A 42,860-nucleotide genomic window follows, 5' to 3' on the forward strand; every position below is an offset into this window, starting at 1 on the left:
TGTAAACTAATTGCGCGCTCTGTAGAGCGCGCATAATTTATTATATGTATCTACTTTTTAATTACCCTCAAGCATTCTAGCTTTTCCTTCATAGCGAATTGCTAATCGCTTTGCGCCATTTAAGGTCATTTCAGTTTTTAAGCTTGGCCATAATTGAATAGTTACATCGAAATGTTCTGTATCACTTTTGGCATCAAAGGTCACTGTATAACTACCATTCTTATTTTCCTGCACCTTGTAGTTCTTAATCTCACTATCGAGAGCTATACCTGTTTTCATAGCATTATATGCTGAAGGAATCTGTACTTCACCGTAATAGGGTAATTGAGATGTAATGTACCCCTCTTCTAGTCGTAACTCATTAGGGTTACTAAGAAGGTTTATACGATTTATATTGTTATTATTTGGTGCTATAAGTCCAGAGTTCTGTATCGCCGTGAGGCTACTCGTCACTAATGGCATAGCCCATTCGGACTCAATAACAAATGACTTGCTTTCAATTAACTCATTCAAAGCTTGTAACTGCTCTGGAGTTGCTTTGGTTTTGGATGCACTACACGAGTAAAACAAAATAGTTATTACAAGGAATGCTATTAATCTTGCTTTCATAACTAACATATTTCTTAAAAGATAAGGCTTTAATACGTTATATAATAGTGTTTTAACATAAATATATCACTAGGCTATACTGCCGATAAAACTTTACTCAAAACGTATAACTTTTAGTTCAATAAATTACTTAGACGACTGCACTTGAGTTGAAACCTTTTCTAAATAGTCTTCTCGTTGCATCTTTTTTAAGATATAAGTGTGAAGGGTTTCCATGGTTTCTAAATGCTGCTCGTAGGACTCATCAGATAGAAATGTACTTACTCTAGAATTCATTTTGTTGAAGAGGCTTTCCATTTCTACCAAAATTTCTTCATAAGTATAATCTTTATCCAAATCGTCTAATCGTTTCATTCGCGATGTATACATAAGAAGCGTTGAGCTATACTGAGTTGATTCTTCTTCGGAAAGATTCATTTTTTCTACTTCCTGAAAGAACCATATTTGGATATCCCATTGCTCTTCCATGGTCAAGATTTCAACTTTATTCTTTTGTATTTCAAGTTGTTTTTGTGTGAAGTCTTGTGAATTAACGTTCATCATTGTTAATCCACAAACAATTACTAATAGTGATTTTAAAGTTTTCATGATTTCTCTGTTTTTAAATTATACACCAAAAGTACTTTAGGTATACAATGAAAAACGAACCAACTTAGGCGAAGTGACCAAAACTAAATGTGAAGTAACTAATACTTAATGTGAACTTTTAAGAGTTTATCCAATTCTTTATTTCTGTGGCTTTAGCTTTACTCACTACTATTCTATCTTCAAATGGAGGATTAACATTAATGACTAGTTTGCCATTAAAGTAGAATTTTACGTTTGCTATGGCATTCTTATTAATAATGAACTGCCTATTGAAGCGATGAAACTTAGCAGGATCTAATTCGCTTTCAATATCTTCTAACTTTTTATCAATTATATATGTTTTATTAGTGTTTGTAACGCCTTTCACGATGCTAGTATCAATATAGAAATAGGCGAAGTCGTCTGACTTCACTGGAAGCAGCTCATCTCTATGATGCACTAAATAAGTGCTTTTGTACGTCTTCTTATTGGCATTAAGCAGTTCTATGAGACTATCTATTTCTACATTGCCTTTGGCTTTTGTAGGCGTCATATTTTTGAACTTATCTATAGCATTACCCAGCTCTTCTTCTTCAATGGGTTTTAATATGTAATCGACACTGTTCACTTTGAATGCCTTTATAGCATATTGATCGTAAGCTGTAGTAAATATGATAGGTGCATCTATACGGACTTTATCAAAGATTTCGAACGAAATGCCATCCGCCAAATGAATGTCCATAAAAACCAGTTCGGCTTCAATAGGTTTAGAAAAGTATTCTATTGATGCTCTAACAGAATCTAGAACCGTTAATACTTCAATATTAGAATCTATACTGTCTAATAAGTATTTTAAATTCTCACTTGCGGTTATTTCATCTTCTACTATGACTACTTTCATAACTAATTCAAAGGTAATTTAACTATAAACAATTCATCATTATTGCTTATACTAATATTCATTTTTTTAAGCATTTTGAAACGCTTATTTAAATTTACTAGCCCATTTCCCGTGCTGTCTACAAAGGTTTTTCTGGGTTTTATTTTGTTTTTGACTACAATACCGTCTTCATCTGAATACACGCTTACTGATAACGGATTGGATTCAGAAATTTCATTGTGTTTTACTGCATTTTCGACCAATAATTGTAGCGACATTGCAGGAATCTCTTCTTGCATCCATTTGTCGTCAATTGAGATGTCTATACTGAATCGTTCTCTGTATCGGGTTTCAATGAGATAAATATAGCTTTCTAGAAACTTCAGCTCTTCTTTCAAACTTACGAGATCATTAGTCCCACTTTGTAGAATGTAACGATACATGAACGATAGCTTATTAACAAAGGTTGTAGCTTGTTTGTTATCTCTGATAAGAGCATTAAGGGAGTTAAGGGAGTTAAATAAGAAGTGGGGATTCACCTGGTTTTTTAAGGCTTCTAGTTCATTTTTAAGACTCTCTTGTTTAAGCGTTTCTTTTTCAACAACATCTTGTTGGTGAATTATTTGATAGTTGAGAATTCTGGATATAAAAATTAGAATTATGAGCACTACTATATAAACAAAGTATGCTATATTGAGTTCTTGTCTTGTAAGCGAGTTTCCAATGATAGCTTCATATACGACAGGAAACATGGTCACTGCGATAAAAAGTAAAACCGCATTTACTACAACACTTATAACTGTTCTTTCTAGCTTAGAAAAGCGAGCGTATCTCTTCTTGCTATTAAGATTAAACAACAATACAAACCACGCAAAAACGCCTAGAAAAACAAACCTAAATACTACATCTGGTATATTGGCACTGTTTATAGAACTTCCTAAAGAATCTACTACATTCAAGAGGGCTAAAACCCTAGGCAGATTAATTAAAAAAGACACTAACAGGGCTATACCTAATATTAGTGACTGATTTGTTTTCTTTGTCGCCAAATTGAAAAAGGTTGGTTTGCTTTTATTTATAATAGTGATATACAAAATAATCAATTTATTTTAGAGTAAAGTTGTTTATGATTACTTAAGAGAAAAAACTGCCAGGAACATTTACGCTCCCGACAGTTTTCAATCAACCAATCAAAAAACGAATTATTTAACTAACTCTTTTACCAATTTTTTTGAGAAATCTTTTGAAGTAGTTCCAACAGACTCTGGATTATCAATTACAGATGTAATTACCGATGTTAATTGTTCTTCCTCTGGCAAGGTTAAATCATAGGTTACTGTTTCTAGAATATATTTCTTACCAGTAGATGTTACTGTACTCACAGGATCTGAATTGACATATATAGAATTATAATACCCTACAAATCCTCTCCTATAGCCTCTTCTATATACAACTGGGTATGTATAGACGTTGTAATCTGTAGTCTGAGTAACTGTTCTCTCAAAGCTTTGAACATCTTTTACTGAGGTCATCACAACGATCTCAATGTCTTGTTCTTTTAGTTCTTTCTTCAAGCTTTTTAGTTCTTTGTCGCTTAACTCCTTCTTCTCGTTGATGAGCGGAAATAGTTTATGGCTCTCTATAGAAGTAATGTTATTCTTTTCGAGATTGTGAACTATGTCCGATTCGAATTGCTTTCTAACAACGTCATCTTGTGTTCTGCTTACAACCATAACTACTTTATCTTTTATGTCTATGGTTTCTGTGTCTTTCCAAGAGTCTGTAACCTTTACTGACGAACAGCTAAAAACAAATGTTACTAAACTCAATGTTCCTAAAATTTTACTTATACTTTTCATGATTTCAATATTTAATTATTAGTTAAATTCCTTATACAAATGTACCCTCATGAGCATCTCTAAACCATTGAAAAACAAGTGAAACAACCAAAACTAAATGTGAAGTGTCTTTCTGGGTAAGTGAAGTGATTTGGCTAAAAAAAACAGGACACTAAAGGGTATAAAAAAACCTCTTACTTATAATGTAAGAGGCTTTTATGAATGGAGAATATATTAAAATCGTCTACGCTTCTTTACGTCTTTTTCATTACGCTCGTTTCTATCATCTCTTCGCTCTCTACGATCTTCTTTACGCTCCCTATTATCTTCTGCCAATTCTCGCTTTGTAGCTTCTATATCTTGCTTCATTGTGTTTACAAAATCTAAAACTAGTTTTTTCTTTGCGATGGCTTCGTCTTCATTATCAAAAGCAAAATTGTATACTTTCAAAGTTTTTAAGATTTCTCCTTGGCGTTCAGCTCTGGCAATTTGTTGTTCAAAATCTCTTACGTCATCTCTACGGTCTCTTTTATCGTCTCGTTTGTTTGCTCTATCTCTTGCCATGTCTCGCTTGTCATCATTTCTGTCAAAACGGCCATTCTTGGAATCGTCTCTGTTGCGTCTTATCTCTCTACGATCTGAGCGTACTTCAGCAGAACTTTGTGCGATTTCCTTTCTGGCTTTTTTAGCTTTAACCCCACTCTGCTCTACTTCTCGAACCATATCCGACACGATATCGGCCTTAAGCGCATTGAGCTTGTTTGCATCTTTAGAATCGTAAGCTTTATTAAACAATACCAATTTAGCTTTAAAAGCTTCGAGTTCTTTTACATCTCGCTCTAGCATTTTCTTTCCTTCTACAATTTGCTTGGTATTTTGAATAGCCTCTTTAGTGTTTTGAGCATTTACCGTAAGACTAAAACTAAATACAATCAATAATAATTTAAGTGAATGTTTCATTGTGATTATAGATTTTTTCTAAGTTAATAAATTAAGACTAGTTATACACGACTTCATAGGTTATATCTCCCTCATTATCAATTCTTTTCTTGTATAACACATCGTTATACTCATAATACGTTTTACCATCTACACTTACTTCTTCAGAATCTTCATGGATTTCAGTCACAACAGTTCCAACTGGAGGTTGAGTGACTTCATACTTTCCTTCTTCTTCTACATTAGTTTCTGTAGATTCTACATAATAGATACCTGAATGGTAAAAGTATACTGTAGGTCCGACTACTATTCGTACATGACCAACTGGCAGCACAGAGATTCTGAATCCTCTAGGAGGTAACACTACTATGTATTCATCTCCATAAGAGGTATAATAGATTCCTGAATAATAAAAATATGGCATCCCTCTGTACACAATTCTCACATGATTTACCGGTAAGGTTCTAATGACTCTACGATGTCTTGGGTATCTATAATGAGGGCTTCTTCTTATAGGTTGAGTTCTGTAACGATCATTGTGTCTATGATGATTTGTTTTTACTCTATCATTAGACACTGTTCGCTCTGTTTTAACAATTCTATTAGAGTTGTTAGTTCTCCTTTGACCTTGAACATTATAGGATAATAAAAAGGTCATTATTAGAAGTCCGGTTCCGATAATTTGCTTTGTAGTTCTCATAATTTCTGTATTTAATTGTGTTCGTTTTCAATTTCTATACAAATGTATGAGCACCTTTAGCCTCAAATTTTGGGCATTAAGGTGAAGCGTCTAAAAACAGACTTGAAGTAACTTTTTCGAAATGTGAAATGATTGGAAACCTAAAATACTATTACAATTATTCTAGCAATTCTTCATTAAAGGTATAATCCTTATAACTTACTTTAAACAACGCACTGTACAATGATGGTATGAATAGTAATGTAATTATGGTACCGAATAATAATCCTACCATAATTCCTATAGCCATACCTTCCCACATTTCGCCTCCAGAAAGGTATAGTGGAATTAATCCTAGTACCGTTGTAAACGTTGCTAAAAGAATTGGTCGGAATCTTTGTAAACATGCAGCGATGACTGCATCTTGTTCATTTCTGCCAAGATCACGCTGTTCAATTTCCATCCTATCTATAAGGACTATGGCGTTATTAATCACAATCCCTGCTAAGGATATTAATCCTAAAAATGGCATAAATCCAAATGCTTCATTAAAGACTAATAGACCTACTACAACACCTATAATACCTAGGGGAATTGTCAGTACAACCATACTCATTTTTCTGAAGGAATTGAACTGAATAATTAATAACAATACAATTACGAAAGCGGAAATAGGTAAGTAACCAATAACTGAGCCCATACTTTCAGCAGATTGCTTTGCATCACCTCCAAATTCGTAATCATAGCCTTGTGGCCAGTTTTGCTTTTGTTCATCTAACCACGGCGTAATCTCATTGGTTATGGCTGATGCATTTCCATCTGCTCTTAGTTCACTGGTAACGTTGATAGTCCTGCGAAGATCAAAGCGTTTGATCTTTGCATACTGCCATTGCGGAACAATTCGTGCTACTTGCAATAAAGGAATACTTTTTCCTGTATTCTGTGAATACACATTCAATGTTTCTAATGAAGCTAATGACTGCTGCTGGTTGCTATCGCCACGCATAAGAATAGGAATAGATTTATCATCTTCTCTATATTCTCCTGTTTGAAATCCATCCAAAACTGTTTGAAGCGATGTTGCAATATCCTGACTAGTAACACCAGCGGTTTGCGCTCTATTTTGATCAATCTCAATGAGTAGTTTTTTACTTTTTGGTCCCCAATCGTCTTTAACGTTTTTTGTTCCCGTGATTGAAGATAACCTAAGCTTCACCACTTCAGATATCCTTGAAAGCTCATCTGGATTACTTCCAGAGATTTTGATTTCAATTGGTGTACCGCCTCCTCCTGAAGCTAGAGACCCTACTTTAATATCTGCATTAGGAAAATTGTTGTAGGTATAGTTGTCAATTTTTGCTATCAGTCTATTATTTTCAATAAAAGACGATGTGTTTACAAGAATATGCGCATAGTTAGAATTTGCTTCATCAGGATTATAGCCAAGATCATACGACTCTGGTCCTTGACCAACGTATGATGACCAATCCGAAACTCCTGCTGTTCTGGTGCTATTCACCTGGAGTGAATCTGCCATATATTGCTCAACCTGCTTTACAACTTCTTCAGTTCTTTCGATTTTATTTCCTTCTGGTAGGTTGATATCTATGGTGATCATATTTCGATCACTATCAGGGAAAAAGACAAAAGGTATTTTGGTAAACCCATATAATGAGATGAAGAACATTAGAAAAATTCCGATGATGACTTTCCACTTATTAGATAAAGCCATCAAGATTAAGTTCTTGTAATAACCCTTTAGCTTATTAATTATTCTATCTATAAAACTCTCCTTAGCTTCTTCCTTCGGAACTGCTTTCAAAAACAAATAACAAAACATAGTCACCACAGTAAGTGCAATAATCCAGGACGACAATAATGCTATGGTAATAACCACAAATATTGGTCCTACAATATCACCCATAGTTGTGGGTGATAAATAAAAGGCCAAAAATGCTGCAGATGTTGTTAATGTTGAAATCAATAAAGGCATCCATAATTCTGAAAAGGCTTCAATAGCTGCTTGTTTTTTGTCAATGCCTTGATCCATTTTCACCATAATGGTTTCAGCCACTACTATGGCATTATCGACTAACATTCCGAGAGCCATAATTAAAGCCGCTAGTGTAACCTGATTGAGTCCCATGTCGATAAGTCCCATAATCATTAAAGTCATAATGGTCACTATAGGAATAAGACTAGCAATCACTAATCCTGTTCTTACGCCCAAAAAGACTAACATTACCAATAAAACGATACCTACTGCCTGAAGTAAGTTGACAATAAAGTCACTCACTTTCAAATCGATATAAGTATCCATCGATGATACTCTAGTTAATTCTAAACCAACTGGTAGACGCTCTCTCCATTGTTCTACCAATCTGTCTATATCTTCACCTAGTACAATGACATTAGAATTTTCCTTCAGGTTTACATGAATAGAGATCGCATCCTTGCCGTTGACACGAACTTTTTGAGTTGGTGGATCTATATAACCTTTCTCAACTCTGGTAATATCTCCAAGCTTAATCAACTGACTGGTGCTGCTTGAACCTACCGAAATCAGCATGTTTTTGATATCTTCAACTGAATTAAAATTTCCTGTTGGTTCAAGGATAATACGTTCATCACCAATATTGACTTGACCTCCAGAATTCAGAATGTTTGTTGAAGAAATAGCTTGTTGAAGTTTAGAGGCTGATAAACCATATTCCTTTAATCTCGAGTTATCAAACTCGATAAAGACACGTTCCTCTTGGACTCCGCCTAGTTCAACTTTGGCGGCATCTGGTAACTTTATGAAATCATCTTTAATGTCATCTGCGTAGGTTTTCATCTCGGCATAGGAATATCCATCGGATGTTAAACCAACGGCAATTCCATACACATCGCCTACACCATCGTCATTCAAAGAGGGAGTAACGCCTTGTGGTAATCCCTCAATGGTATTGAGCTTTCTTCGCAAACGATCCCAAACAGATTGCATTTTTTCAGGAGCTATCTCATCTTTGAGTGTTACATTAACAACCGATAAGCCAGATCTAGATGTACTATTCAGTTCCTTGAGTTCTGGAAGTTCTTGAGCTACCTTTTCAATTTTATCAGTGACCAATTGTTCTACACGCTCAGGTCCCGCTCCAGGAAATTGAGAAACCACACTAGCTACACGTACAGTATAAGGAGGCATACTATCTCTAGATAATCCTGTATACATTACCAATCCCATAAGAATGATGGTAATGAGCACCATAAAGGTGATACGATTTTTATCAATGGAAAACTTTGCTAAATTCATTTGGTTGGTTGTTAGATTTATTAAAGTTTCACCTCTTGGCCATCTAATAATGTTTGTAATCCGGCTGTTGCAATCTTTTGTCCTGCTGACAATCCAGACGTGATTTCAAAACCATCTGAAGTTAAATCACCTACTGTCACTTGTTGCTTTTTAACTTTCGCTGACTCATCAGCTACTTCAATTAAAAACACAAAATTGCCATTACTATCTTCTCCTACGGCATGTGTTGGTACTACCAGTGCTTTTTTGGTACTCACCTCCTGCTCTCCAAAATCAAAAGAGACATTGGCTGCCATACCACTTTTTACAGCATCTGTAGGATTGTTTACAGTAATTCTAACAGGATAGGTCGCGGTATTTGCGTCTACTGCTGGAGCGACTTCAGAAACTTTACCCTTGAAAGATGCATTAGAAATTGATGTGAAATCCACTGTCACATCCATACCTACTTTAACACCATTGATTGCACTTTCTGGAATACCTAATACAATCTCCATATCTGTACCTGCATTGAGCGTTGCGATGTTTTGTCCAGGGCTAACATTTTCATCTATTTCTGAAAAAATAGCAGCAATAACACCATCTTCAGGAGCATATAAATAGCCAAATCTTACTTGTTCTTGTTGAATGGCGACACTTCGCTTTGAAGATTCAAAACTTTCTTTTGCAGTATTGAAAGCATTTTTAGCTGATTCGAAATCACTAAGAGATGTGCTTCCTTTTTCAAACAGCGATCGCACTCTATCTAAGCTTAGCTTTGCAGTATTCATCTGTGATTCTGCACTATTCATTGAGGACACAGCTGTTTGATAATTGAGACGTGCCTGAACATTATCCAATTTAGATAGTAATTCACCCTTTGTAACGCGTTGTCCCAGTTTCATATCAAAAACAGTAATAATTCCACTGCTTCTAAAACTTAGGTTAATTACTTTCTCGGTCTGAGCTGTACCACTAAATGTTCTAATCTTTTCGGCACCGACAAAGCCTACTTCATGATACTTTACTGGACGGATAACTTTCTTAGTCTCCTCCTTTTTTTCTGAGCATGACGCTAAGAGTAAACTTATTAGTACTACACTGATGGTTTTGAATATGTGTTTCATTGTATTAATGTATAATAACCTAATTTCTGTTGTTCATAAATTCTAAAAAGCGTTGTCTAAACTCAGTATTATCCGCTTCTGAATTCAAAAGGAAATAATAACCTAAGTAACGTTCTAACTGTAATGCATTGATTAAGTAATTGTATGTAGCGTTAATGCTTGCCAATTGTGCATTGAGATAATTATTTTGTGCATCTATTAACTGAATTACAGTAACTGCACCGGAACTATAAGATGTTTGCGTAAGGTCTAAAGCTTCCTCTGCCGAAGACTCCGAAACTCGAGATAGTTCTATATTAGAAATCTGATTGATTAAATTCAATACGCCACTCCTAATGTTAGCATCAATAGCAAGCTCCGAGTTTTCTTTATTGATTTCTAATTGATCTTTCTGTATTAAAGCGATTTGCTTATTGATGTTATTGGTATTCTGATTAAAAATCGGAATGGATAAACTAGCCGCAACATTGTAATTATCATTTGGATATCCTGGAAATGGCAGTGCACTTCCTTTACCACTGCGACTAAAATTACGATTGTACTGTCCTTGTAAAGCTATGGTCGGGATAAAACGACCTGTCCCATATAACTTAATTTGCCTATCTGTAGCATTAAGGTTATAGCCTAATGCTTTCAGTTCTGGAGCATTCTGCTTAGCTTCTTCAACTAAGAAAGCAATAAACGGTTCTCTTAACTTAGGATCATCTAGTAAGGTCGTTAATTCATCATAATTGTACTGTTCAAAAACACCTTTACCAAGCTCGGTATCCTCAATATCTATTTCAGTATCTAAAGGATTATTCAATAATTGGTTTAAGGATAGAAAGCTTTGCTCCAAATTGTTTACGGCTTCTATCATAGCCTGTGTATTCTGAGCCAATTCACTTTGAAAACGCAACATGTCGGACTTGCCAGATTCTCCTGCTTCATAATTTTGCTCAGCAATCTGTAAATTCTTCTTAGTTAGATTTAAGTTTCTCAACTGAATCTGCAAATTTGCTTTCAAGATTAAAGCAGTAAAATAGGCATTAGAAGCACTAAAAATTGCATCGAGTTGTGACGCATTAAAGGTTTCTTCTTGTGCTTTAAGTAATTCCTTCTGAATTGTAATATTGGCATTTGCTGCTTCAGAAAAAACAGTTTGTTGTAATGTAATACTTCCATCTGTTGAGAACTCAGGATTTTGCCCTTGACTAAACTCTGCTATATCAGGATCTATATAAGTCCCAGTGGCATTAGCATTAACACTTGGGTAATAGTTACTCTTTGCAGACTTTACATCCTGTTCACTGAGATCAACACTTCTTCTATCTGACTGTAGTGATAAGTTTTCATTAACGACTTCATCAATAATTTCTAAAAGGTTATAAGTTTTCTTAGCGATGGCATTCTCAATATCACCAACAAAATCAGTATCATTAATAAGACTGTACTTAATAGTAACATTGACCTGTTCGGCCACATTAAAGTTAATCGTGAGTCTCTGATTATAATCTATAAATACAGGCATTTCAGAAAGTGGCTTTCCGTTGATATAACCTTCTACAGACAATGCTATACGACGAATAAATTGCTCAAAATTTTCGTCAGAATGTTGTGTCGCCATAATTCCATTTTTTACTTGTGCCACACTAAGGCTGGTAAATGATGGTAATTTCTTTTCTATAAAGGTTGAAGCCAGAGAACGTATCTCATCATCCGATAAAAAGAATCCTCCAGCCATATAAACCGCATCTATACCTTCTAGGTTAGATGTAATATCTTGTAATGTGTCAAAAGGAATAATTTTATAGTTAGCGTTCAAGATTTCAAACTCATCGTCAAATACTTGCTGTAATGGTAGAAAATCAACTAAAGGCTTTTCAATAACAATTCCTACTGTATCAAACTCGGTTAATTCTTTAAACTTCTGAAAGTCTTCCAAAAAAGATTCAGACTCAATCAAAAAGGTGAAATTATCTATTCCTGAAACTTCTTTGGAAAGATCTAACACATTAAAATCTTTGTTTACAGCACCAAATAGAATTGTTGGTTTTACATGACTAGATTGACTACTAACAACCTTACTATTAACAACGCCAAATGCTAGGATTATATCTGTCTCATTACTAAGTAATGTCTCATAGTTTTGTTTGGCACGTTCGAGATTAAAGTTATTCGTAAGAATACTATTTCTAGGAAAGTTAATATCAGCATCCTCTCCAACGACCGCCTTTATCTGGGTCATCAACTGATCCAATAAAGGTTCTAGCTTTTCAGTTCTATTATCTAACAGTATACCTATGTCGTATTGTTTACGTTGCGAATACATAGAGATTACACTGAGAAATAGTATAATGGTTAGTAGTTTTCTCATTTTAAAAAAATATATGCCTTGAATAGTAGACTCCTTGAATATCATAAAAGTAAGTATTATTTATGGTTTATTCTTCTTGTTTATAAACTATGATTTCATTATATATGTAAGTTTTTCTTCTGAATTTAAGCATTTTACAACACCTAATATCCTGATTTTGTTTCATGTAATTTCTTTGTTAACAACTCTAACAATACATTAACAGAAAGCAACGTTATTTTATATAAATTCGTCAATCAAAAAATTTGACCTGAAGCTCTTTTATGATTTAGGCATCAGGTATAGCTATAAATATGAAATCATTCATCAGTTTATTAAGTTTAATAATCTGCTTCGGTCTTAGTGCACAAGAATTACCCTCAGATGATGCATTAAAGATTAAGCTGACGTCGTCTTACAAAAAAGGCGCTTTAGAGGAAGAAGTTTTGCTTCCTGTAGTTAAAGAAGATTCTTTACAAATACCAGATATTACTTCAGAATATTGGGATAACACAGTATATAACCCATACAAGAAAGTTGCAGTATCATTTCCATTACCCATTAAGTTTGAGGACTCAACCTACGCTTCACCAGTTAGCCGAAATAAAGTTGTGACATCTCGCTATGGATGGCGTTGGGGTCGTGCACACAAAGGCATAGATATAGATCTTATTACAGGAGATAGTGTCTTCGCTATGTTTGATGGTGTGGTACGCTTTGCTAGATATAACAGTGGTCATGGTCGCACGGTTATTGTGAGACATTATAATGGTTTAGAGACTGTGTATGCACACCTTTCAAGATATGGTGTTAAGGAAAATGACTCTATTAAAAAGGGACAATATTTAGGTAAAGGTGGTGCTTCAGGAAATGCAAGAGGCAGCCATCTACATTTAGTTGTTAACTACAAAGGTGTTGCAATCAATCCTGAATATTTATTTTCTTTTGATAGTTTGAATACTGTGCGCTCTAAAGAACTTTGGGTGACACGCAAATGGACCAGAGCACATTACCACAACTCTAAACGTCAGAGTAAAATAAAGCTACTCCTTTCTGAAGAAGAAGCATTAGCCAGTTTGAAAAAGCAGAAAAAGATTTATGTGGTAAAGCGTGGCGATACGCTTTCGAGAATTTCTAAACGAAATAATGTATCTATCTCCAGCATTTGTAAAACCAATTATATCAAAAGGAATTCTATTCTAAAGGTTGGTCAGAAGCTAGTTCTAGAATTGTAATTTAGTTTTTGTCCTCCAACAAAGGCACAAACCTAAAATCTCCAAACTCTTGCTTCTCGAAACGCTTTTCAGCTTTTCTTGTAAATAATGTCATTACCTGTACATTATCTCCAACAGGAATCACTAATCGACCTCCTACTTTTAATTGTTCCAAAAGCGGCTTAGGAACAAAAGGAGCACCAGCAGTAACGATAATGCCATCGAATGGAGCATCTTCAGGCAAGCCTTTATAGCCATCACCAAAAATGAGACGCTTAGCTCTGTAGCCTAGCTTTGGAAGAAACTTAGATGTCTTCTTAAACAATTCTTGCTGGCGTTCTATGCTATAGACTTTAGCACCCAACTCTAGCAAAACTGCAGTTTGATAACCACTCCCTGTACCAATTTCTAAAATTTTATCTCCTGGTTTCACTTGTAGTAGTTCACTCTGAAATGCAACAGTAAAAGGTTGTGAAATTGTTTGGTCGGCAGCAATAGGAAATGCTTTATCCTGATACGCATGATCCAAAAAACCAGAATCCATAAATAAATGTCTAGGGATTTTTGAAATGGCATTCAATACTCTTTCGTCTTTTATCCCCTTAGCAATTATAGTTTCGACTAATTTTGAGCGTAAGCCTTTATGTTTAAATGAATCTTCCAATGCTGAATTTTTGAGCTTAAAAATACTACAAAGAACACGAATGCAAAAGGAAATTTATTTCTATTAATTCTGTGTCAAAAATCCTATTTTTGTTGAAAACAAAAATCTATGCTCAGAGCAGGAGTTCTTGGTGCTGGTCACCTTGGAAAAATTCATCTTAGACTTCTTAATCAATCCGAGAAATACCATTTAGTTGGTTTCTATGATGCCGATGAAGAAAACGCCAAACGCGTTTCTGATGAATTTGGATATACCTATTTCAGTAACATCGAAGATTTGATAGACGCAGTCGATATGGTCGACATAGTTACTCCAACATTATCACACTACGATTGCGCCAAACAAGCCATAGCTAAAGGCAAGCATATCTTTATAGAAAAGCCAATAACCAATACTGTTGAAGAAGCAGAGCATATTAGAATATTATTGGCTGAGCACAACCTTAGAGGTCAGGTTGGTCATGTAGAGCGTTTCAATCCAGCCTTTACAGCAGTAAAGGATAAGATTGAAAACCCAATGTTTATTGAAACGCACAGATTGGCAGAATTCAATCCACGTGGTACAGATGTTCCCGTAGTTTTAGATTTAATGATACACGATATCGATATTATTCTTAGTGTAGTCAATTCAAAAGTAAAACAAGTTTCTGCAAGTGGCGTTTCTGTAATCAGTGATACTCCAGATATTGCAAACGCACGTATAGAGTTTGAAAACGGTTGTGTTGCTAATCTTACAGCAAGCCGTATCTCATTAAAAAATATGCGCAAAACACGTTTCTTTCAAAAAGATGCTTACATCTCTGTAGATTTCCTAGAAAAGAAATGTGAAGTCGTAAAAATGAAAGACGCTCCAGAGCAACCAGGAGACTTTGATATGATCCTTCAAAATGCAGAAGGTGTAAAAAAGCAAATCTATTTTGATAATCCTGAAATTTCAAACAACAACGCCATACTAGACGAACTAGAAACTTTCGCTCACGCTATAGAAACCAATACGAAGCCAATAGTTACATTACATGATGGTACTGAAGCTCTGCGTGTAGCCTCTATGATTATAGAACAATTCTAGTTTCCATAAGTATGGGAAATACTTAATAAAATTAATAACCAACATCCTTATAAAAGGAGAAAACTTAAATGTATACTAAATGAAAAATGTCGCAGTAATTGGAGCAGGAACCATGGGAAATGGTATAGCGCATACGTTTGCTCAATCTGGCTTTAAAGTTCAACTTATCGATATCAGTGAAGCTGCCTTAAAACGAGGTATGGACACCATCGCAAAGAATTTGGACAGAATGGTTGCCAAAGAGAAAATCACTGAAGAAGATAAAGCAGAAACTTTGGGTAACATCAGAACATTTACAGATGTTAATGCTGGAGTTGAATACGCTAGCTTGGTGGTAGAAGCAGCTACTGAGAATGTAGACTTAAAGCTTAAGATCTTTAGACAACTAGATGAAGCCTGTCCAGATGATACGATCTTAGCGACTAATACCTCTTCAATTTCTATTACACAAATAGCATCAGTGACTTCGCGACCAGATATGGTTATTGGTATGCACTTTATGAATCCTGTGCCTATCATGAAATTGGTTGAAATCATTCGTGGTTACAATACTAGTGATGAAGTAACTGACATTATCATGGAAATGTCGAGAACGCTGGGTAAAGTTCCTGTAGAAGTAAATGATTACCCTGGTTTTGTTGCCAATCGCATCTTAATGCCAATGATCAATGAGTCTATCGAAACCTTATACAATGGTGTCGCTGGAGTACATGAGATTGACACTGTGATGAAACTTGGAATGGCACACCCAATGGGACCATTACAATTAGCAGACTTTATTGGTTTAGATGTTTGCCTTTCTATTTTAGAGGTTATGTATGAGGGGTTTAAAAACCCAAAATATGCACCTTGTCCGCTCTTAGTAAATATGGTTAGAGCTGGTAAACTAGGTGTAAAATCTGGAGAAGGATTCTACGATTATTCTGAAAGTAGAAAAGCAGAAAATGTAGCAAAGCAGTTTGCATAATATTTATTAGTATATGGTTTAGATTGAAGTCTGTAATCAAAATAATATTAGTATTATCCATTTTCTTTGGATATATGTCTTGCTCAAATAAAGACAAGCAAAGTCTTAAACAAATAGATTATTCTGAGATTATTGAAGATTATCTAGAATCAAAAGTAATTAAACCAACCATTGTTTTTGGTACAAGAATCGATCATACTTACAGGTATGAATTTCAACTTTTAGAGCACAAGCTTAGTTGGAAACCATTAAAAAAGGGAATAGAAATTACAATTGATGGATATAAAATCTCAACCTCAGATAAAGTAACTTTAAATCCTGTTTGGGGTTCTGGTCGAGATAGTGTCAAATTTTCAAACACATTAAGTGAAGTTCATATTTTTGAAGAGGACTCATTGATAGGGTTTATTACTACTAATGCACCTTGTAGCGGATTAGGTTGTGGTGTTAATTATCAAATTATTTACGATTTAAAAACAAAAAAAGAAAGCTACTTTGGAAAATTCAGAACTGGCTTTGAGTTCAATCTTTACCATTTCAACACCGATAATAGACCAGACTATCTAAGTACAACTTTTAGAGGTAGGAACGAACAAAGTATCGATACCACAAAGTATGTAATGTATAGTCAAACTGATAAAGGCTACTTTGAGCAATTCAAATCTAATGAGCAAGATAAATTTTGGTTTACGCATATTTATTCAGAATTTCATCAAGATTTAAATAATGAAAAATTTAAGGAAAGTTGGATTGAACGAATATGCGACTAATTAGAAGAGAATACTAAAACATGGCTAAAATAATTCCATTTAGAGCGGTAAGACCTACACGTAGTAAAGTAGGATTAGTGGCGACACGTTCGTATGAAAGTTATTCGCAATATGAACGCGATTCCCGCATGTCTTACAATCCGTATTCCTTTTTGCATATCATCAATCCTGGTTTTAAGTATGACAAGCAAATCACAGGAAAGGAGCGCTATACTTTGGTTCGTAACCGTTATCTGGAATTTAAGGAAGATGAAATTTTTGTTCAGGATGAAAAACCATCATTCTATGTTTATAAAATTGAAGACCGAAAAGGACAGGTTTTCAATGGTATTATAGCTGCTAGTAGTGCTAAGGATTATGAAAACAACATCATCCGAAAGCACGAAGACACACTAGAACATAAAGAGGAACTCTTTAAAACCTACCTCAAAACTGTAGGGTTTAATGCTGAACCTGTACTCCTCACCTATCCCGATAATCCTGTTATCGCAGACATCATCAAAGAAGCTCAAAAGGAATTTGCAATCTTTGAGTTTACAATGACCTATCGAGACACACATTATTTGTGGAAGATAGATGACGAGGAACACATTGCTACGATTCAAAAAGAATTCGAAAAAATAAATACAATCTATATAGCCGATGGCCATCATCGCTCTGCATCATCTTATCTGTTGAGTAAAGATGAAAATGCTTCGGAACATGACAGCTATAACTATTTTATGTCTTACTTAATTCCTGAGTCAGATCTTCGTATTCATGAATTTAATAGGTTGATTAAAGACTTGAATGGATTAAGTAAAGAAGCTTTTTTGATAAAACTAGATAGCTTATTCAGAATAGAAAACAGAGGTACTACTCCTTACAAGCCTTCAAAACCGCATCACTTTAGCATGTATTTAGATGGTGAATTCTATTCACTATACCTAAGAAAAACAATCTATAAGTTTGAAAATGTATTAGAAGAGTTAGATGCTCAATTACTATACAAAACTATCCTGCAACCAATTCTGGGTATTGAAGATTTGCGCAACGATAAGCGTATTGCTTATATGGATAACTCTAATGAAATGTATACGATAAAAACTGCGGTAGATTCTGGTGAGTATGAAGTTGGATTCGGTATGGTTCCTGCTACCATAGAGCAACTAAAGGCTATTGCAGATAATGATCTTAAAATGCCACCTAAGAGTACTTATATTGAACCAAAGTTAAGGAGTGGTTTAACGATTTATGAGTTTTAATAAATATGAGTTAAAGGACTTGTCATTCCGAACGACAGTGAGGAATCTCAACGATTAAAAAGTATGAGCATAAAGCATAATTTACAAAATATAAAATCTACATTACCAGAAGATGTTACGCTTGTAGCAGTTTCTAAGACCAAACCTGTGTCGGATATTATGGAAGCTTACGATGCAGGCCATCGTGTGTTTGGTGAAAATAAGATTCAGGAAATGGTTGAAAAACATGAGCAAATGCCTGATGATATTCAATGGCACATGATTGGTCATGTACAACGCAATAAGGTGAAGTATATGGCATCTTTTGTAAGCATGATTCATGGTATTGATAGTCTAAGACTACTAGAAGAAGTCAACAAGCAAGCTATGAAACACGACAGAATCATTGACTGTTTGCTTCAAATAAAAATTGCTTCAGAAGATTCTAAATTCGGGATGACTTTCAATGATGCTAAAGCATTATTAACATCTGAAGCCCTTTCAGAATTAAAAAACATTAAAGTAGTTGGCGTCATGGGAATGGCAACATTTACAAATGACCAAGACCAACTTAATGATGAATTCTCATACCTAAAAAAGTGCTATGATGAATTACAATCTTCACACTCAAACTTCAAGATCATATCCATGGGTATGAGCGGTGATTACCAATTGGCTATTGATTGTGGTAGTACCATGGTACGCGTTGGTAGCAGCATTTTTGGAGCACGGAATTACAATTAAAAAGTCGGTATTTCACTTTTAAAACACCGACTTCTCAACTAAACTAACTTAATTGCAGCTATTGTCCCAGGCAATATTTTCCCAACCTGAAGGATTATAGCCTCTGTAACAGACTTGTGATCCTACATAACCAAGGGTTTGAGAAACTAATGGTTCCCAAAAACCTCCAATGAGATCAAAGTATTCAATCTCTACCTCTACATCCCATGAGCCTGCAGGAGCTGTAAAGAAATCTTGGTCTTCATCTGTAACAGTTACCCAACTTTCAATAATGTTTTCAATATTACCCTCGACATTTCTCTGCTTATAGGACAATCGCACACGCATATTCCTAATTTCAAAATCATTGACGACTTTGATTGCAGAATGCGTAAAATCCATTCTTCCACACTCTACTGTAGTATAATCTGTAGAATATCCCATTTTAGCCAATGTGTTATCCTTTAGATATCGAATGGTATATGCAATTGGTACGCCAGGGTTATCTCTGCTATACAGGGCATTTTCGCCAGTAATGATGTCATTAAGCACTCCAGGACTTATATCTTCATCATCATTGTATACTAAATCCACTGAACTCACAGCTACTTCGGCATTTCCACCCAGTGTCAATATTTTGATAGACGAGGTTTTCAAGACATCACTCATTTCGCTGTCGATTGTTGCATTGACGTCGACTCCAGCAGCGTATTCTAACACAGCATCAAACTCTACATTAGTTTCATCATATGTAGTCTCCAAGCGTAGCATTATGATACGACCATAAGATACAGTGCTAACATAAGCAGGTGGCCTATTAGAGTCTACAATACTTTGTACTTGTTCTAGGGTAACATCATTTCTGAAGACCGCTGATGCATCTAAAGGTGTATCCATAATAACATCATAAAACACTTGTTTGAATACCATAGTGGCTACTTTGTTTTCTGAACTGCTATCAAATTGTAATTGAGATGCTACAGAGTTGTCCGCCCATGCAATATTCAGTCCAACATCCATACTCAATTGGGTAGAAGAATACAGTTCGGCTGCATCGTATGTTGAATTTCCTTCATTCACATAACCATCACCATCAGGATACTGTGTGTTATTGGTGTTCCACCACTCTAAAGCGTTATCTAATTGTGCGTTAACATCTGCATTAGATGAAGGATTTTCAACAACTAGTGTTCCTTGTTCTCCAATTCCTGGGAGATCTAATCGCATAGTCGCTGGCGCTCTATTAGCTGGCAGAGGTGTTGGTGTCCCAAACAACATGAGTCCATCACCAATAACTAAAGCTCCTGGGTACACAGCATCTAGATTTGGTCTTAATATGGCTATACTTTCGAAATTTGAAAACAAGTCATAGTCAATGGTTGTACAAGTTTCTATTTGTCCTTGACTTGGCGGATTTATATCTATATCTGGTATTCCTGGGATTCTTACACTTGGCTCAAAGCCAGTGTCTTGAACATTTAATAAATCTTGCGGATTGTAATCCAAGCTATTGATATATTCAACAATGCTTTGCGCATCAGGGTTTATTGAAGGTACGTCGTCTGTGCTCTCTTCGCTACAGCTAATTACAGCTATACTAAGAACTAGAGCAATGTATTTATATTTTAAAGTTTTCATAATATTAGTATTAATTGGTTAATCCCATTGTTTTAGTGTTGTGCTTAATCCTTGCTGCAAGAATACATTTCCAAGTGTTGTGTTATCTAGATTATCCACATCACCATTTCGCCACTTATACCTGCTAGATGCGTTGTCCTTTACACCTACGCTTCCAGAAGCGTACATGCCGATAAAGCCTTCGGAACTTGTAGGTGCAGAAACACCTTTTAAAACAAAATGATTGAATTCATCATTATGCTCTGGTAGCATTCCACCAAGGTATTGATAGAGCCCACCTGAATCGCCTTCAGATATTTTTACGCGGCTACTCACTACATTATTAATCCAAGAATAGTATTTAAAGGCAAAGACATAGCTTCCAGTGGGAATTGCAAAGCCATTATCGTTGGCTATCGTTCTATTGCCTGTATAATTATCTACTGAAGCTCCAGAGAAGATTTGGTTATCACTAGCACCGCTCTTGGTGGTATCTGCTAAGTAATTTGCTAAGTCATTGTATTCGCTTTCAGAAATCATGACCCATTCGCCATTGGAAGCATTTTCATAAGCTGTACGTGAGCTTCCGCTCAGAAACGCCCAAATATCATCAACATCGTTAATGCTTACAGTGACATTAATTGTTTCTGTTTCCGCACCATTAGAGGCCACAACTGTAGCTTCTAAAACCTCATTGGTTTCAAAGTCGAAGGCCAACCAATCACCCACAGCTAGTTGATTCTGCGTAATAATAATTGCCTGACTAGAGGTTTGACTCTGAATAGTAAATGATACAGTACCTTCTAAGGATGTAGTGATTTGTGATAGAAAAGTCCCACTACTCGGATACTCATCAACGGAAATATTGATATCGTTAGATTCAGTTCTTGGATTTTCATCTTCAGAACTGCATGCCATACAAAACAGGATACAAAATCCTAGTATTAGATGTGTTGCTTTCATAATTAAATATTTTGTGGTTTTTGAGTTTTTGTAGCGACTTACAACTAGAAAGTCTGCAGCCTAACCAGCGTAAGACACCACAAAATGTTTTATCGCCATTTGCGATGAACCAAAACTATATTCAGAAAGTGCTAAAATCTAATTTTGAGCATGGACAAAGTATGGACAGGACAGGACATGGACAAGTTAAATTTCAATTATAAATATTATTCAAGTAATTAATTTACAATGCTTTATAATTACTTGTATTAAGTATCAATTCATATTAATTATTTTCGTTTTTATATATCTCTCTATAAAGGCATGCGGATTCGGTTGCTTAATTTTATAACTTAGTGTGAATCAAAATCAACTCACATGACACGCTTTTTTTGCATACTATTTTGTGTTTTTTCAGTTATGTTGAATGCGCAAGAATCGAAAAAAATAGAAACCCTAAAAGATGAATTATCAAAAGCCAGTAATGATGTTTCTCGACTAAGTATTTTAGAAGACTTATGGAAGTTAACGGCTTATGATAATGCTGAGGATGCTATTAAGTATGCTGAAGATGCTGTCGAAATAGCCAGCAAAGCCAAACTCAAGAAAAAATTGGCTAGAGCTTATGAACGTCTTGGTATTGCGCACGCCAATATTTCCCAATATCAAAAGTCTAATGATGCGTATCTAAAGGCCATATTTCTTCACGATTCGCTTGGAAACAGAAGAAATGTAAGCAGTATTTACATGAATCAAGCTATAAACTTTAAGGATAATTCGCAGTATGATAGCGCTCTTGCCTATATGGATAAATCCGAACCTTTTATTGATCTGTACTGCTGTGTGGATGATTCTATCCTCTTGATAAATCTCAATAGCATCAAGGCACAAATCTATACTGAAAAAGGTAATTATTTGAAGTCACTAGACTTTGCCATTACTGCTGCAGACTTTGCTTTAGCGATAAAAGACAGTATTCAATATGCAGATAATCTAGCACTGATTGGTGACAACAATGAAGCTCTTGGTAATGATGAGGCTGCTATTAACTACTTTAGAGAAAGTATAAACATCTACAGAATTGCTGAAGACACCTATTACGAGTGTCAAACTTCTAAAAAAATTGGAGAACTCTTTGCAACTAAAAACCCAATAGCTAAAGATAGTGCTGAATACTATTTGAATAGATCTATACAGCTCGCAAGAGAAATAAGGGTGCCTTTTTTAGAAATGCAGTCGCTAAATGTGTATGCCAATTATTTGGTCGCTATAAATGATGATTCTAAAGCCAGGCAGATATTAAATGAAAGTATGGTTATTACTGAACGATTAAAGGATAGTTTCAGTTTATCTAGTATTCAACTAGCATTAGGAAAGCTTAACTATAAAGCGAAAAACTATGATTTGGCGCTTCAACAAAGTAAAGAGGCACTCAAGCTAAAAGAAAATATCGGTTTGCTTTCTGGTACTGTTGAGTCAAACAAACTCCTATCCAATATTTATAAAGCCAAAGGAAACTATAGTGAGGCTTTACGCTATCACGAGGCTTATAAAGTGAGTTCTGATAGTTTATACAATGTTGAAAAAGCTGCAAAATTTGATGCACTACAGACTGAGTTTGACACTGCAAAAAAGGAAGGGGAAATTGCCCTTCAAAATGAAGAGATAAAAACTTTGAATGCTCAAGCAGAGAACGATAGGCTCACCAAAACACTATATGGTATTGGAATGGCTTCGTTTATAGCCATAGCTGCCCTACTCTATTTTGGGTTCAAACAGCGTATCAAAAAGAATCGGATCGCTCGCGAAAAACAAGAGGCCATCTATAAACAAGAAATTGAGTTCAAGAAGAAAGAACTTGCGAGCCAAACCCTGCATCTAGTTCAAAAGAAGTCATTTTTACAGGAATTGAAAGATAACTTGGAACGCCTAAAGAATTCACCAGATCAATTCAAAATTGAATTTAAAAGGCTTATAATGCTACTAAAGAAGGAAAACGCAGAAGACAAAGACTGGGAAGTGTTTAAATCTTATTTCGCAGAAGTACATAACGACTTTGACGAAAAGCTCAAAGGCTTTTCAGAAGACCTCACTGAGAAAGAAATGCGCTTAGCTACGTTTTTGCGCATGAACCTTACCACGAAAGAGATTGCTGCTGTACTCAATGTGCTTCCGGATAGTGTTTTAAAGTCAAAATATCGATTAAAAAAGAAGCTCGGGTTAGATAAGGATAAAGACCTCACTGCATATTTGACGACACTCTAATATGTCGTAACTTTGCAATGTGAGTATTGAACTTCCCAAAGACAAGCAACTTATACTATTTGATGGCGTTTGCAATCTATGCAATAGTTCGGTGGTTTATGTGATAAAGCATGACAAGAATGATGTGTTTAGGTTTGCGCCTTTGCAATCCGAAATTGGTAAAGCGATTATCGAAAAGTACAATATAGACACTTCTAAAACAGATTCAATTTTACTCTACTCTGAAGCATTTGGATTAAAAATCAAATCTTCGGCTGCTATAGCAATTGCTTCAAAATTAGGTTTTCCAAGACATCTATTGAGTGTATTTCTTATCGTTCCACCAGTCATAAGAAACTGGTTTTACGATTTTATTGCCAAGAATAGGTACAAATGGTATGGCAAGCAAGACGCCTGTATGATACCGACTCCAGAACTAAAGTCAAAATTCTTATCATAAAAAAAACTCCAGACTAGCATCTGGAGTTTCATTCAAAATTTAACAACTAACTTAAAAACTAATTTAACCTAAACAAAATCAGTCTATTTCTCGATTTTATAGAGGGAAATAATCTGATTAATAGCACATTATTTTGTTATCATAAAGGTATGTAACACTTCTTTTCAAGAGCTAATTTCTCGGTATAATGCTTCAAAAAATTGTTAAATACATTAGAATTGCAAAAATCTTCTACAAGATGCATGCTTTACACTTCACTAATCAAACGAGCTATTTCACTCATTAAAAAAACACGTTCCCTAAGTGGTAATTTTTCTTCGATAAACTACATAGTAACTTTAGAATATAGATTGATTAATTGTTTGGTTTATCTTAAAAACCTCAAGGGAAAATTGCTGCAACATTACCTCATTTTCAGTTAGGAAGGAATAATTAATGTTCTTGCAAAGTTTAAGTCTAAAGATTTAGAAAGTGTCTTTTATGGATAATAACTAAATTATACCTTGAGGTTTTTCTATTTTTAGACCATGAGAAAATTTATCGCTGTTGTGCTTATTATTGGCTTATCTGTAAGCTGTAAAAAAACTGTTGCATCTGAAGTCGTTGAGCTCGATGCTAAAGATGGAGTCATAATAGTTAATGCTGATAGTATTAAGAAACCTAAGCCTATAATTCCTAAGGAACGACTTCTAGGTAAAGTAGATTATAAAACAGATTCCCTCTTTACTCAAGTAAGTAGTGAACATTCTTCAAAATTGTTGTATCTAAATAAAGAATGCTACAATAACTTTATAGACATGTATAACAAAGCTAAGTTAGATAGTGTTAATCTTAAAATCATTTCTGGCACCAGAAACTTTACTGAGCAGAAAGCTATTTGGGAACGAAAATGGAATCTCAATAACCAATTACCGCCTAATGAGCGTGCGCTAAAAATTCTTGAGTATAGTTCCATGCCTTCAACCTCTCGTCACCATTGGGGAACTGACATAGATATCAATAATTTGAACAATTCTTATTTTGAAACTGGCAAAGGAAAACTAGAATACGAATGGCTAAAAGTGCATGCTAATTCCTTTGGGTTCTATCAAGTGTATACTTCAAAAGAAAATGGAAGAACTGGTTATAATGAAGAAAAGTGGCATTGGTCCTACTTACCTATAGCTTCAAAATATCTAGAAGCTTATAATGCCAGTATCACTTTAGATGATATTAATGACTTTATGGGTAATGAAACGGCTAGAGACTTACAAGTCATTAAAAACTATGTCAACGGAATTTCTGAAGCAGCAAAGACATACAAGAACTAGAATATCTCTAAATCACCTTTACCTTCTCTGATGACTTCTGGTACATCGCCTGAAAGATCAACAACGGTAGACGCTTCATTGCCTCCGTAACCACCATCAATAACTATATCGACGAGTTTGTCCCATTTTTCTAATATCAATTCTGGGTCTGTAGTATATTCTATGATTTCATCTTCATCTCGTATCGATGTAGACACAATAGGATTACCAAGCTCCTTTACAATCTCTAAAGCTATCGCATTGTCTGGTACTCTAATCCCAACAGTCTTTCTCTTCTTGAAAGGGTTTGGTAATGTTTTGGCTCCAGGAAGTATAAATGTATATGGTCCAGGTAAGGCTCGTTTTAATATCTTGAAAGTCGATGTATCTATTTGCTTCACATAATCACTAAGATTACTCAAATCTTCGCAGACAAAGGAAAAATTAGATTTCTCTAGTTTGATACCTTTTATCTTAGCAATACGCTCCAAAGCTTTTATATTAGTGATATCACAACCTAATCCATATACCGTATCCGTAGGATAAATAATTAACCCTCCTGCTCTCAAAACTTTTACAATATTTTGAATATCTCTTGGGTTTGGATTCTCTTCATATAGCTTTATAAAATCTGCCATAACTACTTCATTGGGTCTAGATTACAAAGAAAGCACTATTTTTTTGAAAGCTAAACCTTAAAGATTTTATAAATCTTTAATACATTTTTGCTAATCTGTGTAACTTGAAGCGGATTTTTTAGTCTATTATGTATGCAGCGTTTATTGTATTGTATAGTATTCATTTTCACACTAACCACTTATGCCAATGATAAGGTCGATAGTTATATCGGATTTCCTACAGCAGAAGTAGTTAATGACTACACGACTAGGATCCCGTTTAAGCTTATAGATCACCTTATTGTTGTTGAAGCTGAACTGTTTGACAAGAAAGGAAACTTCATTATAGACACTGGTTCTGAAACACTTATTTTGAATAGTGTACATTTCAAGAAAAGTTCTAATGAGAAAATTACGCATGGTGTCAATGCAGACATACACTCGTCAGTAAAACATGTTAACACCTTTCTTCTGAAGAACTTCGAACTAAGACACACTAAGTCCGATGTTATTGATTTATCTCATATAGAGAAGACCAAAAAGATGAATCTTCTTGGAGTTATTGGACACAGTGTTTTGAAAGATTTTGAAATTTTTATTGATCTTTATCTCAATCAAATTACGCTTACTCGAGTAGACAAACTTGGTAATCGATTAGATGACAATGTCTATCTTGAAGAGATTACAGATAGTATTAATTTCAAATTGAAAAAGCATACTATAGTACTCAATACGGAAGTTAATGGGGTGATGTTGAAAATGGGATTGGATTCTGCCGCTGAATACAACCAACTCAATAAAAAAGTGAGTTCTAAAGTGCTAAAGAACTTCTTTCCAAGTCGAAAATTAAAATTATCTGGAGCTAGTGGAAAGACTGTTGAAGTTATGGCAGGGAAATTGTTTAGAGTAAAATTGAGTGATAATGTTTATTTTGGACCAATGCAAACTGTTCTGGCAAATCTCAAACGGATGAATGAAGCCTTTGGCACAAGACTAGATGGCGTACTTGGTTATGAATTTTTTAAACAAAAGCGTACCATAATTAACTATAAGAAAAGACAATTGTATTTTGTAAAAACACCAATGCCTCGACAATGAAAATGGTAATGCAACATATCGTCATATTATTTGTAGCTTTATTTAGCTTCAATGTTGCTGTAGCTCAGATTACTGAGCATAAAGGCTATCAGATTATTGGTGATTATGTTGTATTTATATTCAATAAATCCGATTATGAATTCTTCTCTAACGATGAATTCCATGATAGATTAGAAACCTCTGAGGTTTATGTGAAATCCGTTGCAGTTGCTGGAGAATTTAATGGTTGGTCTAGAGATGCTTGGCAAATGAAGAAAGCCGAGGATGGCACTTACACTTACGAAAGATTGCTCAGTGACTTTTCTGAAGAATTTGATTGGGAGTTTAAGTTCGTAATCAATGGAAACTATTGGGCAGAACCATCTTATGATGATCCTAATATTGTAGATGCTAAGGATGAATATGGTAAATATTTACACGTGTATAACTTAAAACTCTACTCCTCTTATGCATCGAAAGATGGTAATGCTAGGTTTAGGCTAAAAGGCTATACAGATGCGAAAACAGTTATCCTTAGTGGGACATTCAATAGATGGGATGAATCGATTTACAAAATGAATAAAGTAGATGATGGTTGGGAACTAACACTACAACTAAAACCAGATATCTACGAATACAAATTTATTGTTGACGGTGAATGGATTGAAGATCCAGATAATCCAGCTAAAAAGAAAAATGAGTATCATGGTTACAACTCGTTAATCAATATAAAAGTCCCTATCACCTTTACGTTACTCGATTACAAAAGTGCTAAAGAAGTAATCCTTGCAGGTGATTTTAACGATTGGTCTGAGCAAGAATTTAGAATGAGACGTACAGATTCAGGTTGGGCGTACACGACATTCCTTTCTGGAGGAAAACACCACTATAAGTTTATTGTTGATGGTAGCTGGATTACTGATCCCGATAATCCTGTTAGAGAATATGATGGTAAAGGCAACATCAATTCTGTGTACATGGTACGTAATTAATCCTCAAAAAAATCGTCCTTAAATCCAATAAGGTACAGCTTTTCTTTTGCTCTTGTCACAGCAGTATATAACCATCTCAGATAATCTCTGTCGATGCCATTTGGTAAATACGGTTGCTCTACAAATACAGTATGCCACTGTCCTCCTTGAGATTTATGACATGTTATCGCATAAGAGAATTTCACTTGTAATGCATTGAGGTATTTGCTCTTTTTCACCTTCAAGAACTTCTTATAGTTTGAAGTCTCGTCTTCATGATCCTTAAGTACTTCCTGATACAATCTATTAGAATCCTCATAGGTCAATGAAGGTGTTTCAGCCATTATCGTGTCTAACATTAATACGGTTTCAAAAGGACGCATTCTAGGATAATCTACCATCCTCACTTTTACAGTCGCAAATCTAAAACCGTATAACTCTTCAAACTTAAATATCTCAAGTACCTCAATAATATCTCCATTAGCAATGAAACCAGCTTCGCTAGACGGTTTTAACCAATGATAGTTATTCTTTACAATCATAAGAAAGTCACCAGCAGCCAATTCACTCTCTCTGAACATAATTCTATTTCTAATCTGCTGATTATACAGATTGGCTCGCTTGTTACTTCTTACTATAATTGAAGTTTCCTCATGCCCAAGATTACTATAGGCATCATTGATGGCATCCATAATGTCGTGACCATCAACCAGACGTACAATATCTTTAAAGCCGTTTAGGTTAAACTTGAAACTATCAAAAAAAGATGCTGCAATTGCTTCTCTCAATTCGGTGGCATTCATCAATATTCCAGAGTCTTGTCCTTGTCTTACGACTTCATCGAGTTCCATCTTCTGGACTTCCTTGTTGTAATTCAGTCCTAATTGTTGATCATCCAAAGCAGGGCTTAAGTCCAATTTAACTGGAGGGAGCTGTGCAGTATCTCCTATCAATAATAATTTGCATTTATGACCGGAATACACATACTGCATAAGGTCATCTAGCAAAGACCCACTGCCAAACAATTTTGCCTGACTAGGCACATCAGAAATCATAGAAGATTCATCGACTATAAATAATGTATCTCTATGTTTGTTTGGGGAAATGATGAAAGAGATTTTACCACTCTTATCTTGGCGAGCGGTGTATATCTTCTTATGAATAGTGAAAGCTTCCTTTCCCGAGTAATTATTAATGACTTTGGCAGCACGACCAGTTGGCGCCAAAAGCACAGCTTTCTTTCTTGCCTTCCATAGGTTATTGACCAACGCTCCAATAATTGTAGTTTTACCTGTTCCTGCAAACCCTTTGAGCACATATAAGCCATTAGAGTTATTGCTAAATATAAACTCTGATAACTGCAGTAACACAATATCTTGCTTGGTCGTAGGAGTAAATGGAAATTGCTGTTTTAAAAGCGAATAATATTCGTTTGCTGTCACAAGGAAAAGCGTTGTTTATAATTTGTTCAAATATAGCTATGTTTTTTGCGTCAGGGATTTTAACGAACAAAAAAAAATTGTAGATTTGCGATAGACCTTAAAATAAAACTAAATATGTTAATAATTGGAACTATCGTCGTTATCCTACTAACCATAGGTATCGTTTGGCTTATTGATAAATTTGTGCCTAAAAACCTTAAACCTATACTAAACATTCTTTTGTGGATAGGTATCGCCTTTTTAGCTTACAATACATACAAATCTGTGTATGGTGTTATAGAATTCAATAAACTTAAAGAAAAGCGCTACGCTCAGGTTATTGATAAGTTAATCGATATCAGAGATGCACAATTAGCTCACAAACAGATTACTGGGAAGTATACCGATAGTTTTGATAACTTAATTAAATTCATAGATACTGCAAGCTTTACGCTAACGCAAAGAAGAGATTCTACTGTTTTAGATGAAGAAGCAACAGCGCGTTATGGAGGTGTAGAAACTTTTAAAACTATTATTTTAATTGATACACTAGGAACTGAATCAGTGAAAGATTCTTTATTTGGAACTGATAATCGTTACAGATCAATGATGAATGTGCCTGTAGGAGAAGAAGGTGCTAAGTTCAAGCTAGAAGCTGGTGAATTGGACGGTACTCCAGTATTTGAAGCTAGAGTAGATAAATCTGTAATTCTATTCGATCAGGATAAAAACTATGTAAAGAACGAACAAGAAGTTGTATCTGTAGATGGTGTTAACGGTCCTGCATTAATAGTTGGTTCTATGAGTGAAGTAAACACGAATGGAAACTGGCCAAAAAACTATTCACAAAAAGAATAACAGTTTGACAACAACTTATATAAAAGAATTGTCCATTCAAGTAAATTTGAGTGGACTTTCTTTTTGTATTTTAAATAGAACCGAAAACACTATCGAATACCTCGATAGCATTTCTTTTGGTTCAAAGCTTACTCCTTATAAAGTCCTAGAAACACTAAAAGAGCATCTGTCCACTAACACAGTGTTCTCAGATACCTTTTCGTCAGTCAATGTAATTCATCACAATGAATTATCTACGTTGGTTCCAAAACCTTTATTTAAAGAAGAAAACAGTGCGGACTATCTGAAGTTTAATTCAAAAATCCTTAAAACAGATTTTTTAAGTCACGATGAGATCGCCATCAATGATAGTATTAATGTTTATGTGCCATATGTAAACGTTAACAACTATATCTATGAAACTTTTGGAGAATTTATATACAAGCATACCTCTACAATTTTAATTGATACGTTGCTTCAAAAGAACGAAAACACTCAAGGCAAGAAAGTATATATTAATGTCAACCAAGGTAGTTTTGAGATTCTAGTTATCGATGATGGTAAGCTCCTACTCTACAATAGTTTTGATTACAGTACCAAAGAAGACTTTATCTATTTTGTCCTTTTCAATTTTGAACAATTGCAATTAGATCCAGAATCTGTTCCCGTAGAAGTATTTGGTACCATATCTGAATCTGATGAGAACTTCGAAATTCTATACAAGTACGTTCGACATGTCAGCCTAATAGATCAAAATATGTCTTACAAAACCAATGAGGATATAGAACAACAAGATTTAGATAAGCACTTTTATCTACTCAATAGCTTCTAGAATGCGAATAATTTCAGGAGAATTTAAAGGCAGAAAAATTGTAGCTCCCAAAAAGCTACCTGTACGACCTACTACAGATATGGCAAAGGAGTCGCTATTCAATATCCTGAATAATCTATATTATTTTGATGACATTACTGTACTAGATCTTTTTGCAGGCACAGGAAACATTAGCTATGAGTTTGCTTCCAGAGGTACTGAACATATCACATCAGTTGATACCAACTATGGTTGTGTAAAATTTATTAATGAAACAGCTGAGAGTTTTGAGATGCCTATTAATGTTATTAAGGGAGACGTTTTCAACTTCTTAGATAATCACAAAAGCTCTTATGATATCATATTTGCCGACCCGCCTTATGATTTTGATCTGGAGCAGTTTTTAAAAATACCAGACCTAATTTTCGAAAATGAATTATTAAAAGAAGATGGGCTTTTGATTATTGAGCATTCTAAGCATACAGACTTATCCGAACATCCTCAATTTAATAATTCTCGCCTCTACGGAGGTAATATCTTTAGCTTTTTTGAATGTAAGTAACTGACAGTAAGTACTGTCGTAAAATTCCTAATAATTTTTTTTAACTATTTTAGGGCTGCTTTCCCGGTGAGTACTCCTACTTTTTTTGTGTTGTCCTAAAAGCTAATTCGCTTATGTATGGTTAATAATGGCTATTAATACAATAATTATATTAACCAAAAACAGAAAATTATGAAGACAACCAAAATGCGAATGTTGCTACTGTTGGCATGCATTCTAATGACCAATCTAGGTTTTGCTCAAGACAAAGAACCACCTACAATGTTTGTGGTCCACACTGACTATGTGAATTTTAACAAAATGATGCAGTATGAAGAAGCTGCAAAAGCCTTAAAAGAAAATTGTGAAAAGCATGATATCCAAGATGTAGATTGGCTAACTGTAAGTATAGAAGATGGTCGCTATGTCTATGTATCTGCAATCGAAAATATGGCAGAGTTAGACAATAATCCTATGGCATCATTATTTGAAAAAATGGGTCAAGAAGAAGCTGGCGCTCTCTTCAATAAAATGGATGAGTGTTATGATTCACATGGTAATACCATAGTACATTACATGCCTGAATTATCTTATAATCCTGAAGGATATTCTACGGAAGGGAAAAACTACAGAGAATATCATTTCTTGTACTATTCACCAAAGGATTCTAAAGCAATGAATGAAGGCATGAAGGCAGTTAAAGACATGTTTGCAGCCAAAGGTGTAAAAAATGGTTACAATGTTTACCATAGCGGATTTGGTGAGAAGGATAGTTATTATATGGTGTCTATAGCAGGAAAAGATGATATTGCTGTTGCTCAAGGTGGAAAAGAAAATGATGAAATACTGGGAGATGAACGCCAAGCTACATTCTACAAGGTTATTTCATTAACGACAAAATACGACCAAGTAAACGGCAGATTAAGACCAGACTTGAGTTATACTCCAGCTAAAAAGTAATTCATTATGAAGAAACTAATCTTAATAAGTGCCCTACTCATAGTATTTGTGTCATGCAAAGAACATGAACAACGCTATTTTGCAGAATCTGCGGAAACAGAGACTATTAAAAAAGCTGTTAAAGCATATGAATCTGGAGATTGGGATACATGGAAAAGCCATTTTGCTGATACTGCTAAAATCTATGTAAACTCTCTTGATGGAGTCTCAGTAGATGATAGATTAAAAGTGCTACAAGGTATGACTGGTGCTATGTCTTCCTATGGGTTTGACCGCGAAAAGGAATATATGGAAATGGTTCTAGACAAAGAGAAAGAAACCTGGGTCTACTATTGGGCGACACACAAAGGTACGTTTGCAGCCACCAATAAAGAATTAAAGATTCCTGTTCATATTGCCTTTCAGTTTGTGGACGGTAAAGTCGTAGAAGAGCATATTTACTTTGATGCAACTGCTATGAATGCTGAGTTTGCTGCCATTGAAGCTGCGGCTAAAGCAGCATCAGAGGAAGCTTCGGAAGAAGAAGCCACTAAATAAACAGATAATTTAATTTTTAAAAATGGTAAACCCTTTTAGAGTAACCTAAAAGGGTTTATTTATGCCTTGAGCAGATCTATAAGCCGAATTCTGTACTCCAAGGAGTCCTTATCATTTATCTACGTTTACTGTTACCAGCAAACTTTAGCTGCCTACCCTCCAACATCGCACGTGCAGCACTCAAACGTTGGTTTACATGGCATTGCACCACATAGAGTTTACCTGATTTCACTACAGCATTACCTGTACTTGCTTTCTGTTGCACTAGTCCTAGTCTTTCGACTGATGGCTGTTAGCCACTACGTTGCACTATGGTGTTCGGACTTTCCTCCATTCGTTAAACGAACAGCGATAAGGCAATCTACTCGGTGCAAAAGTAAGAAATTGTTAATAACTCATCCTAAATTGTATGGTCTTAATCCGTATTTTAAAGTCGAATTTTTAACTTTGCTTTTCAACTATTTTCAATGGAGCATTTCGTAGTATCGGCACGTAAGTATAGACCACAAACCTTTAAGGATGTTGTAGGTCAACAAGCTATTACCAATACGCTTCAGAATGCTATTGAAAATAACCATCTTGCACAAGCACTACTCTTTACAGGACCTAGAGGAGTTGGTAAAACTACATGTGCTCGTATTCTGGCAAAAATGATTAATAGTGATGGCTCTGAAGCTACTAGCGAAGAAGATTTTGCTTTTAATATTTTTGAATTAGATGCCGCTTCAAACAACTCTGTAGATGATATCAGGAATCTTACAGATCAGGTTCGTATTCCACCACAAGTTGGAAAATATAAAGTCTACATCATTGATGAGGTTCACATGTTGTCTCAAGCCGCTTTTAATGCGTTTCTTAAGACGCTCGAAGAACCGCCAAAGCACTGTATTTTCATTCTGGCAACTACAGAAAAGCATAAAATTATACCTACCATTTTATCGCGCTGTCAGATCTTTGACTTTAAACGAATCTCTGTAAAAGATGCCAAAGAGTATCTAAAGTATATTGCAGATGAGCAAGGCATTCAAGCTGAAGATGATGCATTGCACATCATTGCTCAAAAGGCTGATGGTGCAATGAGAGATGCGCTTTCAATCTTTGATCGTGTGGTGAGTTTTTCAGGTAAAAACTTAACCAGACAAGCTGTGACTGAAAACCTAAATGTGCTTGATTACGAAACGTATTTCACAAGTACAGATTTAATCCTTCAGAATAAAATACCAGAATTGTTATTGCAATTCAACAGTACATTATCAAAGGGGTTTGATGGTCATCATTACATCTCAGGTTTAGCTAGCCATTTTAGAGATTTATTGGTTTGCAAAAACCCTTCTACAATTGAATTATTGGAAGTTGGAGAGCAAACCAAAGTAATATATCAAGAGCAGGCACAATTGGCCTCGCAAGAGTTTTTACTCAAAGGTATTCAGTTAGCTAATGATTGTGATCTAAAATATAAGACCAGTAAGAATCAAAGACTGCTCGTAGAACTTTGCCTTATGCAATTAGCCTCTATCACTTTTGATGGAGAAAAAAAAAATAGCAAACATTTCATAATTCCGCCATCTTATTTTAAGTCTAAAGGTGTAGCTCCAATTCCTGTCCAAAGACCAGACACTATTAGTGAACAACCACAGGAACCAATTTCAAAAGAACCAGTTACTGAAATTAAAGAAGTGCCTGAAGAGGTTCAAAAACCAGTTATAGAAGAAGTCGTTAGTACTCCCGAACCAGTAATAAATCTCTCTATTACTAAACCTTCTAAATCCTCTTCTGGATTATCCTTGAGTAGCATCAAAAAGAAAAAAGAGCATCTCATTAAACAAATGGATGTTATCATAGATGAAGAAGAATTACCAAAAGATGATTTTACCGAAGAACAGATGGTTAGCGTATGGAATGAATATGCGCAACGCCTCGATAAAAAGGGAGAAAAAATAATGGCATCTATCTTACAAATGGATGTGCCAAAACTGAGAGATAATAAGATTTGTATTGAACTTTCTAATTCCACACTAAAGGTTGAGTTAGAACGTGCACAATATCCATTAATGAAATATCTAAGGAAGTCGTTAAACAACTATGATATTGTGTTGGATATTACTGTGAATGAAGAAATCGAAAAAAAATACGCGTTCACTACTCAAGAAAAGTATGAAAAACTAAAAGAGAAAAACCCAAATATTGAACTTTTAAAGAAAACCTTTGGACTAGATATATGAAAAAGTTAATCCTACTTATTGCTATAATTTGTGTTGGTTTTATGAGTTGTCAAGACAGGAAAACTCAAAGTCAGGCATTGAGAGAAAGCATTGAAAAATTTAAGGCTGAAACTACTATTGAAAAAGTAGCTTATTTCCCTGAAGCATATTCTGAACGTGTTACAGATTCTATTCTGAGCAATGGAATTAAAGTAAAAGTTAAGGAATATACTGATATGAAAGATGCTGTGTTGAATACATTTAAAGAAGACATTATCTCATATAAATATTACTATAGAAATGTCTTGTCTGAAGTAACTATCAGAGACAAAAACAATACATTGATATTTGATAAAACAATCAACAAAAATTTTGTTTTAAATGCAGATGAATCGTTAGAAGGTTTTTTAGCCAATTCTGTGTGTATGGGATTATGGTTAGACCAATCAAAATCAGATGACAAAAATACTTACCTGTTAACCTCCTATTGTCTTCCTGAGTCTGATGAATGTCTTGATTATAACATCATCATAGATTCTAACACTGGAAAATACAGATTAATACCTCTAGAAGAACATGCTAGGACTTAAGCTTCCAACCGATCCTCGTTGGGTAAATATTGTAGAAAAGAATATTGAAGAAATCCTAACCGATCATGCGTATTGCGAGCAAAAAGCAGCAAGTACAGCAATATCGCTTATAGTAAGTTTTCCTGAATATACAGATCTAGTTAAAGAAATGACTGCCTTAGTGAAAGAAGAAATCAGTCATTTTAAAATGGTTCATGATAAAATCATTGAGCGAGGTTGGGTGCTTGGTAGAGATCGAAAAGATGATTATGTGATACAATTGGTTAAATTCTTTCCAAAAGGTGGAAGTAGAACTACCCAATTGGTACATCGGCTATTATATGCTGCGCTTATAGAAGCAAGAAGCTGCGAGCGTTTTAGGTTACTTTCTGAAGAATTAGAAGATAAAGAGTTAGCAGATTTCTATCGCAAGCTTATGGTGAGCGAAGCTAACCATTATACCATGTTTCTCGGATTTGCCAGACAGTATGGAGACCGAAAAGAAGTTGATAAAAAATGGCAGCAACTTTTAGAATATGAAGCAGATATTATGAAAGACTTGAGCAAAAAAGAGACCATACATGGATAAAAAAAGCCCTGGAATTGATACCAGAGCTTTGGGGATATAATTCAACGTTGAATTAATAGCTTATATCTTATAGTTTATACCAAATTGTATTACACCTGTCTTGGCTTCTGGAAATCCTGGTTCGTCATCAAACACATTGGAGAATCCATAATTATATCGTGCATCTAAAGCAAATTCGTCTGTAATTGCATATTCAATATAACCTACACCAGAGAACACCATATTCTTAAATCCGTCATTTTTCTTATTGACTTTAAGTCCAGCTTGAGGTCCAATACCTAAGCCTAGTTTTTCAAAAAACGTATACTTTAACAATACTGGCAGATTTATATAATCGTTTCTAAATCCTTCAAGATTGGCACCTTCTCCAGAGAATTGAAGTTCTGGAACCAGTGATAGTTTCTCAGTTAATCCGTATTCGATAAACACTCCAAACACAAATCCATTTCTGTGTTCATTTCTGACGATCGGAGTCCCTTCATAATCCATATTAGAAATAGACATTCCGGCTTTTACACCATACTTAACATCTTGAGCTGTACAAAAAGAAATAGCGAAAAATAATATAAAAAGGGTAATTATTGCTCTCATGACATATAATGATTTGAGGCAATGAATATATATTCAAAAACTGCGAAAACTATTAAATTTTAGATGTTTAACTCAAAAAAGAAGATAAACGGCTAATTTTTAAAGGACTAAACTAGGAATCGTTTCTTGGTAAATACTCTTTATAATACCGTCGGAGAGTCCAATTTTAGGCACATAAATATGCTTTGCATTACTCCATTTCATGGCCGATAGGTAAATTCTTGTAGCTGGGATGATCACGTCTGCCCTATCCTGCTTTAGATTTAACTCAACAATACGCTCTTCGTAAGAATGTCGTTGGAGCATTTTGTAGAATGCACTTAGATAGAAATATGTTAAAGGCTCTCCAAAAGCTTTACCAGATATTTTGAAAATCTTATTGATATTTCCTCCAGAACCAATAAGTTCAATCTTATCATACTTAGACGTATGCTTTTCAATCCAATCCTTCAACTTGTTCCAGGTCTTCTCTTCTACCATGTCATTAAGAAGTCTTACTGTTCCGATCTTAGCGGACTTCGAAGCTATCTCCTTCCCTAAATGAATCACTGTAAACTCTGTACTTCCACCACCCACATCTACATATAGATAAGTTTTGTTTTCATCAATAAAAGAATGCAAATCTGTAGCAGCAATTATGGCTGCTTCAACTTCACCATTAATAATATCTATTTGTATCCCAGTTTGTTCTTTAATTAAGTTTGAAATCGCTACACCATTATCAGCTTCTCGCATTGCAGAAGTAGCACAAGCTTTATATTTAAAAACATTATGAGAGCGCATTAACAACTTGAAAGCTGTCATGGTATCGATCATACGTTTCTCATTTTCGGCAGAAATCTTTTTATTCAAAAACACATCTGCTCCAAGACGAATTGGAACCCTTACCAAAGAACTTTTTTTGAACTTTGGTGGCTGACCACCTTGCTCGATAACATCAGATATTAGAAGTCTTACAGCATTAGAACCAATATCTATCGCCGCATATTTTGCTATACTCAGCATATTAGTTCAATTGGTTTTTATAATATTTATAAGTATCGAATTGGGATCTTACAGTTGGAGCGCCATTTCGTTTATACTCGTTGTTTTGCTCTAAATTCAATAATCTGGCTTTGGTATTATCGTTCCAACAAATATCGAAAATATCGAGCAATTCTTGCTTAATATCTTCATCATAAATTGGACAAGAAACTTCTACGCGATTATCAATATTACGAGTCATCCAATCTGCAGAAGAAATGTAGATTTTTGGATCTTCATTATTGCAGAATATATACATCCTTGTATGCTCCAAGAATTTGTCAACAATACTTATAACTTCTATATTCTCACTCATTCCTTCAATACCAGGTACTAAGCAACAAATACCTCTAACCACCATTTGAATTTTCACTCCTGCTCTACTCGCTTCATACAATTTATCCACCATTTTATAACTAGATATACTGTTCATCTTAAGCTTAATATAAGCAGGTTTGCCATTTCTTACATTCTCGATTTCATTATCGATGAGCGTGAACAACTTTGATCTAGTATAATGAGGCGAAGTGATAATATGCTTATAGCGGTACATTTTATAACTAACCTCAAAGAAATTAAAGACCTTATTAATATCTCTTAGTATTTTTTGATTGGCAGTGAACAATGTAAAGTCTGTGTAAATCTTTGCCGTAGATTCATTAAAATTACCTGTACTGATAAAACCATAGCGCTTCATCTTATGATCTTCTTCACGTTCAATAACGCACATTTTACTATGCACTTTTAAGCCTTCAACACCAAAGTGTAAGTTAATGCCTTCCTTCTGCATTTGCTCTGCATAATTGATATTGGCTTGCTCATCAAAACGTGCTCTTAGTTCTATAGATACAGTAACTTGCTTACCATTTTTTGCAGCATTGATTAATGAACTGGCAACATGCGAAATCTGAGCCAATCTATAAATGGTGATTTTTATGGTTTTTACTTTAGGATCTAAAGCAGCTTCCCTCAAGAACTTCACCACATAAGCAAAGGTGTGATAAGGTGTATATAATAGGTAGTCTTTTTCAGCGATTTCATTAAAAATACTGGTTTCTAGACTCAACCCTTTTATCTTAAGTGCTTCAATACGGTCGTATAATAAATCTTTTCTACCCAAACTTGGGAATCCCATGTAGTCGCGACGGTTATGGTAACGTCCTCCAGGAATTATACTATCCTTAGAGTCTATCCCCATTTTCATCATTAAATAATCTAGAGTTTCCTCGTCTATGGTTTTATCATATACAAAACGAACTGGCTCTCCTATTTGTCTGTCTTTTACACTATCAGAGATTTTCCTTATGAAACTTTTAGAAAGGTCACTATCGAAGTCTAACTCTCCATCTCTAGTAATTTTGACCATATGAGCCGAAATAGAATCATAATCAAAAATGTTATAAATATCGTCCAAACAATAGCGTAGTAAATCATCTACCATAATGATATACTTATTGTCATCTACACTTGGCAGCTCTATAAAGCGATCCATCTCTCTTGAAATCTCTATTAAAGAATATTGATTCTCGCCACTATTCATTACCATCTTCACGGCTAGATAAGCAGCACTATCCTTTAAAACAGGAAGTTCTACGTTATCATTTAATATTAGGGTAACTAAGGCTGGACTTATATTCTGAAGGAAATAATCCTTGATAAATTGCTTTTGAAAATCTTTGATCTGCGTTTCATTAATAATATGAATTGCTTCAGACTTTAATTCCGCTTCAATTTCTCTAAGTATAGATTGGCTTTCACTTTGTTGCTTTATCACTACATCCGTAATCTTCTCGAGCAAATCACTAGCCTTGATACCACCTAGTGCATTTTTCCCTCCTTTTCCAGCTTGGTCGATACGCTTTACCGTAGCATATCTTACTTTAAAAAATTCATCAAGGTTATTAGAGAAAATTCCCAAAAAACGAAGTCTTTCAATTAGCGGTACTGTCTTATCCGCAGCTTCTTGTAATACTCTAGCATTAAACTGTAACCAGCTTAACTCTCTGTTGATGTAGATATTTTTGTCTTTAGTCATTCTTAAATTGCTTAGGAAAAATAGTCAACTTAGTTTTTCCCTGTTGTAATGATTTCCAATTATCGATTTCAAACTCAATCATAACTAATCCAGAAGTCGGTAAGTTATCTATGAATTTATCGCCAAATATATTGGAAATAGATGTGAAAGCATGGTTATGACCAAAAATGATAATGTTTTTATAATTATCGTCTAAAGATTTTATAAAGTTGATGACACTTTGGCCTCCAAAATCGTATAGGTCTTCGACAATTAGCAACTTTTCCTCTTTAATCCCCAAATGTGTCATAAATAACTTACAAGTATTTAATGCCCTATTTGCAGGGCTAGAGTAAACAAAATCCAGATTAAAATCAATGGCTTTAAAAGCTTTTGAAACCAAGGCAATATCATTGATACCCCTGTTTTTTAGAGGCCTTTCCCTATCACTGACATCATATTCCCAAGACGATTTACCGTGTCGTATTAGCACTAGTGTTTTCATATCAAATATCGATTAAATGCATTTTTTTCCGATTAAATGTTGCATAATTCCGTTTTAACGATTATTTTGCGTCCTTTAACATTTATATTTGGCTAAGGTTTTAGTTATAATTTGTTTTGTTATAGAAATTAATCAAATGACCCCAAATCAAAAGCTAGTTAATCAATCCATCCCTGTACTGTTTATCGGTACACTTCCCTCTATTATATTTTTGATTTTGAAAGATAACACATTCAAGCGATGTGCGTGGCATTCTAAATTTAAAATATAGATTAAATCAAATAGTAAAAAATAACATCGCTTAGCGAAAAGTATATTGTTAATCCTTTTGTCTAATAGACAATAAAAGAAAGCATTATGAGAAATAAAGTTACTATATCTTTTTTCAACTGTGTTTTATTAGCCTTCATGTCTCTTGTATTTATTAATACTACTGAAGCACAAATACAAAATGAATCGGATGATTGGCCGAAACATCGAAAGCACTCCAAGGAGTTCATAGATGATTACAAGGCCGAGTTACAGAGGCGAGCGCTTTTGTATAGAAGAAACAGTGAGTTTTCTGCGAGAATGCCAGTTACTAATCCTGTAGGAACTTGTAATGTGATTACTTGTGGTTCTTTCAACTTAGAAGATACCGATCCAAATGATAATGGTTCAGATGACTTACAAACTGCTGTAGATGGTAGCTCCTACTCTGATGATGTAGTTTATGATTGCTGGAACGATACTGGTACAGTAGACTGGTCTGAAGGACAATATATTTCTTATTCTAACGAAGATGCAAATGTTGATACTCCAGCTATAATCTCCCCTTCTCCAGATGGTGGAGGATTTGCTATTTTCTCATTTAGAAACGAAGCAATAGAACAAGATCTTACTGTATTACCAAACTCTAACTATACGGTTTGTTTCGAAATTGCAGTAATTCCTAGATATAGTAATAGTGATGGAGAGTTTTCTGAATTTGAACCTAATCTTCAATTTGGTATTGGTTCAGGTGGTATTCAGCTAACTGATCCATTAATGTATACACACAATGATTTAAATATACACCCTGCTTCAGACTTCCCAACAGAATTATCAACCGATACATCTGGACCTTTTCAAAACCCAGGTGGATGGACAGAAATTGATCCTTTCTGGGAAACTGTATGTATAACATTCCAATCAGATAATACTGGAAGTGTAAACGTATTTTACAGAACTGGTAATCCAGGTAGATCAGTTGTTTTAGTGGATGGATTAAGACTTGCCTTAGAAGGGTATAGTAATCCACCAGATTTAAGTATTAATGGTAACATTACAATGAATGGAACAGCTACGTTCTGTGGTCCATTTAATGTAGATTTAGATTCTTATGTAGTTTCTTCTGGACCTGGTGGTTCTGTACTGACTTGGAGTACTAACCCTGACCCTCTAGCTACTGCTGACCATATCACGGATACAATGGTGAGCACTCCAGGTGTATACTATGTATTCTATTATAATCCTGTAGATAATTGTGCCTCACCAACTGCGGCATTAACCTTGGTAATTACAGATTTACAACTCTCCGTAGACACACTTGTTAATGCAGATTGTCCTGGAGACACAAATGGTTCTGTAACTGTAACACCTTCTGGTGGTACTGCACCTTACGAATATTCTATTGATGGAGGTAATAATTATCAAAGTTCAGCAACATTCAATAATTTAGCTGAAGGTGATTATACCATTACCGTTAGAGATGCTAACAATTGTACAGCTACTGTAGATTTTACTATTGCTGCAGATGATAATGAATCGCCTACAGCATCAAATCCATCTCCTATTAATGTAGAATGTATAGATGATGTACCTTCTCCAGATATTACTGTGGTAACAGATGAAGCTGATGATCAAACTGCTAACCCAACTGTTGCACATGTTTCTGATGTGTCAGATGGAAATACGTGCCCAGAAGTAATAACAAGAACATATAGTGTTACTGATGATTGTGGAAATTCAATTACTGTTGAACAAACTATAACTGTTAATGATCTTACTGACCCAACATTTACGGTTCCAGCTGATCTTACTATAGAATGTGATCAGGATGAGACTGATTTAGGTCTTACTGGTGATGTAACGGACGAGGCGGACAACTGTGATACGACTTTGGATGCGACTTACTCTGACAGCGTTG

At 34.9% G+C, this 42,860-nt stretch carries 40 protein-coding genes and 1 other RNA gene (1 of these 41 cut by a window edge); 21 read left to right on the forward strand and 20 right to left on the reverse strand.

Annotated features, from left to right (window positions below; translation table 11 throughout):
• Window positions 1-5: the 3' portion of a YceI family protein gene (locus NCE97_RS14495; protein ID WP_353780003.1), read on the forward strand. 580 nt of this gene lie to the left of the window's left edge; only the last 5 of its 585 coding nucleotides appear in the window; its start codon lies beyond the left edge, outside the window; it ends in the stop codon at window positions 3-5.
• A 52-nt stretch (window positions 6-57) separates the two neighbouring features.
• On the opposite strand, the gene NCE97_RS14500 is transcribed toward NCE97_RS14495, so the two are convergent.
• The 10 genes from NCE97_RS14500 to NCE97_RS14545 form a co-directional block, all read right to left on the reverse strand.
• The gene (locus NCE97_RS14500) at window positions 58-609 is read right to left on the reverse strand and encodes a DUF4251 domain-containing protein (RefSeq protein WP_353780004.1); all 552 of its coding nucleotides are present in this window, start codon (window positions 607-609) and stop codon (window positions 58-60) included.
• A 126-nt stretch (window positions 610-735) separates the two neighbouring features.
• Window positions 736-1,197 (reverse strand): hypothetical protein, encoded by a 462-nt coding sequence (locus NCE97_RS14505; protein WP_353780005.1) that lies wholly within the window; start codon window positions 1,195-1,197, stop codon window positions 736-738.
• Window positions 1,198-1,315: 118 nt separating this feature from the next.
• Complete coding sequence (locus tag NCE97_RS14510) at window positions 1,316-2,077, reverse strand: LytR/AlgR family response regulator transcription factor (RefSeq protein ID WP_353780006.1); 762 nt, start codon at window positions 2,075-2,077, stop codon at window positions 1,316-1,318.
• Window positions 2,078-2,079: 2 nt separating this feature from the next.
• Complete coding sequence (locus tag NCE97_RS14515) at window positions 2,080-3,105, reverse strand: sensor histidine kinase (RefSeq protein WP_353780007.1); 1,026 nt, start codon at window positions 3,103-3,105, stop codon at window positions 2,080-2,082.
• Window positions 3,106-3,258: 153 nt separating this feature from the next.
• Window positions 3,259-3,915, reverse strand: a complete 657-nt coding sequence (locus NCE97_RS14520; protein ID WP_353780008.1) for a hypothetical protein — start codon at window positions 3,913-3,915, stop codon at window positions 3,259-3,261.
• 213 nt (window positions 3,916-4,128) lie between these two features.
• Window positions 4,129-4,854: a hypothetical protein gene (locus tag NCE97_RS14525; protein WP_353780009.1), complete on the reverse strand. Its 726-nt coding sequence runs from the start codon at window positions 4,852-4,854 to the stop codon at window positions 4,129-4,131.
• 37 nt (window positions 4,855-4,891) lie between these two features.
• Complete coding sequence (locus NCE97_RS14530) at window positions 4,892-5,533, reverse strand: DUF6515 family protein (RefSeq protein WP_353780010.1); 642 nt, start codon at window positions 5,531-5,533, stop codon at window positions 4,892-4,894.
• A gap of 157 nt (window positions 5,534-5,690) precedes the next feature.
• Window positions 5,691-8,807, reverse strand: a complete 3,117-nt coding sequence (locus NCE97_RS14535) for an efflux RND transporter permease subunit (RefSeq protein WP_353780011.1) — start codon at window positions 8,805-8,807, stop codon at window positions 5,691-5,693.
• 20 nt (window positions 8,808-8,827) lie between these two features.
• The gene (locus NCE97_RS14540) at window positions 8,828-9,913 is read right to left on the reverse strand and encodes an efflux RND transporter periplasmic adaptor subunit (protein ID WP_353780012.1); all 1,086 of its coding nucleotides are present in this window, start codon (window positions 9,911-9,913) and stop codon (window positions 8,828-8,830) included.
• A gap of 19 nt (window positions 9,914-9,932) precedes the next feature.
• Window positions 9,933-12,269: a TolC family protein gene (locus tag NCE97_RS14545; protein ID WP_353780013.1), complete on the reverse strand. Its 2,337-nt coding sequence runs from the start codon at window positions 12,267-12,269 to the stop codon at window positions 9,933-9,935.
• A gap of 293 nt (window positions 12,270-12,562) precedes the next feature.
• Between NCE97_RS14545 and NCE97_RS14550 the strand changes: the two genes are divergently transcribed.
• A complete protein-coding gene (locus tag NCE97_RS14550) occupies window positions 12,563-13,483 on the forward strand; it encodes a peptidoglycan DD-metalloendopeptidase family protein (RefSeq protein WP_353780014.1) in 921 nt (306 codons plus the stop codon).
• 1 nt (window position 13,484) lies between these two features.
• Here the strand turns inward: NCE97_RS14550 and NCE97_RS14555 are convergent, their stop codons facing one another.
• On the reverse strand, window positions 13,485-14,126 hold the full coding sequence (locus NCE97_RS14555; RefSeq protein ID WP_353780015.1) for a protein-L-isoaspartate(D-aspartate) O-methyltransferase: 642 nt from the start codon (window positions 14,124-14,126) through the stop codon (window positions 13,485-13,487).
• 108 nt (window positions 14,127-14,234) lie between these two features.
• On the opposite strand from NCE97_RS14555, the gene NCE97_RS14560 reads away from it, so the two are divergent.
• The 5 genes from NCE97_RS14560 to NCE97_RS14580 all read left to right on the forward strand — a co-directional run bounded on the left by NCE97_RS14560 (window position 14,235) and on the right by NCE97_RS14580 (window position 18,898).
• A complete protein-coding gene (locus tag NCE97_RS14560; protein ID WP_353780016.1) occupies window positions 14,235-15,194 on the forward strand; it encodes a Gfo/Idh/MocA family protein in 960 nt (319 codons plus the stop codon).
• 79 nt (window positions 15,195-15,273) lie between these two features.
• Window positions 15,274-16,161 carry a 3-hydroxybutyryl-CoA dehydrogenase gene (locus tag NCE97_RS14565; protein ID WP_353780017.1) on the forward strand — a complete coding sequence of 296 codons (888 nt, stop codon included), beginning with the start codon at window positions 15,274-15,276 and terminating at the stop codon, window positions 16,159-16,161.
• A gap of 23 nt (window positions 16,162-16,184) precedes the next feature.
• Window positions 16,185-16,931: a hypothetical protein gene (locus tag NCE97_RS14570; protein WP_353780018.1), complete on the forward strand. Its 747-nt coding sequence runs from the start codon at window positions 16,185-16,187 to the stop codon at window positions 16,929-16,931.
• A 20-nt stretch (window positions 16,932-16,951) separates the two neighbouring features.
• The gene (locus tag NCE97_RS14575; protein WP_353780019.1) at window positions 16,952-18,175 is read left to right on the forward strand and encodes a DUF1015 domain-containing protein; all 1,224 of its coding nucleotides are present in this window, start codon (window positions 16,952-16,954) and stop codon (window positions 18,173-18,175) included.
• Between the two features lie 63 nt (window positions 18,176-18,238).
• Complete coding sequence (locus tag NCE97_RS14580) at window positions 18,239-18,898, forward strand: YggS family pyridoxal phosphate-dependent enzyme (RefSeq protein ID WP_353780020.1); 660 nt, start codon at window positions 18,239-18,241, stop codon at window positions 18,896-18,898.
• Between the two features lie 48 nt (window positions 18,899-18,946).
• Here the strand turns inward: NCE97_RS14580 and NCE97_RS14585 are convergent, their stop codons facing one another.
• On the reverse strand, window positions 18,947-20,515 hold the full coding sequence (locus NCE97_RS14585) for a thiol-activated cytolysin family protein (RefSeq protein ID WP_353780021.1): 1,569 nt from the start codon (window positions 20,513-20,515) through the stop codon (window positions 18,947-18,949).
• Window positions 20,516-20,533: 18 nt separating this feature from the next.
• A complete protein-coding gene (locus NCE97_RS14590) occupies window positions 20,534-21,457 on the reverse strand; it encodes a hypothetical protein (RefSeq protein ID WP_353780022.1) in 924 nt (307 codons plus the stop codon).
• Between the two features lie 357 nt (window positions 21,458-21,814).
• Between NCE97_RS14590 and NCE97_RS14595 the strand changes: the two genes are divergently transcribed.
• The 3 genes from NCE97_RS14595 (at window position 21,815) to NCE97_RS14605 (ending at window position 25,450) form a co-directional block, all read left to right on the forward strand.
• Window positions 21,815-23,701 (forward strand): tetratricopeptide repeat protein, encoded by a 1,887-nt coding sequence (locus tag NCE97_RS14595; RefSeq protein WP_353780023.1) that lies wholly within the window; start codon window positions 21,815-21,817, stop codon window positions 23,699-23,701.
• Window positions 23,702-23,720: 19 nt separating this feature from the next.
• Window positions 23,721-24,140, forward strand: a complete 420-nt coding sequence (locus NCE97_RS14600) for a thiol-disulfide oxidoreductase DCC family protein (protein ID WP_353780024.1) — start codon at window positions 23,721-23,723, stop codon at window positions 24,138-24,140.
• A gap of 527 nt (window positions 24,141-24,667) precedes the next feature.
• Window positions 24,668-25,450 carry a M15 family metallopeptidase gene (locus tag NCE97_RS14605; RefSeq protein WP_353780025.1) on the forward strand — a complete coding sequence of 261 codons (783 nt, stop codon included), beginning with the start codon at window positions 24,668-24,670 and terminating at the stop codon, window positions 25,448-25,450.
• On the opposite strand, the gene NCE97_RS14610 is transcribed toward NCE97_RS14605, so the two are convergent.
• Window positions 25,447-26,067 carry an L-threonylcarbamoyladenylate synthase gene (locus tag NCE97_RS14610; protein WP_353780026.1) on the reverse strand — a complete coding sequence of 207 codons (621 nt, stop codon included), beginning with the start codon at window positions 26,065-26,067 and terminating at the stop codon, window positions 25,447-25,449. The genes NCE97_RS14605 and NCE97_RS14610 overlap by 4 nt on opposite strands.
• 132 nt (window positions 26,068-26,199) lie before the next feature.
• Here NCE97_RS14610 and NCE97_RS14615 point away from each other — a divergent pair, with 132 nt between their 5' ends.
• Together NCE97_RS14615 and NCE97_RS14620 are read left to right on the forward strand one after the other, a co-directional pair.
• Window positions 26,200-27,144, forward strand: coding sequence for a pepsin/retropepsin-like aspartic protease family protein (locus NCE97_RS14615; protein ID WP_353780027.1), 945 nt, complete (start codon window positions 26,200-26,202; stop codon window positions 27,142-27,144).
• 8 nt (window positions 27,145-27,152) lie between these two features.
• On the forward strand, window positions 27,153-28,115 hold the full coding sequence (locus NCE97_RS14620; protein WP_353780028.1) for an early set domain-containing protein: 963 nt from the start codon (window positions 27,153-27,155) through the stop codon (window positions 28,113-28,115).
• Here the strand turns inward: NCE97_RS14620 and NCE97_RS14625 are convergent.
• Window positions 28,112-29,536 carry an ATP-dependent DNA helicase gene (locus NCE97_RS14625; RefSeq protein WP_353780029.1) on the reverse strand — a complete coding sequence of 475 codons (1,425 nt, stop codon included), beginning with the start codon at window positions 29,534-29,536 and terminating at the stop codon, window positions 28,112-28,114. The genes NCE97_RS14620 and NCE97_RS14625 overlap by 4 nt on opposite strands.
• A gap of 114 nt (window positions 29,537-29,650) precedes the next feature.
• On the opposite strand from NCE97_RS14625, the gene NCE97_RS14630 reads away from it, so the two are divergent.
• From NCE97_RS14630 to NCE97_RS14650, 5 genes are all read left to right on the forward strand, one after another.
• Complete coding sequence (locus NCE97_RS14630) at window positions 29,651-30,373, forward strand: hypothetical protein (RefSeq protein ID WP_353780030.1); 723 nt, start codon at window positions 29,651-29,653, stop codon at window positions 30,371-30,373.
• Between the two features lie 4 nt (window positions 30,374-30,377).
• Entirely contained in the window at window positions 30,378-31,184 is an 807-nt protein-coding gene (locus NCE97_RS14635; protein ID WP_353780031.1) for a DUF3822 family protein, read from the forward strand.
• A gap of 1 nt (window position 31,185) precedes the next feature.
• Complete coding sequence (locus NCE97_RS14640; protein WP_353780032.1) at window positions 31,186-31,725, forward strand: RsmD family RNA methyltransferase; 540 nt, start codon at window positions 31,186-31,188, stop codon at window positions 31,723-31,725.
• Window positions 31,726-31,896: 171 nt separating this feature from the next.
• Window positions 31,897-32,664 carry a hypothetical protein gene (locus NCE97_RS14645; RefSeq protein ID WP_353780033.1) on the forward strand — a complete coding sequence of 256 codons (768 nt, stop codon included), beginning with the start codon at window positions 31,897-31,899 and terminating at the stop codon, window positions 32,662-32,664.
• A 6-nt stretch (window positions 32,665-32,670) separates the two neighbouring features.
• Entirely contained in the window at window positions 32,671-33,201 is a 531-nt protein-coding gene (locus tag NCE97_RS14650) for a nuclear transport factor 2 family protein (RefSeq protein ID WP_353780034.1), read from the forward strand.
• Window positions 33,202-33,264: 63 nt separating this feature from the next.
• Here the strand turns inward: NCE97_RS14650 and rnpB are convergent.
• Window positions 33,265-33,569, reverse strand: an RNA gene (gene rnpB / locus NCE97_RS14655) — RNase P RNA component class A.
• Window positions 33,570-33,668: 99 nt separating this feature from the next.
• Between rnpB and NCE97_RS14660 the strand changes: the two genes are divergently transcribed.
• From NCE97_RS14660 to NCE97_RS14670, 3 genes are read left to right on the forward strand one after another with little or no spacing between them, the layout of a single operon-like run.
• Window positions 33,669-35,423, forward strand: coding sequence for a DNA polymerase III subunit gamma/tau (locus NCE97_RS14660; RefSeq protein ID WP_353780035.1), 1,755 nt, complete (start codon window positions 33,669-33,671; stop codon window positions 35,421-35,423).
• A complete protein-coding gene (locus NCE97_RS14665; protein ID WP_353780036.1) occupies window positions 35,420-35,992 on the forward strand; it encodes a hypothetical protein in 573 nt (190 codons plus the stop codon). Before NCE97_RS14660 ends, NCE97_RS14665 begins: the two co-directional genes overlap by 4 nt.
• Window positions 35,979-36,560, forward strand: a complete 582-nt coding sequence (locus tag NCE97_RS14670; protein WP_353780037.1) for a MiaE family protein — start codon at window positions 35,979-35,981, stop codon at window positions 36,558-36,560. The genes NCE97_RS14665 and NCE97_RS14670 overlap by 14 nt, the downstream gene beginning before the upstream one ends.
• Before the next feature lie 60 nt (window positions 36,561-36,620).
• Here NCE97_RS14670 and NCE97_RS14675 read toward each other — a convergent pair whose 3' ends face one another.
• The 4 genes from NCE97_RS14675 to NCE97_RS14690 form a co-directional block, all read right to left on the reverse strand.
• Window positions 36,621-37,151, reverse strand: a complete 531-nt coding sequence (locus NCE97_RS14675; protein ID WP_353780038.1) for a porin family protein — start codon at window positions 37,149-37,151, stop codon at window positions 36,621-36,623.
• 99 nt (window positions 37,152-37,250) lie between these two features.
• Complete coding sequence (locus NCE97_RS14680) at window positions 37,251-38,156, reverse strand: Ppx/GppA phosphatase family protein (RefSeq protein WP_353780039.1); 906 nt, start codon at window positions 38,154-38,156, stop codon at window positions 37,251-37,253.
• A gap of 1 nt (window position 38,157) precedes the next feature.
• On the reverse strand, window positions 38,158-40,209 hold the full coding sequence (gene ppk1, locus NCE97_RS14685; RefSeq protein ID WP_353780040.1) for a polyphosphate kinase 1: 2,052 nt from the start codon (window positions 40,207-40,209) through the stop codon (window positions 38,158-38,160).
• A complete protein-coding gene (locus NCE97_RS14690) occupies window positions 40,202-40,693 on the reverse strand; it encodes a SixA phosphatase family protein (RefSeq protein WP_353780041.1) in 492 nt (163 codons plus the stop codon). Before NCE97_RS14690 ends, ppk1 begins: the two co-directional genes overlap by 8 nt.
• Window positions 40,694-41,050: 357 nt before the next feature.
• Between NCE97_RS14690 and NCE97_RS14695 the strand changes: the two genes are divergently transcribed.
• Window positions 41,051-42,860 (forward strand): HYR-like domain-containing protein (locus NCE97_RS14695; RefSeq protein WP_503066146.1); only part of this gene is annotated, 1,810 nt, incomplete at its 3' end.

Source organism: Winogradskyella sp. 3972H.M.0a.05 (genome assembly GCF_040493455.1).
Classification (GTDB): Bacteria; Bacteroidota; Bacteroidia; order Flavobacteriales; family Flavobacteriaceae; genus Microcosmobacter.

Excerpts from the sequence above, each read along its gene's own strand:
- NCE97_RS14500 (WP_353780004.1), bottom strand. The coding sequence starts at position 609 with ATGAAAGCAAGATTAATAGCATTCCTTGTAATAACTATTTTGTTTTAC.
- NCE97_RS14505 (WP_353780005.1), bottom strand. The coding sequence starts at position 1,197 with ATGAAAACTTTAAAATCACTATTAGTAATTGTTTGTGGATTAACAATG.
- NCE97_RS14510 (WP_353780006.1), bottom strand. The coding sequence starts at position 2,077 with ATGAAAGTAGTCATAGTAGAAGATGAAATAACCGCAAGTGAGAATTTA.
- NCE97_RS14520 (WP_353780008.1), bottom strand. The coding sequence starts at position 3,915 with ATGAAAAGTATAAGTAAAATTTTAGGAACATTGAGTTTAGTAACATTT.
- NCE97_RS14525 (WP_353780009.1), bottom strand. The coding sequence starts at position 4,854 with ATGAAACATTCACTTAAATTATTATTGATTGTATTTAGTTTTAGTCTT.
- NCE97_RS14530 (WP_353780010.1), bottom strand. The coding sequence starts at position 5,533 with ATGAGAACTACAAAGCAAATTATCGGAACCGGACTTCTAATAATGACC.
- NCE97_RS14535 (WP_353780011.1), bottom strand. The coding sequence starts at position 8,807 with ATGAATTTAGCAAAGTTTTCCATTGATAAAAATCGTATCACCTTTATG.
- NCE97_RS14540 (WP_353780012.1), bottom strand. The coding sequence starts at position 9,913 with ATGAAACACATATTCAAAACCATCAGTGTAGTACTAATAAGTTTACTC.
- NCE97_RS14545 (WP_353780013.1), bottom strand. The coding sequence starts at position 12,269 with ATGAGAAAACTACTAACCATTATACTATTTCTCAGTGTAATCTCTATG.
- NCE97_RS14550 (WP_353780014.1), top strand. The coding sequence starts at position 12,563 with ATGAAATCATTCATCAGTTTATTAAGTTTAATAATCTGCTTCGGTCTT.
- NCE97_RS14560 (WP_353780016.1), top strand. The coding sequence starts at position 14,235 with ATGCTCAGAGCAGGAGTTCTTGGTGCTGGTCACCTTGGAAAAATTCAT.
- NCE97_RS14565 (WP_353780017.1), top strand. The coding sequence starts at position 15,274 with ATGAAAAATGTCGCAGTAATTGGAGCAGGAACCATGGGAAATGGTATA.
- NCE97_RS14575 (WP_353780019.1), top strand. The coding sequence starts at position 16,952 with ATGGCTAAAATAATTCCATTTAGAGCGGTAAGACCTACACGTAGTAAA.
- NCE97_RS14580 (WP_353780020.1), top strand. The coding sequence starts at position 18,239 with ATGAGCATAAAGCATAATTTACAAAATATAAAATCTACATTACCAGAA.
- NCE97_RS14585 (WP_353780021.1), bottom strand. The coding sequence starts at position 20,515 with ATGAAAACTTTAAAATATAAATACATTGCTCTAGTTCTTAGTATAGCT.
- NCE97_RS14590 (WP_353780022.1), bottom strand. The coding sequence starts at position 21,457 with ATGAAAGCAACACATCTAATACTAGGATTTTGTATCCTGTTTTGTATG.
- NCE97_RS14595 (WP_353780023.1), top strand. The coding sequence starts at position 21,815 with ATGACACGCTTTTTTTGCATACTATTTTGTGTTTTTTCAGTTATGTTG.
- NCE97_RS14605 (WP_353780025.1), top strand. The coding sequence starts at position 24,668 with ATGAGAAAATTTATCGCTGTTGTGCTTATTATTGGCTTATCTGTAAGC.
- NCE97_RS14610 (WP_353780026.1), bottom strand. The coding sequence starts at position 26,067 with ATGGCAGATTTTATAAAGCTATATGAAGAGAATCCAAACCCAAGAGAT.
- NCE97_RS14615 (WP_353780027.1), top strand. The coding sequence starts at position 26,200 with ATGCAGCGTTTATTGTATTGTATAGTATTCATTTTCACACTAACCACT.
- NCE97_RS14620 (WP_353780028.1), top strand. The coding sequence starts at position 27,153 with ATGCAACATATCGTCATATTATTTGTAGCTTTATTTAGCTTCAATGTT.
- NCE97_RS14630 (WP_353780030.1), top strand. The coding sequence starts at position 29,651 with ATGTTAATAATTGGAACTATCGTCGTTATCCTACTAACCATAGGTATC.
- NCE97_RS14640 (WP_353780032.1), top strand. The coding sequence starts at position 31,186 with ATGCGAATAATTTCAGGAGAATTTAAAGGCAGAAAAATTGTAGCTCCC.
- NCE97_RS14645 (WP_353780033.1), top strand. The coding sequence starts at position 31,897 with ATGAAGACAACCAAAATGCGAATGTTGCTACTGTTGGCATGCATTCTA.
- NCE97_RS14650 (WP_353780034.1), top strand. The coding sequence starts at position 32,671 with ATGAAGAAACTAATCTTAATAAGTGCCCTACTCATAGTATTTGTGTCA.
- NCE97_RS14660 (WP_353780035.1), top strand. The coding sequence starts at position 33,669 with ATGGAGCATTTCGTAGTATCGGCACGTAAGTATAGACCACAAACCTTT.
- NCE97_RS14665 (WP_353780036.1), top strand. The coding sequence starts at position 35,420 with ATGAAAAAGTTAATCCTACTTATTGCTATAATTTGTGTTGGTTTTATG.
- NCE97_RS14670 (WP_353780037.1), top strand. The coding sequence starts at position 35,979 with ATGCTAGGACTTAAGCTTCCAACCGATCCTCGTTGGGTAAATATTGTA.
- NCE97_RS14675 (WP_353780038.1), bottom strand. The coding sequence starts at position 37,151 with ATGAGAGCAATAATTACCCTTTTTATATTATTTTTCGCTATTTCTTTT.
- NCE97_RS14680 (WP_353780039.1), bottom strand. The coding sequence starts at position 38,156 with ATGCTGAGTATAGCAAAATATGCGGCGATAGATATTGGTTCTAATGCT.
- ppk1 (WP_353780040.1), bottom strand. The coding sequence starts at position 40,209 with ATGACTAAAGACAAAAATATCTACATCAACAGAGAGTTAAGCTGGTTA.
- NCE97_RS14690 (WP_353780041.1), bottom strand. The coding sequence starts at position 40,693 with ATGAAAACACTAGTGCTAATACGACACGGTAAATCGTCTTGGGAATAT.